The organism is Paenarthrobacter sp. UW852 (assembly GCF_024608385.1).
Classification (GTDB): domain Bacteria; phylum Actinomycetota; class Actinomycetes; order Actinomycetales; family Micrococcaceae; genus Arthrobacter.
In genome coordinates this window covers 1-55,963 of sequence record NZ_JAMSGY010000008.1, presented here as the reverse complement: position 1 = coordinate 55,963, position 55,963 = coordinate 1, and the positions used below count along the sequence as shown (strand labels likewise).

At 61.7% G+C, this 55,963-nt stretch carries 60 protein-coding genes and 1 tRNA gene (1 of these 61 cut by a window edge); 50 read left to right on the top strand and 11 right to left on the bottom strand.

Annotated elements, in window-relative coordinates:
* The 3 genes in view from NEK97_RS14710 to NEK97_RS14700 are tightly spaced (at most 48 nt apart) and all read right to left on the bottom strand, a layout consistent with a single transcriptional unit that may run on beyond the window.
* Positions 1-115, bottom strand: partial view of a PspC domain-containing protein gene (locus tag NEK97_RS14710; RefSeq protein ID WP_235517143.1) — the 5' end (the start) only. The gene continues 134 nt to the left of window position 1, outside the view; the window shows 115 of its 249 coding nt (coding positions 1-115); the start codon lies at positions 113-115; its stop codon lies off the left edge, out of view.
* Positions 116-163: 48 nt separating this feature from the next.
* Positions 164-538 (bottom strand): hypothetical protein, encoded by a 375-nt coding sequence (locus NEK97_RS14705; RefSeq protein ID WP_257370566.1) that lies wholly within the window; start codon positions 536-538, stop codon positions 164-166.
* 1 nt (position 539) lies between these two features.
* Complete coding sequence (locus NEK97_RS14700) at positions 540-2,024, bottom strand: PspC domain-containing protein (protein WP_257370565.1); 1,485 nt, start codon at positions 2,022-2,024, stop codon at positions 540-542.
* Between the two features lie 125 nt (positions 2,025-2,149).
* Here NEK97_RS14700 and NEK97_RS14695 point away from each other — a divergent pair, with 125 nt between their 5' ends.
* Positions 2,150-3,646, top strand: a complete 1,497-nt coding sequence (locus tag NEK97_RS14695) for an ATP-binding protein (protein ID WP_257370564.1) — start codon at positions 2,150-2,152, stop codon at positions 3,644-3,646.
* Complete coding sequence (locus tag NEK97_RS14690) at positions 3,643-4,317, top strand: response regulator transcription factor (RefSeq protein ID WP_257370563.1); 675 nt, start codon at positions 3,643-3,645, stop codon at positions 4,315-4,317. Before NEK97_RS14695 ends, NEK97_RS14690 begins: the two co-directional genes overlap by 4 nt.
* A 148-nt stretch (positions 4,318-4,465) precedes the next feature.
* On the opposite strand, the gene NEK97_RS14685 is transcribed toward NEK97_RS14690, so the two are convergent.
* Positions 4,466-5,695 (bottom strand): pyridoxal phosphate-dependent aminotransferase, encoded by a 1,230-nt coding sequence (locus NEK97_RS14685; protein ID WP_257370562.1) that lies wholly within the window; start codon positions 5,693-5,695, stop codon positions 4,466-4,468.
* 255 nt (positions 5,696-5,950) lie between these two features.
* Between NEK97_RS14685 and NEK97_RS14680 the strand changes: the two genes are divergently transcribed.
* The 9 genes from NEK97_RS14680 to rplL all read left to right on the top strand — a co-directional run bounded on the left by NEK97_RS14680 (position 5,951) and on the right by rplL (position 12,466).
* A tRNA-Trp gene (locus tag NEK97_RS14680) sits at positions 5,951-6,023 on the top strand.
* An 80-nt stretch (positions 6,024-6,103) separates the two neighbouring features.
* Positions 6,104-6,385 carry a preprotein translocase subunit SecE gene (gene secE / locus NEK97_RS14675; RefSeq protein ID WP_235517137.1) on the top strand — a complete coding sequence of 94 codons (282 nt, stop codon included), beginning with the start codon at positions 6,104-6,106 and terminating at the stop codon, positions 6,383-6,385.
* A gap of 103 nt (positions 6,386-6,488) precedes the next feature.
* On the top strand, positions 6,489-7,343 hold the full coding sequence (gene nusG, locus NEK97_RS14670) for a transcription termination/antitermination protein NusG (RefSeq protein ID WP_235517136.1): 855 nt from the start codon (positions 6,489-6,491) through the stop codon (positions 7,341-7,343).
* Between the two features lie 130 nt (positions 7,344-7,473).
* Positions 7,474-7,905 carry a 50S ribosomal protein L11 gene (gene rplK, locus NEK97_RS14665; RefSeq protein ID WP_011775609.1) on the top strand — a complete coding sequence of 144 codons (432 nt, stop codon included), beginning with the start codon at positions 7,474-7,476 and terminating at the stop codon, positions 7,903-7,905.
* Positions 7,906-8,036: 131 nt separating this feature from the next.
* Positions 8,037-8,744, top strand: a complete 708-nt coding sequence (rplA, locus tag NEK97_RS14660) for a 50S ribosomal protein L1 (RefSeq protein ID WP_235517135.1) — start codon at positions 8,037-8,039, stop codon at positions 8,742-8,744.
* A 107-nt stretch (positions 8,745-8,851) separates the two neighbouring features.
* Positions 8,852-9,961: a GNAT family N-acetyltransferase gene (locus NEK97_RS14655; protein WP_257370561.1), complete on the top strand. Its 1,110-nt coding sequence runs from the start codon at positions 8,852-8,854 to the stop codon at positions 9,959-9,961.
* Positions 9,940-11,109, top strand: a complete 1,170-nt coding sequence (locus tag NEK97_RS14650) for a GNAT family N-acetyltransferase (protein ID WP_374111537.1) — start codon at positions 9,940-9,942, stop codon at positions 11,107-11,109. Before NEK97_RS14655 ends, NEK97_RS14650 begins: the two co-directional genes overlap by 22 nt.
* Positions 11,110-11,409: 300 nt before the next feature.
* Positions 11,410-12,012 carry a 50S ribosomal protein L10 gene (gene rplJ, locus NEK97_RS14645; RefSeq protein ID WP_257370559.1) on the top strand — a complete coding sequence of 201 codons (603 nt, stop codon included), beginning with the start codon at positions 11,410-11,412 and terminating at the stop codon, positions 12,010-12,012.
* Positions 12,013-12,088: 76 nt separating this feature from the next.
* Complete coding sequence (gene rplL / locus NEK97_RS14640; protein WP_011775604.1) at positions 12,089-12,466, top strand: 50S ribosomal protein L7/L12; 378 nt, start codon at positions 12,089-12,091, stop codon at positions 12,464-12,466.
* Positions 12,467-12,600: 134 nt separating this feature from the next.
* Here the strand turns inward: rplL and NEK97_RS14635 are convergent, their stop codons facing one another.
* Entirely contained in the window at positions 12,601-13,083 is a 483-nt protein-coding gene (locus tag NEK97_RS14635; protein ID WP_235517131.1) for an aminoacyl-tRNA deacylase, read from the bottom strand.
* Positions 13,084-13,094: 11 nt separating this feature from the next.
* Positions 13,095-14,294 carry an acetyl-CoA C-acetyltransferase gene (locus tag NEK97_RS14630; protein WP_235517130.1) on the bottom strand — a complete coding sequence of 400 codons (1,200 nt, stop codon included), beginning with the start codon at positions 14,292-14,294 and terminating at the stop codon, positions 13,095-13,097.
* Positions 14,295-14,701: 407 nt separating this feature from the next.
* On the opposite strand from NEK97_RS14630, the gene rpoB reads away from it, so the two are divergent.
* The 8 genes from rpoB (at position 14,702) to NEK97_RS14590 (ending at position 31,588) form a co-directional block, all read left to right on the top strand.
* On the top strand, positions 14,702-18,208 hold the full coding sequence (gene rpoB / locus NEK97_RS14625) for a DNA-directed RNA polymerase subunit beta (RefSeq protein WP_235517129.1): 3,507 nt from the start codon (positions 14,702-14,704) through the stop codon (positions 18,206-18,208).
* Positions 18,209-18,312: 104 nt separating this feature from the next.
* Entirely contained in the window at positions 18,313-22,212 is a 3,900-nt protein-coding gene (locus NEK97_RS14620) for a DNA-directed RNA polymerase subunit beta' (RefSeq protein ID WP_235517128.1), read from the top strand.
* 415 nt (positions 22,213-22,627) lie between these two features.
* Positions 22,628-23,002, top strand: a complete 375-nt coding sequence (gene rpsL, locus NEK97_RS14615; protein ID WP_009358312.1) for a 30S ribosomal protein S12 — start codon at positions 22,628-22,630, stop codon at positions 23,000-23,002.
* Between the two features lies 1 nt (position 23,003).
* A complete protein-coding gene (gene rpsG, locus NEK97_RS14610) occupies positions 23,004-23,474 on the top strand; it encodes a 30S ribosomal protein S7 (protein ID WP_003803829.1) in 471 nt (156 codons plus the stop codon).
* A 69-nt stretch (positions 23,475-23,543) separates the two neighbouring features.
* Positions 23,544-25,658 carry an elongation factor G gene (gene fusA, locus NEK97_RS14605; RefSeq protein WP_235517127.1) on the top strand — a complete coding sequence of 705 codons (2,115 nt, stop codon included), beginning with the start codon at positions 23,544-23,546 and terminating at the stop codon, positions 25,656-25,658.
* Positions 25,659-25,889: 231 nt separating this feature from the next.
* A complete protein-coding gene (tuf, locus tag NEK97_RS14600) occupies positions 25,890-27,080 on the top strand; it encodes an elongation factor Tu (RefSeq protein WP_167263535.1) in 1,191 nt (396 codons plus the stop codon).
* Positions 27,081-27,234: 154 nt separating this feature from the next.
* Positions 27,235-31,431: a hypothetical protein gene (locus NEK97_RS14595; RefSeq protein WP_257370558.1), complete on the top strand. Its 4,197-nt coding sequence runs from the start codon at positions 27,235-27,237 to the stop codon at positions 31,429-31,431.
* Positions 31,432-31,459: 28 nt separating this feature from the next.
* Entirely contained in the window at positions 31,460-31,588 is a 129-nt protein-coding gene (locus NEK97_RS14590) for a hypothetical protein (protein ID WP_255773628.1), read from the top strand.
* A 31-nt stretch (positions 31,589-31,619) separates the two neighbouring features.
* Here NEK97_RS14590 and NEK97_RS14585 read toward each other — a convergent pair whose 3' ends face one another.
* Entirely contained in the window at positions 31,620-33,053 is a 1,434-nt protein-coding gene (locus tag NEK97_RS14585; RefSeq protein ID WP_257370557.1) for a GH1 family beta-glucosidase, read from the bottom strand.
* Between the two features lie 383 nt (positions 33,054-33,436).
* Between NEK97_RS14585 and rpsJ the strand changes: the two genes are divergently transcribed.
* The 23 genes from rpsJ (at position 33,437) to map (ending at position 46,337) form a co-directional block, all read left to right on the top strand.
* Positions 33,437-33,745: a 30S ribosomal protein S10 gene (gene rpsJ, locus NEK97_RS14580; RefSeq protein ID WP_003803825.1), complete on the top strand. Its 309-nt coding sequence runs from the start codon at positions 33,437-33,439 to the stop codon at positions 33,743-33,745.
* Positions 33,746-33,762: 17 nt separating this feature from the next.
* Complete coding sequence (rplC, locus tag NEK97_RS14575; RefSeq protein ID WP_211712127.1) at positions 33,763-34,413, top strand: 50S ribosomal protein L3; 651 nt, start codon at positions 33,763-33,765, stop codon at positions 34,411-34,413.
* 4 nt (positions 34,414-34,417) lie between these two features.
* Positions 34,418-35,035, top strand: a complete 618-nt coding sequence (gene rplD, locus NEK97_RS14570; RefSeq protein WP_235517124.1) for a 50S ribosomal protein L4 — start codon at positions 34,418-34,420, stop codon at positions 35,033-35,035.
* Entirely contained in the window at positions 35,032-35,337 is a 306-nt protein-coding gene (gene rplW, locus NEK97_RS14565) for a 50S ribosomal protein L23 (RefSeq protein ID WP_011775593.1), read from the top strand. The genes rplD and rplW overlap by 4 nt, the downstream gene beginning before the upstream one ends.
* 29 nt (positions 35,338-35,366) lie before the next feature.
* On the top strand, positions 35,367-36,206 hold the full coding sequence (gene rplB, locus NEK97_RS14560) for a 50S ribosomal protein L2 (RefSeq protein ID WP_011775592.1): 840 nt from the start codon (positions 35,367-35,369) through the stop codon (positions 36,204-36,206).
* Positions 36,207-36,218: 12 nt separating this feature from the next.
* Positions 36,219-36,500: a 30S ribosomal protein S19 gene (gene rpsS / locus NEK97_RS14555; protein ID WP_011775591.1), complete on the top strand. Its 282-nt coding sequence runs from the start codon at positions 36,219-36,221 to the stop codon at positions 36,498-36,500.
* Between the two features lie 39 nt (positions 36,501-36,539).
* Positions 36,540-36,905: a 50S ribosomal protein L22 gene (gene rplV, locus NEK97_RS14550; RefSeq protein WP_018776683.1), complete on the top strand. Its 366-nt coding sequence runs from the start codon at positions 36,540-36,542 to the stop codon at positions 36,903-36,905.
* Entirely contained in the window at positions 36,906-37,727 is an 822-nt protein-coding gene (gene rpsC / locus NEK97_RS14545) for a 30S ribosomal protein S3 (protein WP_011775589.1), read from the top strand. It abuts the gene before it with no gap.
* Positions 37,728-38,144 (top strand): 50S ribosomal protein L16, encoded by a 417-nt coding sequence (gene rplP / locus NEK97_RS14540; RefSeq protein ID WP_003803795.1) that lies wholly within the window; start codon positions 37,728-37,730, stop codon positions 38,142-38,144.
* A 2-nt stretch (positions 38,145-38,146) separates the two neighbouring features.
* Positions 38,147-38,467, top strand: coding sequence for a 50S ribosomal protein L29 (gene rpmC, locus NEK97_RS14535; RefSeq protein WP_014922387.1), 321 nt, complete (start codon positions 38,147-38,149; stop codon positions 38,465-38,467).
* A complete protein-coding gene (gene rpsQ, locus NEK97_RS14530; protein WP_142938371.1) occupies positions 38,464-38,760 on the top strand; it encodes a 30S ribosomal protein S17 in 297 nt (98 codons plus the stop codon). The genes rpmC and rpsQ overlap by 4 nt, the downstream gene beginning before the upstream one ends.
* A gap of 352 nt (positions 38,761-39,112) precedes the next feature.
* The gene (gene rplN, locus NEK97_RS14525; protein WP_003803789.1) at positions 39,113-39,481 is read left to right on the top strand and encodes a 50S ribosomal protein L14; all 369 of its coding nucleotides are present in this window, start codon (positions 39,113-39,115) and stop codon (positions 39,479-39,481) included.
* A gap of 3 nt (positions 39,482-39,484) precedes the next feature.
* Positions 39,485-39,844, top strand: coding sequence for a 50S ribosomal protein L24 (rplX, locus tag NEK97_RS14520; RefSeq protein ID WP_141281625.1), 360 nt, complete (start codon positions 39,485-39,487; stop codon positions 39,842-39,844).
* Entirely contained in the window at positions 39,844-40,431 is a 588-nt protein-coding gene (gene rplE, locus NEK97_RS14515; protein ID WP_257370555.1) for a 50S ribosomal protein L5, read from the top strand. The genes rplX and rplE overlap by 1 nt, the downstream gene beginning before the upstream one ends.
* A 78-nt stretch (positions 40,432-40,509) precedes the next feature.
* Positions 40,510-40,908, top strand: coding sequence for a 30S ribosomal protein S8 (gene rpsH / locus NEK97_RS14510; RefSeq protein WP_142938374.1), 399 nt, complete (start codon positions 40,510-40,512; stop codon positions 40,906-40,908).
* Between the two features lie 18 nt (positions 40,909-40,926).
* Positions 40,927-41,463, top strand: a complete 537-nt coding sequence (gene rplF / locus NEK97_RS14505; protein WP_018776680.1) for a 50S ribosomal protein L6 — start codon at positions 40,927-40,929, stop codon at positions 41,461-41,463.
* Between the two features lie 3 nt (positions 41,464-41,466).
* Entirely contained in the window at positions 41,467-41,850 is a 384-nt protein-coding gene (gene rplR, locus NEK97_RS14500) for a 50S ribosomal protein L18 (protein WP_167263521.1), read from the top strand.
* 29 nt (positions 41,851-41,879) lie between these two features.
* Positions 41,880-42,551: a 30S ribosomal protein S5 gene (rpsE, locus tag NEK97_RS14495; protein WP_204814929.1), complete on the top strand. Its 672-nt coding sequence runs from the start codon at positions 41,880-41,882 to the stop codon at positions 42,549-42,551.
* Positions 42,552-42,553: 2 nt separating this feature from the next.
* The gene (gene rpmD, locus NEK97_RS14490) at positions 42,554-42,760 is read left to right on the top strand and encodes a 50S ribosomal protein L30 (RefSeq protein ID WP_257370554.1); all 207 of its coding nucleotides are present in this window, start codon (positions 42,554-42,556) and stop codon (positions 42,758-42,760) included.
* Positions 42,760-43,242, top strand: a complete 483-nt coding sequence (gene rplO / locus NEK97_RS14485) for a 50S ribosomal protein L15 (RefSeq protein WP_211712130.1) — start codon at positions 42,760-42,762, stop codon at positions 43,240-43,242. The genes rpmD and rplO overlap by 1 nt, the downstream gene beginning before the upstream one ends.
* Positions 43,243-43,427: 185 nt before the next feature.
* On the top strand, positions 43,428-44,738 hold the full coding sequence (secY, locus tag NEK97_RS14480; protein ID WP_257370553.1) for a preprotein translocase subunit SecY: 1,311 nt from the start codon (positions 43,428-43,430) through the stop codon (positions 44,736-44,738).
* 5 nt (positions 44,739-44,743) lie between these two features.
* Positions 44,744-45,313, top strand: coding sequence for an adenylate kinase (locus NEK97_RS14475; RefSeq protein ID WP_235518597.1), 570 nt, complete (start codon positions 44,744-44,746; stop codon positions 45,311-45,313).
* Between the two features lie 196 nt (positions 45,314-45,509).
* Positions 45,510-46,337, top strand: coding sequence for a type I methionyl aminopeptidase (map, locus tag NEK97_RS14470; protein ID WP_235517121.1), 828 nt, complete (start codon positions 45,510-45,512; stop codon positions 46,335-46,337).
* A 61-nt stretch (positions 46,338-46,398) separates the two neighbouring features.
* Here map and NEK97_RS14465 read toward each other — a convergent pair whose 3' ends face one another.
* From NEK97_RS14465 to NEK97_RS14455, 3 genes are read right to left on the bottom strand one after another with little or no spacing between them, the layout of a single operon-like run.
* A complete protein-coding gene (locus tag NEK97_RS14465) occupies positions 46,399-47,745 on the bottom strand; it encodes an ABC transporter substrate-binding protein (RefSeq protein WP_257370552.1) in 1,347 nt (448 codons plus the stop codon).
* Positions 47,746-47,795: 50 nt separating this feature from the next.
* On the bottom strand, positions 47,796-48,704 hold the full coding sequence (locus tag NEK97_RS14460; RefSeq protein WP_257370551.1) for a carbohydrate ABC transporter permease: 909 nt from the start codon (positions 48,702-48,704) through the stop codon (positions 47,796-47,798).
* Entirely contained in the window at positions 48,701-49,690 is a 990-nt protein-coding gene (locus tag NEK97_RS14455; protein WP_257370550.1) for a carbohydrate ABC transporter permease, read from the bottom strand. The genes NEK97_RS14460 and NEK97_RS14455 overlap by 4 nt, the downstream gene beginning before the upstream one ends.
* 238 nt (positions 49,691-49,928) lie before the next feature.
* Here NEK97_RS14455 and NEK97_RS14450 point away from each other — a divergent pair, with 238 nt between their 5' ends.
* The 8 genes from NEK97_RS14450 to truA all read left to right on the top strand — a co-directional run bounded on the left by NEK97_RS14450 (position 49,929) and on the right by truA (position 55,260).
* The gene (locus tag NEK97_RS14450) at positions 49,929-50,909 is read left to right on the top strand and encodes a P1 family peptidase (RefSeq protein WP_257370549.1); all 981 of its coding nucleotides are present in this window, start codon (positions 49,929-49,931) and stop codon (positions 50,907-50,909) included.
* 195 nt (positions 50,910-51,104) lie between these two features.
* Entirely contained in the window at positions 51,105-51,326 is a 222-nt protein-coding gene (gene infA, locus NEK97_RS14445) for a translation initiation factor IF-1 (RefSeq protein WP_011775571.1), read from the top strand.
* Between the two features lie 70 nt (positions 51,327-51,396).
* Positions 51,397-51,510: a 50S ribosomal protein L36 gene (rpmJ, locus tag NEK97_RS14440; protein WP_011775570.1), complete on the top strand. Its 114-nt coding sequence runs from the start codon at positions 51,397-51,399 to the stop codon at positions 51,508-51,510.
* A gap of 196 nt (positions 51,511-51,706) precedes the next feature.
* The gene (gene rpsM, locus NEK97_RS14435; protein WP_011775569.1) at positions 51,707-52,084 is read left to right on the top strand and encodes a 30S ribosomal protein S13; all 378 of its coding nucleotides are present in this window, start codon (positions 51,707-51,709) and stop codon (positions 52,082-52,084) included.
* 51 nt (positions 52,085-52,135) lie between these two features.
* Positions 52,136-52,537, top strand: a complete 402-nt coding sequence (gene rpsK / locus NEK97_RS14430) for a 30S ribosomal protein S11 (protein ID WP_014922380.1) — start codon at positions 52,136-52,138, stop codon at positions 52,535-52,537.
* 147 nt (positions 52,538-52,684) lie between these two features.
* Entirely contained in the window at positions 52,685-53,695 is a 1,011-nt protein-coding gene (locus NEK97_RS14425) for a DNA-directed RNA polymerase subunit alpha (RefSeq protein WP_011775567.1), read from the top strand.
* Between the two features lie 66 nt (positions 53,696-53,761).
* Positions 53,762-54,337, top strand: a complete 576-nt coding sequence (gene rplQ, locus NEK97_RS14420; RefSeq protein WP_257370547.1) for a 50S ribosomal protein L17 — start codon at positions 53,762-53,764, stop codon at positions 54,335-54,337.
* Between the two features lie 32 nt (positions 54,338-54,369).
* Positions 54,370-55,260 carry a tRNA pseudouridine(38-40) synthase TruA gene (truA, locus tag NEK97_RS14415; RefSeq protein WP_257370546.1) on the top strand — a complete coding sequence of 297 codons (891 nt, stop codon included), beginning with the start codon at positions 54,370-54,372 and terminating at the stop codon, positions 55,258-55,260.
* Positions 55,261-55,384: 124 nt separating this feature from the next.
* On the opposite strand, the gene NEK97_RS14410 is transcribed toward truA, so the two are convergent.
* Positions 55,385-55,963, bottom strand: a 579-nt coding sequence (locus tag NEK97_RS14410) for a type II secretion system F family protein (protein WP_257370545.1), incomplete at its 5' end; no start/stop codon positions are given.

Here is a 55,963-nt window from a genome sequence, read left to right as displayed (position 1 = left end):
CGTACGCCACGTCCACGTTGAGCTTGGCTGCGATCCCTCCGCAGACGCCGCCCAGCCAACGCTGTGGCCCACGCTTCAGGCCGAAACCCCTGACGATGCTGAAGAACTTGTCCATGGCTACACACTTCCTTGTTGTGGATGCTTTGTCACGTGCACGGCCAAGTCACCGTGCCGAACTCTTTGATTTGGCTGAACCCTTACGGGCGGACAAAAGGCCGCCGACTATCAGTGCCGCACCGGCTCCAATCATGAGGCCGATCAGCACATAGGTGCCGTTCAGTGCCACCCAGCCAAGAGTGGAAACGACGATCAGGGCGGCCAAGGCGATGACGATCAAACCCCACACCATTGTTCCGATCCTGGCCTGGCGAGGCTCATCGTCGTCCTTGGGCTCCACCCGGTACGTGGGTTCCAGCGAGGGCGTCAAGGGAATCTGCTGGAGCTGCGGCTTGGGAAGGGCCTGCGTGGGACGGGTTTCCTTGGGCAGGGCCTCGGTCGGTTGTGCGTCGCGTGCCTCGCCTGGCTCGTTGGTACCCATGTCAGTTTCCTTCCTGGATGGTCACGTTGCTGAACGTGCCGTCAATTTTCACCACAAGGTTGGCTCCGGGCTTGTCCGTGTTGTAGACGGTGGTGTCGTCCTGGAGGCGGCCGCCGCGGTCAGAGCCGCGTTCGTTGAGGTTTCCGAAGGTCATGTCCGCCTTGACCTCCACGGGCACGTTGTCCGGGATAACAACGGTCACGTTGCTGGCGGTGGCGTCCACGGGGACCACCACTTCAGAGATAAGGGGCGCAGAGAGGGTCATATCGCTCAAGTCCAAGCGGCCTTGGGCTCCGGTGACATTGATGCCCTGGCGCGCCTGCTCCAGGCTGGTGGGTGCCCAGTTCACGTCGTGGAAGCTGAAGCGGTCGCCGTTCCTGGGAACCACGTTGAAGATTCCGCCGATGATGAGTGCCACGATTGCCAGGAATCCCAGGAACCCCGATGTCCGTCCACGGAGACCTGCCACCAGGATGCCGATGCCTAGGACCGCAGCCCCCGTGGCCCAGACCACGGCGTTTGAGGAGTTGCCCAGCTCAATGACGTTACCGGCGTCGAGCGCCTTCAACGTTCCGCCGGCCAGCAGCGCGGCACCGGCAGAGACTGCGACGATCGCGGGACCCGGTCCCTTACGCTTCGGGGCAGCTGGTTTCTGCTGCCATCCCTGTGGGGGAGTAGGTCCGGACGGCGGGACAGGGCCGGACGACGGAACAGGGCCGGATGGTGGAACAGGGCCGGAACCGTAGCTGCCGGACGGATTCGGACGCCCGTGGTGCGTGGTGCCGGCTTGGGTCGGGCCGTAAACAGGAACGCCGGTGTTGGTGCCTGTCGCCGTCGCGGCGCTGTAAGTGGTGGGCGTGCCGTAGGCGGGCGAACTGCCCGGAGCCGTTGCGTAGTTTTGCTGCCCCGTGGGCGGAGTTCCCTTCGACGCCTTATTGCGTTGGACCAGGAAGTAGATCAGGTAGAAGACGCCGCCCACCCAGAAGAGGGTCCAGAACAGGCCGGGCAGTCCATCCCATCCCCAGCCCCAGAAACCGCGCCCCAGGCCCGGCAGGCCGATGATGGTAGTGATCAACGCGCCCGTCATGCCACCGGACCAGCGGCCCGCTGCAGCTTCCTGTACGTGGATCCGGCCATCGGGTTCCGGCAGGAGTGCCCAGGCAACGCCATAGAGGAGCACGCCCACGCCGGCAAAGAGCGCCAGGACAATGAAGATGCCCCTCACGATCAGGGGGTCGATGCCGAACCTGTGGGCTACGCCGCTCGCGACACCACCGATCCACCGGTCCGGACCGCGGCGGATGCCCTGGCTGCGGATCCAGTCGAAGAAGTTCTGCTGGGCAGGGGACGTGTCCCCGCTGGTGGGAGCGCCCTTTCCGCCCTCGGGACCCGTGCCCGCAGGAGCACCGGTGTAGGCACTGGAGCCGGACGGGCCGGCATTGCCAGGCGTTCCGGGTTCCTCTGGGTTCATGCTGTTCGCGTTCATACTTCGATCCTGCCGTTCCGCGCCCTATGCCCTCTACTGGGGGATACCCTGAATGATCCCTGAGAGACCCCCGAACCACGCTCGTTCCCGGTCCGGGGCACCCTGATCCGTGCTTGGATTGGTACATGACAACCGCTGTACAACGCCCCGCGCTGGTTCGCAGCAGCGACCGCATGATCGCGGGCGTCTGCAGTGGATTGGCCGACCACCTGGGCTGGCCCGTCGAATACGTACGGCTCGGCATGATTTTGGCTTGCTTCGCCGGTGGAGCGGGCGTGGCCTTTTACGCGTGGCTGTGGACCATGGTTCCCACCGCGGATGAGAACGCCAAGCGCAACGCCCGTCGACCGGCGTCGCCCATTGCCCCGGCGGTGAGCCTGCCGCCCGTGCCGGCACCCGGCGTCGGCCCCGCCACAGCAGCGTACGACGCCGGAGGGTCGGCGACCGTGCCCGGTGACCGTTCTGCGGGTGGCACGGCTGCTGCCGGACCAACGGCCGGACCAGCGGCCGGAGGTACCGCCAGCCCGGAGGGAGCACCGTATGGCTTCGGCGCTGCCTCCGCTGAAGACCGGTGGGGCGGGACAGCGCTGGCATCGTGGTTCTCCTTCCGTCGGATCCAGTACGGCAAGGAAATCCTGTTGGGCGCCGCCTTGCTGCTGGTGGCGGCCATCCTGATCGCGCGCCAGTTCGGCGTGGACGTCCCCTTGGGGACGCTGATCCCGGCTGCGGCCATCCTGGGTGGTGCGGCGATCGCGTGGATGCAGTTGGACGAGACCCGCAGGGCAGGCCTGGTGGACAAGACGAAAGCCGACCAAGCCGGTGGCTGGGTTCGCTTGGCAGCAGGCCTGGCGCTGGTGGTGGCCGGCGTCCTGGTGATGGTGTCCGGTTCGGGTTCGTGGGAGCAAACGTGGCTGGCACTGCTGGCATCCGTGGCTGTTTTGGGCGGGGTGGCCTTGGTGCTCCTGCCATGGGGCCTTAAGTTTTGGAAGGACCTTGAGACTGAACGGGCCGGACGGGTACGCGAGACGGAGCGGGCCGAGATCGCGGCGCATCTGCACGACTCTGTCCTCCAGACCCTGGCCCTGATCCAACGCCGGGCCGGTTCCGAACAGGACGTGGTGCGCCTGGCAAGGGCGCAGGAACGCGAACTCCGTGCCTGGCTCTTCAGCGACGCCGCCAAGGAATCCGGGCTCCTCGCTGACCGCATAAAATCCGTGGCGGCCGAGGTGGAAGATTCCCACGGCCAAGCAGTCGAGGTGGTAACAGTGGGGGATACCGCCATGACGGACCGGCATGAAGCCCTGGTCCAGGCTGCCAGGGAAGCGATGCTCAACGCTTCGAGGCATGGTGGAGGAACGGTCTCTGTGTACATGGAAAGTACGGCAGGCAGCACGGAGATCTTCATTAAGGATCGCGGCCCCGGCTTCGATCCCGATGCTGTCCCCGAAGACAGGTTGGGTGTCAAAGAATCAATCATCGGCCGCATGAAGCGGCACGGCGGTACAGCGGTAATCACCAGCAGCAGTGCAGGCACGGAAGTCCGCTTGGTGCTCCCTTCGGCAACCGTGGAAGCCGGGGAACAACGGACCAGTGATGCTCGGAATGGAGAATCGAAGCAATGAATACCAACCCTGACAGTGGCGCGGGACGCAGGGTGCGGGTGGTGATCGTGGATGACCACACCATCTTCCGCTCCGGGCTCAAAGCCGACCTCGATGAACGCATGGACGTGGTGGGCGAGGCCGGCACCGTGGAACAAGCCATCGCCGTGATAGCGGAGAAGCGCCCGGAGGTGGTGCTGCTTGACGTCCACCTTCCGGGCGGCCTGGGTGGGGGCGGCCGGGAAGTCATCGCCGGTTCAAACGCGCTGCTTGGTACCACCAGCTTCCTGGCCCTCAGCGTCTCCGACGCAGCCGAGGACGTGGTTTCCGTGATTCGTGCCGGCGCGCGCGGCTACGTTACCAAGACCATTTCCGGCAAGGAGATTTCCGACGCCGTGATCCGGGTGGCCGATGGTGACGCCGTCTTCTCGCCACGGCTGGCGGGCTTCGTGCTCGATGCCTTTGGGACGGCTCCGGCGGACATCGCGGACGATGAACTGGACAAGCTCTCTGCCCGGGAACTGGAAGTCATGAGGCTTATCGCGCGCGGATACAGCTACAAGGAAGTGGCCAAGGAACTCTTCATTTCCATCAAGACCGTTGAAACGCATGTGTCCGCGGTCTTGAGGAAGCTGCAGCTCTCCAGCCGGCATGAGCTCACCAAGTGGGCGGCCGAGCGCCGCCTCCTCTGACGCTCTCTCACGTCCCGCCCCCTTGGGCCGAACGCTCAATCACGTCCCGCCCCCTTGGGCCGAACGCTCTCTCACGTCCCGCCTGCTTAAACGCGAACGCTCTTCCACCCGCCGGGGTTGGAAGAGCGTTCGCCGTCAGGACGGACCGTTATTTGGCTTTACCCAGGAATTCCTGGATGCGGCGGACGCCCTCGGCGAGGTCTTCGTCTCCGAGTGCGTAGGACAGGCGGACGTAGCCGGAGGGGCCGAAAGCTTCGCCCGGAACGATGGCAACTTCAACTTCGTCGAGGATGAGCGCCGCCAGTTCAGCGGAGGTTTCCGGGCGGACAGGGCCGTTGGACGTTTCGAATTCCTTACCAAGCAGGCCCCGCACGTCAGCGTAGACGTAGAAGGCGCCTGTCGGCGTCGGGCATTCAACGCCTTCAATGGCGTTCAGTCCGGCGACGATCGCCTTGCGACGGCGGTCGAAGGCCACCTTCATTTCGTCGACGGCGGTCAGCGGGCCCGTGAGGGCAGCGGCGGCCGCGACCTGCATGATGTTCGAAACGTTCGACGTCGCGTGCGACTGAAGGTTGGTTGCGGCCTTGATGACATCTGCCGGGCCGATCATCCAACCGACGCGCCAGCCGGTCATGGCATAGGTCTTGGCGACACCGTTGAGGATGACTACCTTGTCATCGAGCTCCGGGGCCGCAGTGGCGATCGAGGTGAACTCAACGCCGTCGTAGGTGAGGTGTTCGTAGATTTCGTCGGTGACCACCCACAGGCCCTTGGCCGCAGCCCACTTGCCGATTTCCGCAACCTGCTCCGGGCTGTAGACAGCACCGGTGGGGTTGGACGGAGAAACGAACAGCAAAATCTTGGTCTTGTCCGTGAGCGCCGCTTCCAGCTGCTCAACCGTCACCAGGTAGCCCTGCTCGGGGCCGGCGAAAACTTCCACAGGCACGCCGCCTGCGAGGCGGATGGCTTCGGGGTAGGTGGTCCAGAACGGGGTGGGGATGATGACTTCGTCGCCCGGGTCAACCAAGGTTGCGAAGGTGTTGTACACGGCCTGCTTGCCACCGTTGGTTACCAGGACCTGGGAAGGATCAACCTTGTAGCCGGAGTCCCGCAGGGTCTTGTCGGCAATGGCTTTCTTCAGCTCGGGAAGACCGCCTGCGGGGGAGTAGCGGTGGTACTTGGGCTGGCTGGCCGCTTCAATGGCTGCCTGGACAATGTAGTCCGGCGTAGGAAAGTCGGGTTCGCCCGCGCCGAACCCGATCACGGGACGTCCTGCGGCCTTCAATGCCTTGGCCTTGGCATCAACGGCAAGGGTGGCGGATTCGGCAATGGCGGAGATTCGCTGTGAAATGCGGGCGGCAGTTGTTCCGGCTGACATCTAGGTACCGTTCTTCGCAGGCAGCTCATGGGCTGGATGATGGGATTCGACGTAAACTACCTTATGCTGTTCTGCGGAGCTCCCGGGTGCCTGCCGGAGTTTGTGACTGATGTTGCTGGTCACAGGCTTTATCCAGGATCCGGAGGTGCTTGAACAGGCCGGTTCGACTATCGCGAAATTCTTGCGTAGACTGGTTCACCGGTGTTGAAAAGCACCGCAGGCTGAAGTGCGGCCTGAAACATGGATTCATTCCATAGGGTAGTGGCGCAATTGGTAGCGCAGCGGTCTCCAAAACCGCAGGTTGCAGGTTCGAGTCCTGTCTGCCCTGCGCAAGCTGTTCCGGCGGAAACGCCGGAACACGCGCAGCAACCATGGCTCTGATCAGAGTCGGGTCAACGACTTTGCAAGGTGAGTGAGGACCAGGTGACCGAAACAGCTGCCAGCAGCTCAAAGGGCCGTCCCGCCAAGAAAGCCGATCGCGGCTTCTTCGCCCGTATTGCACTCTTCGTCCGCCAGGTCATTGGTGAACTGAAGAAGGTTGTTGCCCCCACCCGCAAGGAACTGATCAACTACACGCTCGTGGTGCTGGTGTTCGTGGTCATCATGATGGTCATCGTCAGCCTGCTGGATATCGCCTTCGGGACCGGTGCCAGCTGGGTCTTCGGTGGGTCAGGCATCAAGGACCGCTAAGCGGATCTGTCCGCAAACTGTGTCAATTCCTCCGGATAGACAGGGTTTGCGGAATTGAGCCATTTAAATAGGCATGTTAGGCAATGAGGAAGCAGGAGACCAAGTGTCTGAGCAGGAGCTCGAGGTAAACGAGACTGAGCAGGAAGCAACTGACGACGCCGCAGCTGAAGCTGTGGAAGAGTCCGAGGTTGATTCCGCTGCGCCCGAATCTGCCGACGCCGACGATTCCGAAGACGCTTTCGAGGCTGACGTGGATGACGAGTCGGATGACGCATCCGCCGATGTCGAAGACGAGGACGACGCTGCGGAAGATTCCGACGGCGATGCCCTGGCTGCCGCTGCTGCTGCAGCACCCGTGGATCCCGCCGAGGAATTCAAGGGCAAGCTGCGCCGCCAGGAGGGTGACTGGTACGTCATCCACTCCTACGCCGGTTACGAGAACCGCGTGAAGGCCAACCTTGAGACCCGCATCCAGACCCTGGACATGGAAGATTACATCTTCGAAATCCAGGTGCCCATGGAAGAGGTTGTCGAGATCAAGAACGCGCAGCGCAAGGTCATCAACCGCGTTCGCATCCCCGGCTATGTCCTGGTCCGCATGGACCTGACCGACGCTTCCTGGGGCGCCGTCCGCCACACTCCCGGTGTCACCGGCTTCGTGGGCAACGCCCACAACCCGGTTCCGCTGCGCTTGGATGAGGTCTTCTCCATGCTCGCTCCGGTCTTCGAAGAAGAGCAGGCAGAGCAGGGCAAGCCGGTCAACAAGCAGAACCAGGCTCCCGTGGCCGTCGACTTCGAGGTCGGCGAGTCGGTCATCGTCAAGGAAGGCCCCTTCGAGACCCTCCCGGCCACGATCTCCGAGATCAAGCCCGAGTCCCAGACCCTGGTGGTGCTGGTCTCCATCTTCGAGCGCGAAACCCCGGTGACGCTCGCATTCAACCAGGTCACCAAGATCTAGCTGATTCACAAATTTCGCTCCAGTCCTGCCTGCTTAGCAGTTCGGGAGCGGCCGGCCGCCTTGCCATGGCGGCCACCAACCTGGGACGCGCTCCTGTGTCCCAGGAAGCTATTGAGAGAAGGACCCTACATTGGCTCCCAAGAAGAAGGTCACCGGCCTCATCAAGCTGCAGATCCAGGCAGGTGCCGCTAACCCGGCTCCGCCGATCGGTCCTGCGCTTGGCCAGCACGGTGTCAACATCATGGAATTCTGCAAGGCGTACAACGCTGCAACGGAATCCCAGCGCGGAAACGTTATCCCGGTTGAAATCACGGTTTACGAAGACCGTTCCTTCACCTTCATCACCAAGACCCCGCCGGCTGCAGAGCTCATCAAGAAGGCTGCAGGCGTTGCCAAGGGTTCGGCTACCCCGCACACCGTCAAGGTTGCCAAGCTGACCCAGGCACAGGTTGAAGAGATCGCTTCCACCAAGATGGAAGACCTCAACGCCAACGACATCAAGGCAGCTGCCCTGATCATCGCAGGCACCGCCCGTTCCATGGGCATCACGGTAGAGGGCTGATCCCAGCTTTCACCCGCCGGGCAACCGGCATTTGAACATTGAAATGTCGTGAGGATCCTTGCCGGATCCCATGACTGTGGCAGGACCCAGCGCGGTCCGCAGACCACAACTGCACAAGGAGAAACAGCAGCATGGCAAAGCGCAGCAAAGCATATGAGGCAGCCGTAGCCAAGATCGAGGCTGGCAAGATCTACGCCCCGGTCGAAGCTATCAACCTCGCGAAGGACACCAACCCTTCCAAGTTCGACGCAACCGTTGAGGTAGCTTTCCGTTTGGGCGTTGACCCGCGTAAGGCCGACCAGATGGTTCGTGGCACCGTCAACCTGCCGCACGGCACCGGTAAGACCGCCCGCGTCCTCGTTTTCGCAACCGGTGACAAGGCTGAAGCAGCAATCGCTGCCGGCGCCGACTTCGTTGGTTCCGATGACCTGATCGAAAAGATCGCAGGCGGCTGGACCGACTTCGACGCCGCAGTGGCAACCCCTGACCTCATGGGCAAGGTTGGCCGCCTCGGTAAGGTCCTCGGCCCGCGTAACCTCATGCCGAACCCGAAGACCGGTACGGTTACCCCGGACGTCACCAAGGCTGTCAACGACATCAAGGGCGGCAAGATCGACTTCCGCGTCGACAAGCACTCCAACCTTCACTTCATCATCGGCAAGGTGTCCTTCGACGCCAACAAGCTGGCCGAGAACTACGCAGCTGCACTGGAAGAGGTGCTTCGTTTGAAGCCGTCCGCTTCCAAGGGCCGCTACATCCAGAAGGCTACCGTTGCCACCACGTTCGGTCCGGGCATCACCGTTGACCCGAACGTCACCAAGGTCCTCACCGAAGCGTAAGCTTCAGGAGCCCTTGCTCTGAACATGAAGGACCGTCCGGCTTAGCCGGGCGGTCCTTTTGTTGTCATGCCTGTTCCTTGCGGGAGGTGGGCCGTAGGCTGTGGTGCGTGTCGACGTCGAACATTTCAGCACGTGGGGAGCTGTCCGTAGAACGGATCGCCGTCCCCAAGAGTCCCGCGGCCAGTGGATCGGCCGACTTCAGCGCTTTCCAGCAGTTGGCGGAAGCCCACGAATTGGAGCTGTGGGGCAGCCTGGACCGCTGCGCCACCTTTGCCGAGGCGGTGCTCTTCTGGCAGGGCAACAACTACGAAGAGCGGCAGGTTTTCCTGGCCCGCCTGGACGGCACCGTTGTGGGTAGCGGAACACTGACACTGCCCTTGAGCGAGAATACGACGACGGCGGGCGTGGACGTCGTGGTCAGCGCGCCTTATCGGCGGCGTGGCTTTGGGTCGCTGATCCTCAAAGAATTGGAGGGCATTGCGAAGGGACTGGGACGTGTGTCCTTCGATGCGTATTGCGGTGCGCCCATTCAGCTTGTAGCGCCTGGCACGGAAGTCCTGGAGTCGAAATCGGGTGCAGGTTGCGTGCCCTTGAACGCTGCGGTAACCCGGTTCGCCCTGCACCACGGCTACTCGTTGGAACAGGTCGAAACGAGCAGCCTGCTGCCCTTCCCGGCGCCGGAAGCACTGCTCCGGAAGTGCGAAGCGGAAGTGGCGCCCAAAGCATTGGGCTACAGCCTCGTAACATGGCGGGGGAGCTGCCCGGAGGACCTGGTGGACACCTTTGCCAGGCTCAAGGGCTTGATGAGCACAGAGGTCCCGATTGCCGGGTTGGGCTGGGAGGGTGAAGAGTGGGACGCTGCGCGGGTGCGCCAGGACGAAGTCACATGGCAGGCAAGTGGTGGGGACTCGCTGACGGCGGCAGCCCGGCACGATGCCACTGGTGAACTGGCAGCCTACACGGTTCTCACTTACCGTGACGCGAGGCCTGCCGTGATCTACCAGGAGGACACCTTGGTGGCTCCGGGACACCGGGGGCATGGCTTGGGAATGATGGTGAAGATCGCCAACCTGCGGAGCGCCAAGGACTCCTGGCCGGACGCCACATCGGTGTTGACATGGAACGCCAATGAAAACCGGCATATGCTGGCCATAAATATCGCCCTGGGATTCAAGCCCTCCGGCTTTGAAGGCGAATGGCAGAAACGGCTGGGATGACTGTAGACGAGGCGAAGACCGTTCAGATCGAGCAGCTGTGGGTGCCTGACACCCTGGACAGCCCTGATGCCAATGATTTCCTGGCCGCCGTGGAAGTTGGGCGCAGGGTCCGCATGGAGACATGGGGGAGTGACGATCTCGCGTACACCCCCTTGGAGAAGCTGCTGGAGTTTTCCGATCCTTACGAGCGCCAGATCATCCTGGTGGCCAAAGTGGACGGCGACATTGTGGGCACCGTGGATATTGCCTTGCCCCTGGCGGACAACATGGACCTGGCCGAGTTCACCCTGGACATCCTTCCTGAGTTCCAGAGCCGCGGCGTAGGACGCCAGTTGTTGGAAGCAGCCGAGGAGCTGGCGCGGGCCGAAGGCCGCACCATGGTCCTGGTGGACACCAACCACCCGGCCACATCCCTGACGGAGATTCCCGAGGACCAGCTGATCCCCGGCAGTGGTGCGGGCTTCGTTCCGGTCAGCAGCCGTGAGGTGGATTTCGCGAAACGAGCCGGCTACACGCTGCAGCACATCGAGCAGTTCAGTTCCTGCATTTTGCCGCTCGATTCCAAACTGGCGGCCACCCTCCAGTTGGAAGCAGACGAGGCCAACGGCGGCCGCTACGCACTGCACCACTGGACGGACCGGTGCCCTGAGCCCTGGTTGGAGGCCGTTGCCGCCTTGGAGAACGCCGCCGGGGAGGTGGTCCGCGACGACGAGGACAGCGAAGCCCCCGGTGTTGAACCCACGGGCATGGTGTTCGATCCCGTCGTCCTGCGGGAGACCGAGGACGCAGCATTGGCGCAGGGCCGGCGAACGGTGGTGACCGCCGTCGAGCATGTGGAGAGCGGACGCATCGTGGGCCTGACCACCATCAGTGTCCTGGCGCACCGCCAGGATGTGGTGTTCCAGGACGACACGCTGGTCCTGCAGGAACACCGGGGCAACAAGCTGGGCCTGCTGATCAAGGTGGCAAACATGGAAAGGCTCAGCGAGCAGTTCCCTGATGCCCGGGTGATCTACACGTGGAATGCGCCCGAGAACCGCTACCTCCTCACAGTGAATAAGCAGCTTGGATTCGCGACGGCGGGTGTCACGGGTTTGTGGCAGAAGGAACTTCCGGGGCGGGCATCCGGAGCAACGACGTCCGACTAGGCAGCCCCCGATTTGGTTTGCTGCACAGTCTCCCGTAACCTTGAAGTACCAAAGACCGTCGGTTGATGGGAATCCACTCTTTCGAGCCCAGCTCAATTCTGCAGCTGCGCCCCTGAGGCACAAGTGAATTCCTTGACGAAGGACCCTGAACATAGGGCGGCCGGCGCAGGTGAACGAAGCAAGTCTCCATGGATCAAACCATGTTGAGCCAAGCCCCGTGCATCTGCGCGGGGCGTTTTTAGTTTTAGCTCTCGTGAGCGGGGACCCGGAAGACCGGCTTTTATCCCCGGAAGGAGGGTTATGACAACGCCTAGCAAGGTCTCCGCAGTTGCAGAGATCACCAACGATTTCAAGGAATCGAACGCGGCTGTCCTGACCGAATACCGCGGGCTCACTGTTGCACAGCTCAAGGAACTGCGTGTTGCACTCGGCCAGGACACCAAGTTCTCGGTCGTCAAGAACACCCTGAGCGCCATTGCAGCCAAGGAAGCTGGAGTTGAAGCATTCAACGATCAGCTTGCCGGCCCCACTGCAATCGCCTTCATCAAGGGTGACGCTGTTGCTGCTGCAAAGAGCCTGACGGACTTTGCCAAGGCCAACAAGCAGCTGGTCATCAAGACCGGCGTCTTCGAAGGCAAGGCATTGGACGCAGCAGGAGTTGCCGCACTGGCAGCCCTCGAGTCCCGCGAACTGCAGCTTGCCCGCGTTGCTGGTGTCCTCAAGGCTCCCGCATCCGCTGCTGCACGCATCATCGACGCTCTGCGCCTCAAGCTTGAAGAAGAGGGCCGCGCATCTGCACCGGCCGCTGAAGAAGCCCCGGCCGCCGAAGAGGCTGCAACAGAGGAAGCTCCGGCTGCTGAAGAAGCACCGGCCGCTGCCGAAGCTGCAACCGAAGAGAACTAAGTTCTCCCCTCAATCAAACTCTGGTGCTTGGACCGGTTTAGCCCGGATCCGCACCAACTAATGGAAGGACGCCACCATGGCGAAGCTCAGCAACGAAGAGCTCATTGAAGCTTTCAAGGAACTGACCATCATCGAGCTCTCCGAGTTCGTCAAGCTCTTCGAAGAGACCTTCGAAGTTACGGCTGCTGCTGTTGCAGTTGCTGGCCCCGCTGCCGGCGGTGCTGCTGAAGCTGCTGAAGAGAAGACCGAATTCGACGTCGTTCTCGAAGCTGCTGGCGACAAGAAGATCGCAGTGATCAAGGAAGTTCGCGCCATCACCTCCCTCGGCCTCAAGGAAGCCAAGGACCTGGTTGACAGCGCACCGAAGGCTGTTCTCGAAGGCGCCACCAAGGAAGCTGCCGAGAAGGCAAAGGCTCAGCTCGAAGAAGCTGGCGCAACGGTTACCCTCAAGTAACTCGTCTTGCTTGTGGAAGCCCCGCCCGTTCCGTCAAAGGAGCCGGGCGGGGCTTCCTGCTTTAAGCAGCAACGCGGGGTCACTTACGGCCCATCCCCAGGGGATTTACCGGCCGTAAGTGACCCCGCGTTGACCTAGGAAGGTTCGCTGATGTCCGCCACGGTCGCCCCGAGCGCCGCAGTGAGCGAGTCGGCGTCCACGAAAGCGCTGCGGCCATGCGCGCCTGCGCCCATGGAGATCCGACGCCCCGTGATGGTGGCGTCCGCGTACACCGGCCAAGCGGTGGTACTGCCCAAGGGCGTAATGGTTCCGCGTTCGTAGCCGGTGGCAGCCAAAGCGATGTCGGCGTGGGGGAGCGAGAGCTTGTTGACGCCCACCAATGCGCGCAGCTTCGGCCAGGAAATCTGGCGATCCCCAGGAATGAGCGCGAACAGGAAGCTCCCATCGCGGTGTTTGACCACCAGCGACTTCACGATGTCCGCGGGGCTGATGCCCAGGATGCCGGCCGCCTCCTCAAGGCTGCGGGCAGCGGGACGTTCGACGACGTCGACGTCCAGTCCGCGGGCGGCGGCATCCTTCAGGAAGCGTTCGGCTCCGTCCATCACGTTTTCAGACATGCTGTCGCCTTTCAGTCGCGGTACAGGAGCAAGGCCTCGCCCTGGCCGCCGCCACCGCACAGGGAAACGGCGGCTTTGCCCGTCCCCCGGCGCTTGAGTTCGTGGGCTGCGTGGAGGGCCAACCGGGCACCGGAGGCGCCGATGGGATGCCCAAGCGCGATGGCACCGCCGTGGATGTTGCACTTTTCCAGGGGGTAGCGGAGGTCCTTCAGGGACTGGACGGCCACTGAACCGAACGCTTCATTGATCTCGATGAAGTCCAGGTCCTCTGCCGTCCACCCCGCCCGCTTCAGCGCCTGGGCGATCGCGTTGGACGGCTGGGAGTGCAGGGAATTGTCAGGTCCGGCCACCTGGCCCGGCTTACCGACCACGGCCAGGTACTCCAAACCGTTGTCCTCGGCGAAGCGGCGACTTGCCAGCACCAGTGCGGAGGCGCCGTCGGACAGGGGAGAGGAATTGCCGGCTGTGATGGTGCCGTCCGTGGCGAAGGCTGCCTTGAGGGGTGCCAACGTTTCCACGGTGGTGTTGGGCCGCACGCCTTCGTCCGTGGTGAGGACCACCGGATCGCCCTTGCGCTGCTTCACGCTGACCGGAGCGATTTCGACGTCGAACGTCCCGTCCGCGATGGCCGCGGCGGCCCGCTGGTGTGAAGCGGCCGCGACCTCGTCCTGGGAGGTGCGGTCAATGCCGAGCGTGACGTTCTTGGTTTCGGTGGAAAGACCCATTGACTGGCCATCGAAGGCATCCGTGAGGCCGTCGTGGGCGGCGACGTCCAGGGCCTGGATGGCTCCGTAGGTCCATCCCTGCCGGGAGCCCGGCAGGAGGTGGGGAGCGCGGCTCATGGATTCCTGGCCACCGGCAACCACCACTGTCGCGTCCCCGCTGCGGATCATGCGCGCAGCATCGATCACTGCGGTCAAACCGGAGAGGCACACCTTGTTGATGGTGACGGCCGGGATGTTCCACCCGATACCTGCGGCGATGGCGCTCTGGCGGGCCGGATTCTGTCCGGCGCCGGCCTGCAGTACCTGGCCCATAATGACGGCGTCCACCTGTTCGGCTTTCGCGCCGCTGGCTGCCAGGGCGGCTGTTATGGCGTGCGCACCAAGGTCGACGGCGGTGAATCCCGCCAGTTGCCCGTTGAGCCGACCCTGTGGGGTTCGGGAAGCGGCAAGAATGACAACATCATTGTCGTCAGCGGAGTTGGTCATGGTCTCTCTTCCGATCCGGGAGTGGTGTAGCAAGGCTATCGCGGGCGAGCGTGAACCTACTCCCTTCAACGAAGGTGCCCATCAAGGCATTCCTTGCGCCTCATGCATGGGCATGTAGGTGCCTTCAGCAACGGTGCTTGCAATCCCGGACGATCTGGGGTAGACAGGAAGGCTGTTTTCCCGTATTGTAGATATTTGCGTCTTCCCTGTTAACCTTCAGCCTTCATATAGCGGTGGGCTTTACCTCTCAGCTGCGTCATTGACGTGCCGTTCCTCAACGTGCACGGCCTTGGGCAGGCTGGGTCCGGGTCATATAGCGGAACCGGAACAAGTATCCTGCGGAGCACTCCGCGGAATGCAAACGGGGGAGATCTGAAAACGCCTGAAGGTCTGTGGAAGGATCCCTCTTGGTCGCCTCGAGCACCTCTAATAACGAAACCGCTAACACGGCAAGCACCGATGGTGCCACCCGCCGCCTCTCATTCGCAAAGATTCACGAACCCCTTGATGTTCCGAATCTTCTCGCCCTGCAGACTGACAGCTTTGACTGGCTGGTCGGAAACGAACGCTGGCAGGCGCGGGTAGCGAAGGCTGTCGAGGAGGGCGACCTCAGCGTCGCCACCACCTCCGGACTTGCCGACATCTTCGAAGAGATCTCCCCTATCGAGGACTTCCAGGGCACCATGTCCCTGAGCTTCTCCGAGCCGGAGTTCGCTGACCCGAAGTACACCATGGCCGAATGTAAAGACCGTGACGCCACCTACTCGGCCCCGCTGTACGTCAAGGCCGAGTTCATGAACAACAACACGGGCGAAATCAAGCAGCAGACCGTGTTCATGGGCGACTTCCCCCTCATGACTGAGAAGGGAACGTTCGTCGTCAACGGCACCGAGCGTGTCGTCGTCTCCCAGCTGGTCCGTTCGCCGGGCGCCTACTTTGAGCGCACCGCAGACAAGACCAGTGACAAGGACATCTTCACCGCGAAGATCATCCCGTCCCGTGGCGCATGGTTCGAACTCGAAATCGACAAGCGCGACCAGGTCGGCGTTCGCCTTGACCGTAAGCGCAAGCAGTCGGTCACCGTTCTCCTGAAGGCACTCGGCTGGACCGAAGGCCAGATCCTGGAAGAGTTCGGCCAGTACGACTCCATGCGTGCAACGCTGGAGAAGGACGCCACCGAAACCCGCGAAGACGCCCTTTTGGACATCTACCGCAAGCTGCGCCCGGGCGAGCCGCCCACAGTCGAGGCTGCCCAGTCCCTGCTGGACAACCTGTACTTCAACGCCAAGCGCTACGATCTGGCCAAGGTTGGCCGTTACAAGATCAACCGCAAGCTCGGCATCGACCGCTCCCTTGGCGACAAGGAAGCTTCGGTCCTGCACGTTGAAGACATCGTTGCCATGATCAAGTTCCTCGTTGCGCTCCACGCCGGCGAGAAGACCCTCATGGGCAAGCGCGATGGCCAGGACCACGAGCTCCGCGTCGACATCGATGACATCGACCACTTCGGCAACCGTCGCATCCGCGCCGTTGGCGAACTGATCGAGAACCAGGTCCGCACCGGTCTGTCCCGTATGGAACGCGTTGTTCGCGAACGCATGACCACGCAGGACGTCGAGGCAATCACGCCGCAGACGCTGATCAACATCCGTCCCGTTGTTGCAGCCATCAAGGAGTTCTTCGGAACCTCCCAGCTGTCGCAGTTCATGGACCAGAACAACCCGCTCTCGGGTCTGACCCACAAGCGCCGCCTGTCGGCACTTGGCCCGGGTGGTCTGTCCCGCGACCGTGCAGGCATGGAAGTCCGAGACGTTCACCCGTCCCACTACGGACGTATGTGCCCCATCGAAACTCCTGAAGGCCCGAACATTGGTCTGATCGGTTCGTTGGCTTCCTACGGCCGCATCAACCCGTTCGGCTTCATCGAGACGCCGTACCGCCTGGTGTCCAACGGAGTTGTCTCCGATGAGGTCCAGTACCTCACGGCCGACGACGAAGCAGAGGTCCTGATTGCACAGGCCAACGCCCCGCTGGATGCTGACAAGAAGTTCTCCGAAGAGACCGTCCTTGTCCGTGCCCGTGGTGGTGGAGGCGAGCCCGTCCTGGTTCCCGCAGGCGAGGTCCAGTTCATGGACGTTTCCCCGCGCCAGATGGTGTCCGTGGCAACGGCCCTTATTCCGTTCCTTGAGCATGACGATGCAAACCGCGCACTCATGGGTGCCAACATGCAGCGCCAGGCTGTGCCGCTGGTCCGTTCCGAGGCTCCTTTCGTGGGTACCGGCATGGAACGTGCAGCAGCCGTCGACGCCGGTGACGTTGTCATCGCGAAGAAGGCAGGTGTGGTTACCGAGGTTTCCGCCGAGCTCGTTGTGATGATCAACGACGACGGCACCGAAACCAACTATCGCATCAACAAGTTCGCCCGTTCCAACCAGGGCAACTGCTACAACCACCGCGTCCTGGTCAACGAAGGCCAGCGCCTGGAAGTTGGCGGCATTATCGCTGACGGTCCCGCAACGGACCAGGGTGAGCTTGCCCTTGGTAAGAACCTGCTCGTGGCATTCATGTCATGGGAAGGCCACAACTTCGAGGACGCCATCATCCTGTCCCAGCGCATCGTCGCTGAGGATGTTCTTTCCTCCATCCACATCGAGGAGCACGAAATTGATGCCCGCGACACCAAGCTTGGTGCCGAGGAAATCACCCGTGACATCCCCAACGTGTCCGAGGAAGTCCTGGCAGGCCTGGACGAGCGCGGCATCATCCACATCGGTGCCGAGGTTGAAGCAGGCGACATCCTGGTAGGCAAGGTCACCCCCAAGGGTGAAACCGAGCTGACCCCGGAAGAGCGCTTGCTGCGTGCCATTTTCGGTGAGAAGTCCCGCGAAGTCCGTGACACCTCGCTGAAGGTGCCCCACGGCGAGTCCGGTACGGTCATCGGCGTGCGCGTCTTCGACCGCGACAACGACGACGAACTGCCCCCGGGCGTGAACCAGTTGGTCCGCGTCTACGTTGCAGCCAAGCGTAAGATCACCGACGGCGACAAGCTCGCCGGCCGTCACGGCAACAAGGGTGTTATCTCCAAGATCCTTCCGATCGAGGACATGCCCTTCCTTGCAGACGGTACCCCGGTGGACATCGTCCTGAACCCGCTTGGTGTTCCGGGTCGTATGAACGTTGGCCAGGTCCTGGAAACCCACCTCGGTTGGGTTGCCAAGACCGGTTGGAAGATCGAAGGCGAGCCGGAGTGGGTCAAGAACCTGCCCAACCTGCCCCGTGAAACCGGCCAGACCACCGTTGCCACCCCGGTGTTCGATGGCGCCCGTGAAGAAGAAATCACTGGCCTGCTTGACTCCACCAACGTGACCCGCGACGGCGACCGCCTGATCGATTCCTCCGGCAAGACCCGTCTGTTCGACGGCCGCTCCGGCGAGCCGTTCCCGGACCCGATCTCCGTCGGTTACATGTACATCCTGAAGCTCCACCACCTGGTGGACGACAAGATCCACGCGCGCTCCACCGGCCCGTACTCCATGATCACGCAGCAGCCGCTGGGTGGTAAGGCACAGTTCGGTGGCCAGCGCTTCGGTGAAATGGAAGTGTGGGCGCTCGAAGCTTACGGTGCCGCCTACACGCTTCAGGAACTCCTCACGATCAAGTCGGATGACATCCATGGTCGTGTGAAGGTCTACGAAGCCATCGTCAAGGGCGAGAACATCCCTGAGCCTGGCGTTCCCGAGTCCTTCAAGGTCTTGATCAAGGAAATGCAGTCGTTGTGCCTGAACGTGGAAGTTCTTTCCACGGACGGAACCACGATCGAAATGCGTGACTCTGATGACGCAGTCTTCACGGCTGCGGAAGAACTGGGCATCGATCTGTCTCGTGCAGAGCCCAGTTCCGTAGAAGAGGTTTAGCAGCGGTTCCGGCGGGCGGTGATCAACCGCTGTCCGCCGGAACAGCTCCCTCTTCCCGTAACCAAGACTTCAGAATTTAGAGAACAAGAGAGAACAGGGACCATATGTCCAGCGAATCCTCCTTCGGCCTCATGCAGATCGGCCTCGCCACCGCGGAAGACATCCGCGGATGGTCTTACGGTGAGGTCAAGAAGCCGGAAACCATCAACTACCGCACGCTCAAGCCTGAGAAGGACGGCCTTTTCTGCGAGAAGATCTTCGGACCGTCCCGCGACTGGGAGTGCTACTGCGGTAAGTACAAGCGCGTGCGCTTCAAGGGCATCATCTGCGAGCGTTGTGGTGTGGAAGTTACCCGCGCCAAGGTACGCCGTGAGCGCATGGGCCACATCGAACTGGCCGCGCCTGTAACCCACATCTGGTACTTCAAGGGCGTTCCCTCGCGCTTGGGCTACCTTTTGGACCTGGCACCGAAGGACCTTGAGAAGGTCATCTACTTCGCTGCCTACATGATCACCAGCGTTGACACTGAAAGCCGTCACGCCGAACTGCCCAACCTCCAGGTCGAGCACGACCTCGAGAAGAAGCAGATGATCGACAACCGCGACAGCGACATCGCCACGATCGCCCGCGACCTTGAGGACGAACTTGCCCGTCTTGAAGGCGAAGGCGCCAAGGCTGCCGACAAGAAGAAGGCCCGCGACTCTGCCGACCGCCAGATGGCGAACGTCCGCAAGCGTGCCGACGCCGACATCGAGCGCCTTGAGCAGGTCTGGGACCGCTTCAAGAACCTGAAGGTCGCTGACCTCGAAGGTGACGAGGGCCTGTACCGCGAACTCCGCGACCGTTACGGTCTGTACTTCGAGGGCTCCATGGGCGCCGAGGCCATCAAGAAGCGCCTTGAGACCTTCGACATGCAGGCTGAAGCTGAGTCACTGCGCGACACCATCCAGAACGGCAAGGGCCAGCGCAAGACGCGTGCCCTGAAGCGCCTGAAGGTTGTCAACGCGTTCCTGACCACCAACAACAGCCCGCTCGGCATGGTTCTCGACGCCGTCCCGGTGATCCCGCCGGAACTGCGCCCGATGGTCCAGTTGGACGGTGGTCGCTTCGCGACCTCCGACCTCAACGACCTCTACCGTCGTGTGATCAACCGCAACAACCGACTCAAGCGCCTGCTTGACCTGGGTGCTCCGGAGATCATCGTCAACAACGAGAAGCGCATGCTTCAGGAAGCTGTTGACAGCCTCTTCGACAACGGCCGTCGTGGCCGTCCGGTCACGGGTCCGGGCAACCGTCCGCTGAAGTCCCTGAGCGACATGCTCAAGGGCAAGCAGGGTCGTTTCCGCCAGAACCTCCTCGGCAAGCGTGTTGACTACTCCGGCCGTTCGGTCATCGTCGTCGGCCCGCAGCTGAAGCTGCACCAGTGTGGTCTGCCCAAGCAGATGGCCCTGGAGCTCTTCAAGCCGTTCGTGATGAAGCGCCTGGTTGACCTCAACCACGCCCAGAACATCAAGTCGGCAAAGCGCATGGTCGAGCGTTACCGTCCGCAGGTTTGGGACGTGCTGGAAGAGATCATCACCGAACACCCGGTGCTGCTCAACCGTGCACCTACCCTGCACCGCCTCGGCATCCAGGCCTTCGAACCGCAGCTTGTGGAAGGCAAGGCAATCCAGCTTCACCCGCTGGTTTGTGGCGCCTTCAACGCTGACTTCGACGGCGACCAGATGGCAGTCCACCTGCCGCTGAGCCCGGAAGCCCAGGCCGAAGCACGCATCCTGATGCTGTCCTCGAACAACATCCTGAAGCCGTCCGACGGTCGTCCGGTGACCCTGCCTTCGCAGGATATGATCATCGGCCTGTACCACCTGACCACCAAGCGCGTCGGTTCCGCCGGCGAGGGCCGCATCTTCTCCTCGGTTTCAGAAGCGATCATGGCGTACGACGCCCGTGACCTGCACCTGAACTCGCAGATCAAGATCCGCCTTGACGACTTCGTGCCGTACGCAGGCTGGGAAGCTCCGGAAGGTTGGGAGCCCGGTCAGCCGGCTCTCGTCGAAACCTCCCTGGGCCAGGTCATCTTCAACCAGACGCTGCCCGAGGATTACCCGTGGGTTGAGGCTGTTGCCGACAAGGGCGAACTTTCCCGGATCGTCAACGACCTCGCTGAGCGCTACCCGAAGGTTGTCACGGCTGCAACGCTGGATAACCTGAAGGACGCCGGCTTCTACTGGGCCACCCGTTCGGGTGTCACGGTTGCCATCTCCGACATCGAGGTTCCGGCTTCCAAGCCGGGCATCCTTGCCGGTTACGAAGGCATGGCTGCCAAGATCCAGGGCCAGTACGACAAGGGCCTGATCGACGACGACGAGCGTCGCCAGGAACTGATCGAGATCTGGAACAAGGCAACCAACGAGATCGCCCAGGCGATGCGTGACAGCCTGTCCCCGATGAACACCATCAACCGCATGGTGTCCTCCGGTGCACGTGGTAACTGGATGCAGGTCCGCCAGATCGCGGGTATCCGTGGTCTTGTGGCCAACCCGAAGGGTGAGATTATTCCTCGCCCGATCAAGTCCTCCTACCGCGAGGGCCTGTCGGTTCTGGAATACTTCATCGCCACGCACGGTGCCCGTAAGGGTCTGGCCGATACCGCTCTCCGTACCGCCAACTCGGGTTACCTGACCCGTCGTCTGGTGGACGTTTCGCAGGACGTCATTGTCCGCGAAGAGGACTGCGGTACCGAGCGCGGTCTGGTCACCCCGATCGCCGTGCCGGACGCCAATGGTGAACTCGTCATGGATGAGAACGTCGAGAACAGCGCCTACGCACGTACGCTGGCTGTCGACGTCGTCGATGCCCAGGGCAATGTCCTGGCTGCCGGCGGCACCGACTGCGGTGACGTTGTCATCGACCAGCTGCTTGCTGCAGGCATCACCGAGGTCAAGGTCCGCTCCGTACTCACCTGTGAGTCCAAGGTCGGTACCTGTGCACTTTGCTACGGCCGTTCGTTGGCTACGGGTAAGACCGTGGACATCGGCGAGGCCGTGGGCATCATCGCCGCACAGTCCATCGGTGAGCCGGGTACCCAGCTGACCATGCGTACGTTCCACACCGGTGGTGCTGTCTCCGCCGGTGGTGGCGACGACATCACCCAGGGTCTGCCCCGTATCCAGGAGCTCTTCGAAGCCCGTACTCCGAAGGGTGTCGCACCGATTGCTGAAGCAGCCGGCCGCATCACCATCGAAGAGTCCGAGCGCCAGATGCGACTGGTCATCACTCCGGACGATGGTTCCGAAGAGATTGCCTACCCGGTGCTGCGCCGTTCCCGCCTCCTCATCGAGGATGGCGAGCACGTCAGCGTCGGCCAGAAGCTGATCAACGGTCCGGTGGACCCGAAGCAGGTTCTGCGCATCATGGGTCCGCGTGCTGCACAGAAGTTCCTCGTGGACGAAGTACAGGGCGTTTACCGCAGCCAGGGCATTGGTATCCACGACAAGCACGTCGAGGTTATCGTCCGCCAGATGCTGCGCCGCGTGACTGTCATCGAGTCCGGCGACTCTGACTTGCTCCCCGGTGAGCTTGCAGAGCGCGCCCGCTTCGAGGACGAGAACCGCCGCGTCGTGTCCGAGGGCAAGGCACCGGCTTCCGGCCGTCCGGAACTCATGGGTATCACCAAGGCTTCCTTGGCTACCGAGTCCTGGCTGTCGGCTGCTTCCTTCCAGGAAACCACCCGCGTCCTGACGCAGGCGGCCATGGAAGGCAAGAGCGATCCTCTGCTCGGCCTCAAGGAAAACGTCATCATCGGTAAACTCATTCCGGCTGGTACGGGTCTGCCCCGCTACACAGAGGTCACTGTGGAGCCGACGGAAGAAGCGAAGGCAAGCCTGTTCACGGGCCCCAGCGCTTTCACCGACTTCTCCTATGACGCCCTGGGCGGCGACGGTGCTCCCGAGTTCCACGCCATCCCGTTGGATGACTACGATCTCGGCAACGACTTCCGCTAAAAAGCGGTTGTCAGCGCTTTGACGGTCGGGTCCCGCACTTTCGAGTGCGGGACCTGACCCGTTTAACCCGCCTTCCGCTGGGGTGACCCGGGGGAGTGGAGGACGACGGCGGCTGCCGGCTTCCGCCGTCGTCCTCCATACACCCGATTAAGGCGCCAGATCAAGCCGTGCTAGACTTTTGGTAATTGTTCTGTGTGGCAGTGGATGAAGGCCGCCGCAGCATCATTTTGGTTTTGTTCTCATGGTGCTGGGTGGAGCCTGTTTCCGGGTTGCGGGCAACATGCGCAACGAATGCCGCACTTTTGCACGCCTACCGGAGTTTCGGCCGGCTGCACGAGCAACGCCAAAGTTCCCACGTTTACACCGGCTGGCGCCGTTGTGTGGGGGCAGAGATCAAACAACGGAGAACACGAAAGTGCCTACGATTAACCAGCTGGTCCGCAAGGGCCGCACGCCGAAGGTCTCCAAGACCAAGGCTCCCGCGCTGAAGGGCAGCCCGATGCGCCGCGGTGTTTGCACCCGCGTTTACACCACCACCCCCAAGAAGCCGAACTCGGCTCTTCGTAAGGTGGCACGTGTACGCCTCAACGGTGGCGTTGAAGTTACCGCCTACATCCCCGGTGTTGGCCACAACCTCCAGGAGCACTCCATCGTGCTCGTCCGTGGTGGTCGTGTGAAGGACCTTCCGGGTGTCCGCTACAAGATCGTCCGTGGCGCACTCGACACCCAGGGTGTCAAGAACCGCAAGCAGGCCCGCAGCCGTTACGGCGCAAAGATGGAGAAGAAGTAATATGCCTCGCAAGGGTCCGGCCCCGAAGCGGCCGCTAGTTTCCGATCCCGTTTACGGCTCCCCGTTGGTCACGCAGCTGATCAACAAGGTTCTGGTTGACGGCAAGAAGTCCACCGCAGAGCGCATCGTTTACGGCGCACTCGAAGGTGCACGTGCCAAGTCCGGCGGCGACCCCGTTGCCGCCCTCAAGAAGGCCATGGACAACGTCAAGCCTTCCCTCGAGGTGCGTTCACGCCGTGTTGGTGGCGCCACCTACCAGGTTCCGGTTGAGGTCAAGCCGGGCCGCTCCACCGCCCTCGCTCTGCGTTGGCTCGTGGGCTACTCCAAGGCCCGCCGGGAGAAGACCATGACCGAGCGTCTCCAGAACGAAATCCTGGATGCGTCCAATGGTCTTGGTGCCGCTGTGAAGCGTCGCGAAGACACCCACAAGATGGCCGAGTCCAACAAGGCCTTCGCACACTACCGCTGGTAAAACTTCCCGGACGCCGCCGGCTCAACAGAGTCGGCGGCGAACGTGTAGTCCATCCGAAAGGGAGACCCCGTGGCACAGGACGTGCTTACCGACCTTAATAAGGTCCGCAACATCGGCATCATGGCCCACATCGATGCCGGCAAGACCACCACTACCGAGCGCATCCTGTTCTACACGGGTGTGAACCACAAGATCGGCGAAACGCACGACGGCGCTTCGACGACTGACTGGATGGAGCAGGAAAAGGAACGCGGCATCACCATCACGTCTGCCGCCGTGACCTGTTTCTGGAACCAGAACCAGATCAACATCATCGACACCCCGGGCCACGTGGACTTCACGGTTGAGGTTGAGCGCTCCCTGCGCGTCCTCGACGGTGCAGTCGCAGTGTTCGACGGCAAGGAAGGCGTGGAGCCGCAGTCCGAGACTGTTTGGCGCCAGGCTGACAAGTACAACGTTCCGCGTATCTGCTTCGTCAACAAGATGGACAAGCTGGGTGCTGACTTCTACTTCACCGTAGACACCATCATCTCCCGCCTCGGTGCCAAGCCGCTGGTCATGCAGCTGCCCATCGGTGCCGAGAACGACTTCATCGGTGTCGTAGACCTCCTCGAAATGCGCGCCCTGGTTTGGCCTGGCGACGCTAAGGGTGACGTCACCATGGGTGCTTCCTACGAAGTACAGGAAATTCCGGCGGACCTCCAGGCCAAGGCCGAGGAGTACCGTGCACAGCTCGTTGAGACTGTGGCCGAGTCCTCCGAAGAGCTCATGGAGAAGTACCTCGAAGGTGAAGAACTCACCCTCGAAGAGATCAAAGCCGGCATCCGCAAGATGACCATCAACTCTGAGCTCTACCCGGTCTTCTGTGGTTCTGCCTTCAAGAACCGCGGCGTTCAGCCGATGCTGGATGCTGTTGTCGACTTCCTGCCGAACCCGCTCGACGTCCCGCCGATGATCGGTCACGATCCCCGCGACGAAGAGAAGGAACTGACCCGTAAGCCTTCTGCAGACGAGCCGTTCTCGGCCCTCGCCTTCAAGATTGCTGCGCACCCGTTCTTCGGCCAGCTGACGTTCGTCCGCGTGTACTCCGGTCACGTCGAAGCCGGCGCCCAGGTGGTCAACTCCACCAAGGGCAAGAAGGAACGTATCGGCAAGCTGTTCCAGATGCACGCCAACAAGGAAATGCCCGTTGAGGGCGCTACCGCCGGCCACATCTACGCAGCTATCGGTCTGAAGGACACCACCACGGGTGACACCCTGTGCGATGCCAACAACCAGATCGTCCTCGAGTCCATGAGCTTCCCGGAGCCCGTGATCTCGGTTGCCATCGAGCCCAACACCAAGGGTGACCAGGAGAAGCTCTCCACGGCCATCCAGAAGCTCTCCGCTGAGGACCCGACCTTCCAGGTCTCCCTCAACGAAGACACGGGCCAGACCATCATCGCCGGCATGGGCGAGCTCCACCTGGACATCCTGGTGGACCGCATGCGCCGCGAATTCAAGGTCGAGGCAAACGTGGGCAAGCCGCAGGTTGCTTACCGCGAAACCATCAAGCGCGCCGTCGAGCGCCTTGACTACACGCACAAGAAGCAGACCGGTGGTTCGGGTCAGTTCGCAAAGATCCAGATCGCGATCGAGCCCATGGACACCGCTTCAGGCGAGCTGTACGCGTTCGAGAACAAGGTCACTGGTGGCCGCGTTCCCCGCGAGTACATCCCGTCCGTTGACGCCGGTATCCAGGATGCACTGAACGACGGCGTCCTGGCCGGTTACCCGGTTGTCGGCATCAAGGCCACGCTGATTGACGGCGCGTCCCACGATGTTGACTCCTCGGAAATGGCGTTCAAGATCGCTGGACGTATGGCTTTCAAGGAAGCTGCACGCAAGGCGAACCCTGTTCTGCTCGAACCGCTGATGGATGTTGAGGTCCGCACACCTGAGGAATACATGGGTGATGTTATTGGTGACCTGAACGCCCGCCGTGGCCAGATGCAGTCCATGGAGGACGCAGCAGGTGTGAAGGTTATCCGTGCACACGTTCCGCTGTCCGGCATGTTCGGCTACATCGGTGACCTGCGGTCCAAGACCCAGGGTCGCGCTGTGTACTCCATGACGTTCAACAGCTACGCGGAGGTCCCGAAGGCAGTAGCCGACGAGATCATCCAGAAAACCCGCGGCGAGTAATCTCCCGGTAACGGATGCAATTCCGGTCCCGGGAAGGCATCTAAGCGTATGAGGTGGGGCTGCAGCGGAAGCTGCAGCCCGGCCCCTGCGCAAACAGGCTCTAGGAACTAAGATTGGTTCCTGAATCTGCAATTTCACCAAAACCAAGCCCCCAAGTAGACTTGCTAAAGTTTCTGCCGCGAAAAGCGCGGCCGAGGAGCACTTCACTTGAAATCGTTCTAGGAGGAACCTGTGGCAAAGGCAAAGTTCGAGCGGACTAAGCCGCACGTCAACATCGGCACCATTGGTCACGTTGACCACGGTAAGACGACGCTGACTGCCGCCATTTCCAAGGTGCTGTACGACCAGTACCCGGATCTCAACGAGCAGCGCGACTTCGCGTCGATCGACTCCGCTCCGGAAGAGCGCCAGCGCGGTATTACCATCAACATCTCCCACGTGGAGTACCAGACCGAGAAGCGCCACTACGCACACGTAGACGCCCCCGGTCACGCTGACTACATCAAGAACATGATCACCGGTGCTGCCCAGATGGACGGCGCAATCCTCGTGGTTGCCGCAACCGATGGTCCGATGGCTCAGACCCGTGAGCACGTTCTGCTCGCCCGCCAGGTTGGTGTTCCCTACCTGCTGGTCGCACTGAACAAGTCCGACATGGTTGATGACGAAGAACTCCTCGACCTCGTCGAAATGGAAGTTCGTGAGCTCCTGAGCTCGCAGGGCTTCGATGGCGATGAGGCTCCGGTTGTTCGCGTTTCCGGCCTCAAGGCTCTGGAAGGCGACCCGGTTTGGGTCAAGTCCGTCCAGGACCTGATGGCAGCTGTCGACGAGTCCGTTCCGGACCCCGTACGTGACCGCGACAAGCCGTTCCTGATGCCGATCGAAGACGTCTTCACGATCACCGGCCGTGGCACCGTTGTAACGGGCCGCGCCGAGCGTGGAACCCTCGCCATCAACTCCGAGGTCGAGATCGTCGGCATCCGCCCGGTCCAGAAGACCACGGTTACCGGTATCGAGATGTTCCACAAGCAGCTCGACGAAGCATGGGCCGGCGAGAACTGTGGCCTCCTGCTCCGCGGTCTCAAGCGCGACGATGTCGAGCGTGGCCAGGTTGTCGTCAAGCCGGGTTCCATCACCCCGCACACCGACTTCGAGGCTAACGTCTACATCCTCTCCAAGGACGAAGGCGGACGTCACAACCCGTTCTACTCCAACTACCGCCCGCAGTTCTACTTCCGCACCACGGACGTAACCGGCGTTATCACCCTGCCGGAAGGCACGGAAATGGTTATGCCTGGCGACAACACTGAGATGACCGTTGCGCTCATCCAGCCGATCGCTATGGAAGAGGGCCTCGGCTTCGCTATCCGCGAAGGCGGCCGCACCGTTGGTTCGGGACGTGTCACCAGCATCATCAAGTAGTTTCTGCTTGTAGATCAGTGACCTTCCGGCCCAGCCGGTAGTTACGCACAGGAAGAGCCCCACCGCTTCGGCGGTGGGGCTCTTCTTTGCTATAATTTCTCTAACGATTGGATAAACGCGGCGGGATCGAGGCCGACAGATCTAAGGACCTTCCATGAATGGACTGCTCGTTTTGGTGCTCCTGGCTATGACCGGGGCGATCGCTTATGCCCTGGGGCTTAGGAACGGAAGCAAAAGCCGGCCGCCTTATCCAAGCAGTAATGCCTCAGTCGGACCGGACCCGGCAGCCGGACCGGACGCCTACCGGGCGGGCTACCTGGCCGGGCACGTGGCCGGCTGGCGCGACGCCGAAGCCCGGCGGAATCCTGCGGCGGAGGCGAACAAGCAGGTACCGGACCCCCACATTGGGGCGCCGTTTCCAAGAGTCAACCCAGCGCCGACGATGCCTCTGCCACCGCAGACCTCCGTCACAGGTCCCTATTCCGTGGTTCCGCCCACGCCCCGGCAGCAGGCGCCCTACCAGCCTGCTCCTCGGCAGGCAGCGCCCCACCCGCCAGCGCCCCGGCAGCCCATGGTGGCCAGCGTCCAACAGCCCCCTGTGCCTCGGGAGACGCCGGAAGCTGCGGCAGCCCGCAAGGAGAAGCGGGACCAGCAAAACATCAACATCACGCTCTACGTTGCGAGTCTCCTGCTGGTAGCTGCCGGCGCCTTGTTCGTGGGTACGAGCTTGCCTGGAGTTTTCCGCTTCATGGGCATTTGGTTCATTACGGCGTTGTTCTACATCGCCGGACTCATCATCCATGCGAAGGTTCCCCGGCTTCGTCCGGCCGCTGTAGCTTTCGTCGGAACGGGGCTGGCACTTATCCCGGTGACGGGGCTGGCGATGTACAACTTCGCCCTTCACGATGGTCCTGCTGCCTGGTTGGTGACGTCTTTGTTGGGTATGGCGATCTACTCCTATACCGCCGTTCGGCTGGACAACAAGGTCCTGGCATTTCTTTCCCTCAGCTTTGTCGTCTCTACGGCCTGGTCAGGTGTTTCCGTCCTTGGGGGTGCCCTGGTGTGGTACTTCATCGCGATGATCGGGGTGGCCGTCCTGCTGACTTTGGGTGCGTTGTTGCGTCCGCGTTGGATACCGCCCCTCTATATCCGTCCGCTGATGATGCTGCATCCGTTCGTTGTGCCAGCGGTCGCCGTAGCTGTGACAGTGACACCGGCGCTTCTGTCCAGAGGCGAGTACGCATTGGTCATGGCCGTATGTGGCACCTACTTCACGGTGATGGCCTTTGTCCCCGGTGGACTTTTCCGGCTCCAAAACGCCTATGCTGCCCGGCTCGCCTTCACTTTGGCGCTGCTGGGAGTTGTGTGGGACCTGTCTGAGGACGTAAGTCTGGTGATGTTCGCTGCCGTTGTTTGCCTCGGCGTCCAGTCGCTGGGTATCGCGTTCGCGGGGGAGAGACTTGCCCCGCGGTTCTGGTGGAACGATGCCGTGTCGTGCTTGGGCTTGCAATTGGTGACGGCAGCAGCCCTGACGATGGTCCTGGGAATCGGTGAGTTCGATCTTGTCCCTTACCTGCCACTGTTCGCCGCGATGCTGACCGCCATGGTGGTGGGGTGGAAAGCAGGCGGCCGTGTGGAGTTTGCGCCGGGGGTCGTCGTGGCTGTGGCCCTGCCCTTCATGGGGGTGCTGGGCTCATGGGCCCTCTCAGGGCTCCTGATTTCTGCCGGGTTGTACTGGTTCCTCCGGGGTGCCATTCAACCCCGCGCATTCCGCGAGCACTTGGTTCTTGCGGGACGTATCGCCCTGACGCTGGGTGCGCCCGCAGTGGCGGCCGGAATCTTCGAAGAGAGTGACAACCGGGTTGCTGCCTCTGTGCTGGCGTTCGTCGGTGCCGCCGTCCTTCAGCAAGTAGCCAACGCCCTCCTGATGGGAGGGGGAGTCCGGCTCTTGGCGCCGTGGGCGTCGACCGCAGCCTTCGGCGGTTCCGGGATGGCGGGGCTACTGATCCTTCCGGTAGTCGATCACGTGGCAGGCAGGCCCGCCCTCGTCACGGCCGTCTACTTGGTCCTGCTGGCAGGCGTCGCCTCTGGATTTTTGCTCTTCCGTCGAAACGCTGAAGGTGACGGTTCGTGGCGACCGGCTTTGTGGGAGTTCCTTGCCCCGGGTGCGGTCCTCGTCGCCGGGCTGGTGGGCGCGGTGTCGGTGTCCCTCGCCCTTGGCAACGTGGTCCTCCTGGTCGGGATCGGGTATTTCTGCCTGACTGCTTTGAGGCTCGCCCCGTCCTTGCATCGTCAGTGCTACTGGTGGCTGGCCCGGGCGTCGGCTACCTTGCTGGCGGCATCAGCAACCTACGACGCCACTCGCGACAAGGGAGGCTTGCGGATAGCAGGGGAGATGCCGTCGGTTGCGGTTGTCGTCGTCGCCATGTGCGCACTTCAGCTTGCCCTCCCGCTCCTGCCGGGCATGCGCCGACGGTACCCGCAAGCTTCCATGGCTGATGCAGGGGTCGTCCTGACAGTCATGGCTGCCGCCACCTCGATCCTGACCATCGCAGGCAGCGTGGGACTCCTTCCAAAGCATGGGTGGCAGCCAGGGTTTACAGCGACGGCCACGGCCTTGGCCGCTGTGGCCTGCGGAATGGTGCTTCGCCGCAACTCCGCCGCGTGGATCTTCGCCCCGGTGTCCCTGGCACTGCTTTTGGCCCTTCGGATGGCGAATATCCGTGACGTCGAAATACTCTTGGGCATCTTCGCGGCCTACTGCGGATACATGGTGTCCGTTGTCCGTGAGCGTAGGGCCCGTGGCGGATACCTGTTGGGTATCCGTGTCCTTGCGACCGCGTTTGCGGGCGTGGTCGCGGCCGATGTCTCCGACTCTGCTACGACCGTGTCCTTGGTGATCGCCTCTACCCTGGTGCTCCAGCATGTGGCTGGGCTGACCGTGCGCAGCCGGGGTATCGATGTCGCCTTCCAGCAGGGAACGGTATGGGTCACCCTGGGTGTTCAGCTCGCCCTCCCTGTTGGTTACCTGCTGGTGCGGAATTTCGACGGCGGTGGCCGGTGGGTGGTCCTCGTCGAGTTGGCGCTGGTCTGGGCCTGTGCCGAAATTGCCCGGCGTTACCTCAAAGTGCCTGGCTCAGAGTACTTCGTCATTGCTGCCGCGGGACTCGGCGTGGTCCTCGCTGGCCCTGCCGCCCGTTTTCCCACCGCGACTTGGTTGCATCAGCCCCTCCTGGACAAGTACCAGGTGCCCATGGTGCTGCTTGCGTTGTCCACCCTGAGCACCGTGGTCCGGTGCATCTTCGTCGCCCGGGGGTCCGGCGCCCCTGCCTCTGAGCAGGGGAGGGGCCGATGGTTCTGGCTATCTGCGGCACTGGGTTTCGTCGTTGCCGGCGGCCTGTTCTCGATCGGCGTCTCGCTGTCCCTCACTGGACTGTCGATGCTGGTCCTGGCCTTGGCGCTCTTTGCAGCCTCACACATCGAGAGAGTCCCGGCCCTCTACGTTGCGGCGGCGCCGGCTGTTCTGGTGGGCTCGATAGTCACCGTCGACGGTTTGCTCGATGGACTCCCCGTGGGTGTCTGGGCCGCATTCATGCCTTGGCTTTTGGGCGGGGTTGGCTCGTCAGTCCTCTTGTACTCCGCGAAACTTTTCGGAGGCCGGGAGATTGCCGGCGTGCTCTGGCGCCGTAACGCGTTGACGGGGACCGCCGTCGTCGGATTGGTTTCCGCTGCAGCGGTGGGCCTGCTACGGGACGGGACGGCCTTGGCTGGAGCGGCACTGGTCATCGCGGCGGGTGTGCTGGTGGTTGTTGAAATTCCGTACAACAAATGGCTGGCCGCTGAGGTGGCGGGGGTGCTCTCGGTGGCTGCTTTCCAGCGCGCGCTGCTGTTTGTGGACAATTCCCGGCCCGACTGGTTCTGGGCGATCCAGTGGTACGCCATTGCCTTGGCGGTTCTGGCAGGACTGCGCTACTTCAAGGGGCAACGGAGCGATGGACTGCTCCGGCTCTGCGTGGCAGCAGGTGTGTTGTCGCTGACATCCTTGGGCACGATCTTCGGCGGCACTCCGGCCCAGCAACTCTATGTGCTGGTAGCGCACGTTGTCCTTCTTGCAGTTGGCCTGCTGCTGGCCGAACGGGTCATCGTGTGGTGGGGCGCAGCCGGCGTTGCGCTCAGTATCATGTGGGCGCTGCGTTCTTACGCCTTCGCCATGCTGGCCCTGGTTGCGCTGGGACTGATTGTGCTGGCGGTCTGGCGGCTGAACAAGCGACCCCAAGCTGGTGTGGCGGACAAAGGCTCGAACAACAACCCGGATGATGTCCCGTCGCAGGCCAAGGACGGAATCCGATAATGTTGCAGTCTACGGAGAGGAGCCACGCATGGAATTCCTGATATTCCTCGCAGTCGTTGCAGCAATTGGTGGCGGTGTGGTCTGGGGACGCAAGAACTTCCGCAACGAAATCGACCGGGCCAAGCGCATCCGGCGCGCCAACAAGAACAACCGGTAACGCCCTACTACTGCTATTTAACCGCCGCGGGCTATATCCCGTGGGCTCGGGCACGACCCAGGGCGCGGTACCAATAGAACGAGCTCTTGGGAGTCCGCTCCAAAGTGTCAAAATCCACGTGCACCAGTCCGAAGCGCTGGGAGTAGCCGGCCGCCCATTCAAAGTTGTCCAGCAACGTCCACACGTAGTAGCCGCGAAGGTCTACGCCCTCCGCAATGCCGCCTGGGCCTGTTGCAGTCAAGGCATGACCCAGGTGCTCGGCGAGGTAGGCGATGCGGTTGGTGTCCTCGAGGGGGCCGTCCACATGGGCAGGTTCGGGGAAGCTTGCTCCGCCTTCAGTGATGAACAGGGGAGGCAGCGCGTCGCCGTAGCGGTCCTTCATTTCACGCAGAAGCAAGGCAAGGTATTCCGGGGCCACCGGCCATCCGAAACCAGTGGTCTCATACTCCTGGTATGCGGCCAAATGGAAGGGCACCTTGGCCATCTCGGGAGACGTTCCCGTGGGGATTTCAGCTGGACCCGGGCCAGCGGCAACCTTGACGGGGTAGTAGTAGTTGAGCCCATAGAAATCCAAGGGTTGGCTGATGATCTCCATGTCTCCGTCCTCCACGGTGCCCAGCGAACGGAACCACGGCCTCATGGGCCACGGCGGTTTCGGGTAGCTGCCCAGCAGGAGGGCGTCAGCATAAATGCGGTTGAGGATGTGGTCCAAGGCTTCGCTCATCAAACGGTCGGGAAGGCTGTTCGAAGCCGGCTGCACAGGGGAGTGCATATTCGACACCCCGATCTGTCCTTTGACCCCTGCGCTTCGGAGTGCTTGTACCGCAAGGCCATGACCCAAGAGCTGATGGTGGGCCGCAGGCAGGGAATCGAACAAAAGCTGCATGCCCGGGGAGTGGACGCCCAACGCATACCCCTGCACTGTCACAGACACGGGTTCGTTGATCGTTACCCAACGATCAACCCGGTCGCCAAAGCGTTCTGCCACGGCCGCGCAGTAGACGGCGAAGCGTTCGGCCGTTTCCCGATTCATCCAGCCACCGGCGTGCTCAAGTTCAAGCGGGGTATCCCAGTGGTACAGCGTGGCCATGGGGGAGACCCCGGCGGCCAGCAGCTTATCGATCAGGCGGTCGTAAAAGTCCAGGCCCCTCGGGTTGACGGCGCCTTTACCACCGGGCTGGATGCGTGGCCATGACAGCGAGAACCGATAGGAATCCACCCCGAGCTCCTGCATCAGGCTGATATCCTCATCCGCGCGGTTGTAGTGGTCGCAGGCTATGGTGGGGGAGCCGCCGTCGACGATTGCTCCTGGCTTCTCCGCGAAGGCATCCCATCCTGACGGTCCTCGACCGTCCGCGGTCAGCGACCCCTCGATCTGGAATGCGGCTGCCGCGACGCCGAGCACGAAACCCGGACGGAGGCGGGCTGCGAGATCCTCCACCGAACCTTGATCCTGGACCGTCATGTCCCAATCTTCCTCAGACGTGGGTGGCGGGGCAATGGCCTTTGCAGGGCCGATTGGCCTTTGCCCCAACTTTCCGCCATACTGGATGAGTTGTTCAAGCGCTTCTTCGTGTCCCGATCCGGATAATGCCGGGTGTCAGGGTCCAGGTCGAAGCCCAAACATAACCCTGAACCCCATGGAATGCGGTCGAGTCTGCGTGGAAATCGCGACACGCCCGACCGCGGGGGTCGGTGCGCCGGCAGGTTGAGGAACCCGGAATATCCGGATTCAGCTTGTGCGGCGTGTGGTGGTAGATCCTCAAACGCCTCGGCGGCCACATCAACAGGTAAGTAAACAGAGCAGCCCTAACTAGAGCAGCACTAGCTGAAAGAGAGTCAGGCGACATGGCGGGACAAAAAATCCGCATCCGGCTGAAGTCATATGACCACGAGGTCATTGATGTTTCAGCGCGGAAGATCGTTGAGACGGTCACGCGCGCAGGCGCAACGGTAGTCGGCCCGGTGCCGCTGCCCACGGAGAAGAACGTTTACTGCGTTATTCGCTCTCCTCACAAGTACAAGGACAGCCGTGAGCACTTCGAAATGCGTACTCACAAGCGTCTGATCGACATCATCGACCCCACGCCGAAGGCCGTTGACTCGCTTATGCGTCTCGACCTGCCTGCCGACGTGAACATCGAAATCAAGCTCTAGGGAGGTGCTGAGAGACTATGACCGCAACCCGTAACGTAAAGGGCCTGTTGGGCACGAAGCTCGGCATGACCCAGGTCTGGGACGAGAACAACAAGCTCATCCCGGTAACTGTCGTCCAGGCTGACTCCAACGTCATCACCCAGCTGCGCAACGCAGAGGTAGATGGCTACGTCGCCGTCCAGATCGGCTACGGCCAGATCGATCCCCGCAAGGTCACCAAGCCGCTGGCTGGCCACTTCGAAAAGGCTGGCGTCACCCCTCGTCGCCACGTCGTCGAACTGCGTACCGCAGACGCTGCATCCTACGAGCTGGGCCAGGAGCTCTCTGTTGAGATCTTCGAAGCCGGCCAGAAGATCGACGTCGTCGGCACCTCAAAGGGTAAGGGCTTCGCCGGTGTTATGAAGCGTCACGGCTTCCACGGCGTTGGCGCTTCCCACGGTGCCCACAAGAACCACCGTAAGCCTGGCTCCATCGGTGGCGCATCCACCCCGAGCCGCGTCTTCAAGGGCCTGAAAATGGCCGGCCGCATGGGCGCCGAGCGTCACACCACGCTGAACCTCACGGTTCACGCTGTTGACGCTGAGAAGTCGCTGCTCCTTATCAAGGGTGCCGTCCCCGGTGCCCGCGGCCAGGTCGTACTCGTACGCACCGCCGTGAAGGGAGCCTAGTTAAATGACTAGCACTGTCAAGGTAGACCTGCCTGCAGAGATCTTCGACGTTCAGACCAACGTGCCGCTGCTGCACCAGGTCGTCGTCGCACAGCTCGCTGCCGCACGCCAGGGTACCCACAAGACGAAGACCCGCGCCGAGGTTTCCGGTGCAGGTCGCAAGCCGTTCAAGCAGAAGGGTACCGGCCGCGCCCGTCAGGGTTCCATCCGTGCTCCTCACATGACCGGCGGTGGCGTTGTCCACGGTCCGACCCCTCGTGACTACAGCCAGCGCACCCCCAAGAAGATGAAGGCTGCTGCACTCCGCGGCGCCCTGTCTGACCGCGCCCGCAACGGCCGCATCCACGTCATCGCTGAACTGGTAGCCGGCACCAAGCCGTCCGCCAAGGAAGCACTGGCTTCGCTGCGCTCCGTCACCGAGCGCAAGAACCTGCTCGTCGTAATCGAGCGCGCCAACGATGTTGCTGCACTGTCCGTGCGCAACCTCCAGGATGTTCACGTTCTGTACGCAGACCAGCTGAACACCTACGACGTGCTCATCTCCGACGACGTGGTCTTCACCAAGGCTGCTTTCGAGGCGTTCGTCGCTGACAAGGCAAAGAACGAGGAGGCCTCCAAGTGAGCGTAACCACCATCAAGGACCCGCGCGACGTCGTGCTTGCACCCGTCGTATCGGAAAAGAGCTACGGTCTGATCGACGAAGGCAAGTACACCTTCCTGGTGGACCCTCGCTCGAACAAGACCGAGATCAAGCTGGCCGTCGAGAAGATCTTCTCGGTCAAGGTTGACTCGATCAACACCATCAACCGTGCCGGTAAGCGCAAGCGCACCAAATTCGGCTGGGGACAGCGCAAGAGCACCAAGCGTGCAATTGTCACCCTCAAAGAAGGCACAATCGACATCTTCGGCGGTCCGCTCGCGTAGCGGAGACCACTTTAACGAGGAAATAAATTATGGGAATCCGTAAATACAAGCCGACTACCCCGGGCCGTCGTGGCTCGAGCGTAGCCGACTTCGCTGAAATCACGCGATCGACTCCGGAAAAGTCGTTGCTGCGTCCGCTGCACAAGACTGGCGGCCGTAACAACTCCGGTAAGATCACCACCCGCCACAAGGGTGGTGGGCACAAGCGCCAGTACCGTCTGATCGACTTCCGTCGTCACGACAAGGACGGCATCAACGCCCGCGTTGCCGAAATCGAGTACGACCCGAACCGTACGGCTCGCATCGCACTCCTGCACTACGTTGATGGCACCAAGCGTTACATCATCGCTCCGAACAAGCTGTCCCAGGGTGACTTCGTCGAGGCTGGTCCCGACGCTGACATCAAGCCGGGCAACAACCTGCCGCTGCGCAACATCCCGGTTGGTACCGTAATCCACGCAGTTGAACTGCGTCCGGGTGGCGGCGCCAAGATGGCACGTTCCGCAGGTGCTTCGGTACAGCTCGTTGCAAAGGAAGGCCGTTTCGCCCAGCTGCGTCTGCCCTCCGGCGAAATCCGCAACGTTGACGTGCGCTGCCGCGCAACCGTCGGCGAGGTCGGCAACGCCGAGCAGTCGAACATCAACTGGGGTAAGGCCGGCCGTATGCGCTGGAAGGGCGTTCGCCCGACCGTCCGTGGTGTAGCCATGAACCCGGTTGACCACCCGCACGGTGGTGGTGAAGGTAAGACTTCCGGTGGACGTCACCCGGTCAACCCGAACGGCAAGCCCGAGGGCCGTACCCGCCGTCCGAACAAAGAGAGCGACAAGCTTATTGTTCGTCGCCGCCGTACTGGCAAGAACAAGCGATAGGAGCCTGGACACATGCCACGCAGCCTGAAAAAAGGTCCTTTCGTTGACCAGCACCTCTTTGTGAAGGTCGCACGGGAAAACGATAAGGGCACCAAGAACGTCATCAAGACCTGGTCCCGCCGTTCGATGATCATCCCCGACATGCTCGGGCACACGATCGCCGTACACGACGGACGCAAGCACATCCCGGTGTTTGTCACTGAGTCGATGGTCGGGCACAAGCTCGGCGAATTCGCTCCCACGCGGACATTCCGCGGCCATGTTAAGGACGACCGTAAGGGCAAGCGCCGCTAAGGCGCCTGACTTTACGTCTTAGACGAGAGAAGGAAAGCAATGGAAGCCAAGGCTATTGCGCGTCACATCCGCGTAACGCCTATGAAGGCCCGGCGCGTCGTCAACCTTGTTCGTGGTAAGCAAGCGAATGAGGCTCTGGCAATTCTGAAGTTTGCCCCCCAGGCAGCTTCGGAGCCGGTATTCAAGGTACTTCAGTCGGCAATGGCCAACGCACGCGTCCTCGCGGACCGTGACGGCGTTGCATTCGACGACAGCGACCTGTTCATCAGCGAAGCATTCGTTGATGAAGGCCCGACCATGAAGCGGTTCCAGCCGCGTGCCCAAGGCCGCGCCTACCGCATCAGGAAGCGGACCAGCCACATCACGTTGGTCGTGGCAACCCCCGAGAAAGAGGAGGCTCGCTAAGTGGGACAGAAAGTAAACCCGCACGGGTTCCGACTCGGCATCACCACCGACCACGTTTCGCACTGGTTCGCTGACAGCACCAAGCCCGGACAGCGCTACAAGGACTTCGTCCGCGAGGACATCAAGATCCGTCAGCTCATGTCCACCGGCATGGAGCGCGCTGGCATCGCCAAGGTCGAGATCGAGCGCACCCGTGACCGTGTCCGCGTGGATATCCACACGGCACGCCCGGGCATCGTCATCGGTCGCCGCGGCGCAGAAGCAGACCGCATCCGCGGCGAGCTCGAAAAGCTCACAGGCAAGCAGGTTCAGCTGAACATCCTCGAGGTCAAGAACCCCGAGATGGAAGCGCAGCTTGTTGCCCAGGGCATCGCTGAGCAGCTGACTTCCCGCGTGGCTTTCCGCCGTGCGATGAAGAAGGCAATGCAGTCCGCGCAGCGCGCAGGTGCCAAGGGCATCCGTGTTGCTTGCTCGGGCCGTCTGGGTGGCGCAGAAATGTCCCGCTCGGAGTTCTACCGCGAAGGCCGTGTGCCCCTGCACACCCTCCGCGCGAACATCGACTACGGCTTCTACGAAGCCAAGACCACCTTCGGCCGTATCGGCGTAAAGGTTTGGATCTACAAGGGTGACGTCACTGCCAAGGAACTGGCTCAGCAGGCAGCTGCTGCTCCGTCCCGTGGCCGTGCAGGAGACCGTCCGGGCCGCCCGGGTGGCGACCGCCGTCGTCGTAACGACCGTCCGGCAGCTGAGGCAGCACCTGCTGCCGTTGAAGCACCGGCCGCTGAAGCTGCTGCACCCGCAGCAGAAGGAGGACAGGCTTAAATGCTTATCCCACGTCGAGTCAAGCACCGTAAGCAGCACCACCCGGGTCGTTCCGGCGCTGCTACGGGTGGCACCAAGGTCAGCTTCGGTGAGTACGGTATCCAGGCTCTCAGCCCGGCATACGTAACCAACCGTCAGATCGAGTCCGCCCGTATCGCGATGACCCGCCACATCAAGCGTGGCGGTAAGGTCTGGATCAACATCTACCCGGACCGTCCGCTGACGAAGAAGCCTGCTGAAACCCGCATGGGTTCCGGTAAGGGTTCTCCGGAATGGTGGGTCGCAAACGTCAAGCCGGGCCGGGTTCTGTTCGAACTCTCCGGTGTCAATGAAGAGGTAGCTCGCGAGGCCCTGCGCCTGGCAATCCACAAGCTGCCGTTGAAGGCACGCATTGTGCGTCGCGAAGGTGGTGAATAGAAATGGCAGTAGGGTCGAAGGATCTCGCACCCGCACAGCTGGACGGTTTCGACAACGAGCGTCTCGTTGAAGAACTCCGCAAGTCCAAGGAAGAGCTGTTCAACCTGCGTTTCCAGTCCGCCACCGGACAGCTGGAGAACCACGGTCGCCTGCGCGCGGTAAAGAAGGACATCGCACGCATCTACACCGTTCTCCGTGAGCGCGAGCTGGGCATTCGTGCCGAGGTTGCCGCACCGGTTGTGGAAGCCAAGGAAGAAAAGAAGTCCAAGAAGGCTGCCAAGGCTGAAAAGGCCGAGGTTGAAGCTGGAGAGGACGCCAAGTGAGCGAGAAGGAAACTGTGACGGAAGCAGCAGCCAGCGCTGAACAGCGCGGTTACCGTAAGACGCGTCGCGGCTACGTTGTCTCTGACAAGATGGAAAAGACCATCGTTGTTCAGGTTGAAGACCGCGTGAAGCACGCTCTGTACGGCAAGGTTATTCGCCGCACCTCGAAGGTCAAGGCTCACGACGAAGAGAACACCGCCGGCATCGGCGACCTCGTTCTCATCTCTGAGACCCGCCCGCTCTCCGCTACCAAGCGGTGGCGCCTGGTGGAGATCCTCGAAAAGGCAAAGTAAATCCGACGCCGGGCATCGCCTGGCAGGATTCAACGGAAGGCCCGTATTCCCTTGGGAATGCGGGCCTTCCCGCGTTTGCCCTCGGTTCGGATTCGATCTCTAAACGTGCTAGGATATTGAGTTTGTATGGCGCCACTTGTGCGTCGTCCACTACCTCGTAAACAATCGTGCCGCTGCATACTGCCCCGCGCAGAGTTTTCTGCAAGGGAAGCTGATGCTTGTGGCACGGGCGTTTAGGCCTGTTCTGGCAAAATCCAGGCAGGTCAAGAGACACCCCGATCAACCGTTCCGCAAGGCTCATTCCGTATGCATGATTTCGGTCTGAGAACCGGCGCGACGCAAGGAGTAGAAATTGATTCAGCAGGAGTCGCGACTGAAGGTCGCCGACAACACGGGTGCTAAGGAAATCCTTACCATTCGCGTTCTCGGTGGATCTGGCCGTCGCTACGCAGGCATTGGCGACGTTATCGTCGCAACCGTCAAGGACGCTATCCCTGGCGGCAACGTAAAGAAGGGTGACGTCGTCAAGGCTGTCATCGTTCGTACCAAGAAGGAACGCCGCCGTGCGGATGGTTCCTACATCAAGTTTGACGAAAACGCAGCTGTGATCCTGAAGAACGACGGTGACCCCCGCGGTACCCGTATCTTCGGCCCGGTTGGTCGTGAACTTCGCGACAAGAAGTTCATGAAGATCGTTTCGCTGGCCCCGGAGGTGCTTTAGTCCATGGCTAAGATCAAGAAGGGTGACCTCGTTCAGGTCATCACCGGCGCCAAGCAGGAACGTGGCGGAGACCGCGGCAAGCAGGGCAAAGTCCTGCGCGTATTCCCGGACACCAACCGCGTGTTGGTAGAGGGCATCAACCGCGTCACCAAGCACACCAAGGTCGGTCAGTCGCAGCGCGGCACCAAGACCGGTGGCATCGAGGTCGTTGAGGCCCCGATCCACGTCTCCAACGTTGCTTTGGTTGACCCGTCGACCAAGAAGCCGACCCGTGTTGGTTTCCGTCTCGACACCGTTGAGAAGGATGGTCGTTCCAAGACTGTCCGTATCCGCGTGTCCAAGGCCACCGGGAAGGACATCTAATGAGCGAGACACTGTCTGAGACCTCCGCTGCAAACAAGATCGTTCCGCGTCTGAAGACCAAGTATGCAGAGACCATCAAGAAGTCCCTGCAGGACGAGTTCAACTACGCGAACGTGAACCAGGTTCCCCGCCTGGTGAAGGTTGTTGTGAACATGGGTGTTGGAGATGCCGCCAAGGACTCCAAGCTGATCGACGGCGCTGTCCGCGACCTCACCCTGATCACCGGCCAGAAGCCGCAGGTAACCAAGGCCCGTAAGTCGATCGCACAGTTCAAGCTGCGCGAAGGCATGCCCATCGGTGCACACGCTACCCTGCGTGGCGACCGTATGTGGGAATTCGTGGACCGTCTGGTTTCGCTGGCACTGCCGCGTATCCGTGACTTCCGCGGCCTCAACGGCAAGCAGTTCGATGGCAACGGCAACTACACCTTCGGTCTGACCGAGCAGGTTATGTTCCACGAAATCGACCAGGATTCCATCGACCGCGTTCGCGGTATGGACATCACGGTCGTCACCACCGCCAAGACCGACGACGAAGGCCGCGCGCTGCTCAAGGCGCTTGGGTTCCCGTTCAAAACCGAAAACTAACTACGTGACAGGTCCGTCCGCGTTTGTTCTTGAGACCAAGCGCAGCGGAAACCGGTACGAGGAAGGGCTATAGCCCAAATGACTATGACAGATCCTGTCGCAGACATGCTTACGCGTCTGCGCAATGCAAACTCGGCATACCACGACACCGTGTCCATGCCGTACAGCAAACTGAAGGCACGCGTTGCCGACATCCTGAAGGCCGAGGGCTACATCGCCGGCTGGAAGGAAGAGGAAGCTGAGGTTGGCAAGAAGCTGACCATCGACCTCAAGTTCGGTCCCAACCGCGAGCGTTCGATCGCTGGTGTCCGCCGCATCTCCAAGCCGGGTCTCCGCGTTTACGCGAAGTCCACCAACCTGCCGCACGTGCTGGGTGGCCTGGGTATCGCAATCCTGTCCACCTCTTCCGGCCTCCTGACTGACAAGCAGGCCGGTAAGAAGGGCGTGGGCGGCGAAGTCCTCGCGTACGTCTGGTAACGGGAAAGGAAGAGAATAATGTCACGTATTGGACGTCTCCCCATCACCGTTCCTGCCGGAGTTGAGGTCAAGCTCGATGGCTCCGTCATCAGCGTCAAGGGATCCAAAGGCGAGCTGAGCCACACTGTGGCCAGCCCGATCGAGGTCTCCCTCGAAGAGAACACTCTCACGGTCACCCGCCCGAACGACGAGCGCAACTCGCGTTCGCTGCACGGCCTGACCCGCACCCTGATCGCCAACATGATCCAGGGCGTTACCGAGGGCTATGAGAAGAAGCTTGAAATCGTTGGTACCGGTTACCGCGTTCAGGCCAAGGGTTCTGACCTGGAGTTCGCTCTGGGCTACAGCCACCCGGTTAACGTCTCTGCACCCGAAGGCATCACCTTCGTAGTGGAGGGTCCGACCAAGCTCTCTGTTGCGGGTATCAACAAGCAGCAGGTCGGCGAGGTTGCTGCCAACATTCGCAAGCTGCGCAAGCCCGACCCCTACAAGGGCAAGGGTGTCCGTTACGCCGGCGAAGTCATCCGCCGCAAGGTCGGAAAGGCTGGTAAGTAAACCATGGCCATCGCAATTAACAAGAAGCGTTCGAACAAGAGCAAGTCTGCTGCACGCAGCCGTCGCCAGCTTCGTATCCGCAAGCGCATCAGCGGCACGGCTGTACGTCCTCGTCTGGTCGTCAACCGCTCCGCACGTCACGTATTCGTCCAGGTTGTCGATGACAGCAAGGGTGTAACCGTGGCTTACGCTTCCACCCTGGAAGCTGACCTTCGCGCATTCGACGGAGACAAGACTGCAAAGGCCAAGCGCGTCGGCGAGCTCGTTGCCGAGCGTGCCAAGGCTGCAGGCGTCGAGGCTGTTGTCTTCGACCGTGGCGGTAACAAGTACCACGGCCGCATCGCCGCCGTCGCTGACGGTGCTCGCGAAGGTGGGCTGGCACTGTGACCGCTGAAAACAACGAAAAGGACATTCAGGTGACTGAAGCTGTAGCTGCTGAAGCAACTGAGACCGCACCCGCTGCCGATGACCGCCGTGGCGCTCGTCGCGGCGAGCGTGGCGACCGTGGCCAGGGCCGCGGCGACCGTGGTGGCCGTGGTGGCCGCGACGGCGGTCGTGAAGCCGAGAAGAGCCAGTTCGTAGAGCGCGTTGTCACCATCAACCGCGTTGCCAAGGTCGTCAAGGGTGGTCGTCGCTTCAGCTTCACCGCACTCGTCGTCGTCGGTGACGGCAACGGTATGGTCGGCGTCGGCTACGGCAAGGCCAAGGAAGTTCCCGCAGCAATCGCGAAGGGCGTTGAAGAGGCCAAGAAGTCCTTCTTCCGCGTTCCCCGCGTTGGCAGCACCATCCCGCACCGCGTGCAGGGTGAAGCTGCTGCAGGCGTCGTCCTGCTGCGTCCGGCTTCCGCCGGTACCGGTGTTATCGCCGGTGGTCCGGTCCGCGCGGTATTGGAGTGCGTGGGTATCCACGACATCCTCTCCAAGTCGCTCGGTTCTTCCAACGCGATCAACATCGTTCACGCGACCGTTGCCGCTCTGAAGCAGCTCGAAGAGCCCGCTTCCGTGGCTGCCCGCCGTGGCTTGCCGCTGGACGAGGTTGCTCCTGCTGCTCTGGTGCGCGCGCTCCAGAACCAGAAGGCAGGTGTTTAGTCATGGCTAAGAACGTGACTCCCTCCGACGCCAAGTTGGAGATCACCCAGATCAAGGGCGTCATCGGCGCCAAGCAGAACCAGATTGCGACCCTCCGGTCCCTCGGTCTCAAGCGCATCGGACACACCGTTGTCCGTACCGCTGACGCCGTGACCGTTGGCATGCTCAACACGGTTCCGCACCTCGTGAATGTAGAGGAGGCGAAGTAATGGCAGAGAACAAGACCGCCGCAGAGGCTGCTGAGAAGCAGAACGCTCTGAAGGTCCACCACCTGCGTCCCGCTCCGGGTGCCAAGACCGCCAAGACCCGTGTTGGTCGTGGTGAAGGCTCCAAGGGTAAGACCGCTGGTCGCGGTACCAAGGGTACGAAGGCCCGCTACCAGGTAAAGGCTGGCTTTGCCGGCGGCCAGCTGCCGCTGCACATGCGCCTGCCGAAGCTGCGCGGCTTCAAGAACCCGTTCCGGGTTGAGTTCCAGGTTGTAAACCTGGAGAAGCTCAACGAGCTGTTCCCGGAAGGTGGCGCTGTCACCGTTGAGTCCCTGGTTGAGAAGGGTGCCGTTCGCAAGAACCAGCCCGTAAAGGTGCTGGGCACCGGCGACATCACCGTCAAGGTTGACGTCACCGCCCACGCATTCTCCGCCAGCGCGACGGAAAAGATTGCTGCAGCAGGCGGAAGCACCACTGCTCTCTAAGAGCCAGTGGGGCGAAAGCCCGTTGTAAAAAATCCCGGTGTGCGGGGCTTCGGCCCCGTATACCGGGATTTTTTTGCGTGATTGTGGACTCTCGATTATTAAGACGGCGTCACCAGCGGTTAGACTCGGTTGTTGGGTTTCATTGAGCCCCATCACATCCTTGTACTTTCTACTCAGGAGGACGCTTGCTAAGCGCATTCGGCCGGGCGTTTCGGACGCCTGATTTGCGACGCAAGTTGTTGTTCACGCTGGGAATCATCACAATCTTCCGCTTGGGAGCTTTCATCCCCTCGCCTGGTGTGAACTACCAGAATGTCCAGCAATGCTTGAACAACGGTGACACCTCGCAGGGCATCTACCAGCTGGTGAACTTGTTCAGCGGCGGCGCGTTGCTGCAGGTATCGATCTTTGCCCTGGGCATCATGCCCTACATCACGGCGAGCATCATCGTGCAGTTGCTTCGGGTGGTTATTCCCCGGTTCCAGCAGCTCTACGAGGAAGGTTCCTCCGGGCAGTCAAAACTGACGCAATACACCCGGTACCTCACCATCGCTCTCGGCCTGTTGAACGCCACCACTTTGGTGTCGCTGGCCCGATCCGGACAGTTGCTGCCGGGCTGTAACCTGCCCATCATTCCTGATGAGAGCATCATTACCACCCTCCTGCTGATCATCACGCTGACTGCAGGCACCGGCCTCATCATGTGGATGGGCGAGCTCGTCACCGAGCGCGGCGTCGGCAACGGCATGTCCCTCCTGATCTTCACCTCCATCGCTGCCGGCTTCCCCCGTTCACTGGGTTCCATCTGGGAGACCAAGGGCCCCGGAACGTTCTTCATCGTTCTTGCCATTGGACTGCTGACTGTGGCTCTGGTGGTCTTCGTGGAGCAGTCCCAGCGCCGTGTCCCGGTCCAGTACGCCAAGCGTATGATCGGTCGACGCACCGTGGGTGGGACCAGCACCTATATCCCCATCAAGGTGAACATGGCCGGCGTCGTGCCTGTCATCTTTGCTTCCTCCATGCTGTACCTGCCGGGCCTGATCTCGCAGTTCAACCAGCCCAAGCCGGGGGAGCAGATTGCTCCATGGGTCGAGTGGATCAACAACAACCTCACCCGTGGCGACCACCCCATCTACATGGCGCTCTACTTCGCCATGATCGTGTTCTTCACGTACTTCTATGTAGCCATCACCTTCAACCCTGAAGAAGTGTCGGACAACATGAAGAAGTACGGCGGGTTCATTCCGGGCATCCGGGCGGGTAAACCGACCGCGGACTACCTGCAGTACGTGCTTTCCAGGATCACGCTTCCCGGAGCCTTCTACCTTGGCTTCGTGGCGTTGATTCCGCTGGTCGCACTCGTCCTGATCAATGCCAACCAGAACTTCCCGTTCGGTGGCACATCAATCCTGATCATGGTGGGTGTTGGCCTGGAGACCGTCAAGCAGATTGATGCGCAGCTACAACAACGTCACTACGAAGGGCTTTTGCGATGACGAGAATGCTGATCATTGGACCTCCCGGTTCGGGTAAGGGTACGCAGGCCGAGCGCATTTCCGAGCGCCTCGGCGTAGTCGCCATCTCCACCGGCGACATCTTCCGTGCCAACGTCAAGGGCGAAACCCCCTTGGGCATTGAGGCCAAGAAGTACATGGACGCCGGCGATTTCGTTCCGGACAGCGTCACGAACAACATGGTTCGCGACCGCCTCGGCCAGGACGACGTCGAGAACGGCTTCCTGTTGGACGGCTACCCGCGCACAACGGCGCAGGTTGACTACTTGGACCAGATCCTCGCCGAGGGCCAGCAGGAGCTCGACGTCGTGCTCCAGCTGACTGCCGACGACGAAGAACTGGTTGCCCGCCTTTTGGGCCGTGCCAAGGAAACCGGCCGCTCCGATGACAACGAGACTGTGATCCGACACCGTCTTGACCTGTACCACGAGCAGACCGAAGCCGTCGTAGCCAAGTACTCCGAGCGTGGCATCCTGACACAGGTTGATGGCATCGGCGGTATCGACGAAGTTACCGACCGTGTGCTCACGGCGATCGAGTCGGCCAAGGCTGTCTAGCAGTACGTTCTCCACATAGCCGGATTACCGGCATGGGAGTGATGGGTGGGTCCCGTACCGTTTGGTGTGGGGCCCACCTTTTTCGTTCCCTGTCATGGGGTGGGTGCCAGCCAATTTCGGTCCTGCCCACGGATACGGGAAAATAATTGAAGCACGGGGCCAGGCGGGTCCCACCAGCAACCTTCCAAAGGAGAACATGGCGTTCGGTCAGCCCCGTATTGAATACAAGTCCAACGAGCAAATGCGCACCATGCACCAGGCAGGCCTTGTGCTGAGCCGTGCCCTGGACGCTGCCGTTGCGGCGGCTAAGGCCGGAGTCACCACCAAGGACCTGGATGATGTATTCGCCGCAGTCCTCAACGAGGCCGGCGCGAAGTCGAATTTCCTCGGATACCACGGCTTTCCGGCCACCATCTGTACCTCGGTGAACGAAGAGGTTGTTCACGGTATCCCGGGGGGCCGTGTCCTGCAGGACGGCGACATTATCTCCATCGACGGCGGCTGCATTGTGGACGGCTGGCATTCTGATTCCGCACGGACAGTGATTGTTGGAACCGCGGATCCCGAAGACCAGCGCCTCTCCGATGTCACGGAGGCCGCCATGTGGCGTGGAATCGCTGCCTTGGCCACCGGAAAGTTCGTGGGGGACATCGGCAACGCCATCGACGACTACGTATCGTCCGTCGAAGGCAAGCCCCTCGGCATCCTCGAAGACTATGTAGGCCACGGTATCGGGTCTGAAATGCATATGGCGCCCGATGTGCTGAACTACAGGACCAACCACCGCGGCCCGAAGATCCGTCCCGGCCTGTGCCTTGCCATTGAGCCGATGCTGGTTCGCGGGGACATTGAAACCGCAACCCTCGACGACGACTGGACAGTGGTCACCACCGACGGCAAGCGCTCCTGCCAATGGGAGCATTCGGTAGCCGTACATGAAAAGGGCATTTGGGTCCTGTCTGCCCCGGACGGCGGAGCAGCGCAGCTGGCGCCGCTCGGCGTCGTGCCAGTCCCCATCCCGTAGCTGACATATGAAGAGAGCCGGGCTGCTGAAGCAGCCCGGCTCTCTTCATGCTCGGCGGAGTTTATGCCTTCAGTTTGGGCTTGACGTCCTTGGTGTAGATGCCCTCGAGCGTCTTCTTCAGCTCCGTCATGGTGGCCTGCACATCGCCCTGCTGCGTGAGGATCTTCGCAGCAGACTTGGCCATTTCCTGGTCCGCACCCGGAAGGAAGACCCTCGCGTTGTCCTGGACCTTGGTGGCTGCGAGCTGGTCCATGGCGATCTTGATCTGCGGCGTGGTGGCCAGGACGGTAGACATGTCCGCGGAGAGCCGCGTAGGCATGTAGCCGGTGGCAGCAGAGAACGCAGCCGTGTTCTCGGGTTCGGTCATGAACTTGAGGAAGGTTGCGGCAGCCAACTGCTCTTCCTTGCTGATCCCGCTCGGAATGCCCAGCCCCGCGCCGCCTGTCGGGCAAACGCCACTGGTAACCTGGGGACCGCCGGGGAGGAACCCGACGCCGACGTTGAACTTGGCAGCCTTCAGGACACCCAACAGGGAGCCGGTGGAGGAGATGGTCGACGAGGTAAGGCCAGCGGCGAAGTCGTCAGCAGCTTCCTTGGACGAGACGCCAGCCCATCCGTCTTTGTAAATGGAGTCTTGCGCCCACTGCAGGGCAGCCACGGATTCCTTGGAGTCGCAGGTGATGTCCCAGTCCTTGGACCAGCTCCCGCCCCAGCCCCACAGGTTGTTCTGCAGGGTCCAGCCGGCGTAGCCAGCCAACGCCGGGTAGATGTAGGCGTACTGGGCGCCGGAGCTTGCCTTCAGTTTGGGTGCCCATTCAGCGAATTCCTGCCAGGTTGCAGGAGCACGGTCCGGAAGTCCTGCGGCTTTGAAGTGGTCCTTGTTGTAGTAGAACAGCGGGGTGGACCGGCCGTAGGGCAGGGCCCATTGCTTGTTGTCGTACTTGTAGTCGTCAACGAGGGACTTCTGGAAATCGTCGATCTTGATGTCGAGCTGCTTCACCAGTCCGTCAAGGGGAATGATGCTGCCGTTGGAGAAGTAGCGGAACCACCACACGTCGGAAAGGACCACCAATCCGGGGAGCCCGGTTTTGGCCGCCTGCGACGTCTGGAACTTCTGGGCAATCTCTTCGTAGTTCGCCCCAGCCGTGACCAGGTTGACCTTGATGTCAGGGAACTTGGCGTGGAACTTGTCGATGATGGCCTTTTCCACGTCCTGCGACTTGCCCGGGTGGTTGGTCCAGAAATCGATGGAGGCGGCAGGCTTCACGCCGCTGAAGTCGATCGTTGCGGTGTCGACGGCGTCTGCCGTGCCCGCCGTCGAGGGTCCACCACATGCGGCGAGGGCCGCTGCTCCGGCTCCGAGGCCTGCAAGTCCCAGGAAATGTCGGCGGTCAAGGTTGGTGCGCATGGTGCTTCCTTTCAATAACGTACTTCGATGCGATTGGTGCGGTGGGAGAATCAACCGGTGACGCTTCCCTGCGTCAGGCCGGCAACGATGTAGCGCTGGAGTGCGGCGAAGACCAGCAGGATCGGAACGATCACCAGGACGGCCCCGGCCATGAGGATTCCCCAGCCTGCTCCGTTGCTTTCGGAGTTCTGCAACAAGGTGAGCCCCACTGGCAGGGTCATCGTCTCCGGACGATCGGTGATGATGAGCGGCCAAATGTAGTCATTCCATTCGCTGACCACTGTCACCAACGCCACAGTCGCGATGGACGGTACCGACACGGGCACGATGATTTGCCACAAGCGTCGCCAATGGCCGGCGCCATCGATCTCGGCCGCTTCAAGGATCGACGGCGGAAGGGTCAGGAAGTGCTGCCGAAGGAGGAAGGTGCCAAAGGCAGTGCCGAGTCCCGGAAGGATGATGCCCCACAGGGTGTTCTTGCCTCCCATGCCCGCTATGAGGATGTAGTTGGGCAGGATGGAAACCTGCGCCGGAACCATCAGGGCGACCAGGATCAGGACGAAAATGACGTTCTTGAACGGAAAGCGCACGAACACCAGGGCGTAGGCGGTCAGGATCGCCAGGATGACTTTGACGGTGGAACCAACCACTGTGACTATCAGGCTGTTCGCGAAAAATTGGGCGAACGGAACCGTCGTCATGGCTGTGGCATAGTTCTCCAGGTTCAAGGACTCCGGCAGGATTTTCAGGTCCATGGTGACGATTTCGCCCGGTTGCTTGAACGAGCTGAGCAGCATCCACAGCAATGGCAGGGCCACCACCAGCGTGGCGACGATCAGCGGAACGTAGCCCGCGGCGACTGTCTGGAGAAGGCTCGCAGGTGACAGGGGCCTGTGCCGACGGTCCGGCTCAGCGTCCTGCTGGGAAACGACGACGGCGGCTGGTGACGGTGCGCTCATGAGTAGTGGACCTTTCGCTCAACGAACCGCAGTTGGAGGACCGTGATGATCAGCAGGATGGCGAAGAGGATCACTGAGATCGCCGCGGAGTAGCCCGCCCTGTTGTAGGCGCCGAAAGCCTGGAGGTAGGCCTCGTAGATCAACGTGCTGGTGCCATTGCCCAGCGGTGTCATGATGCGGATCAGGTCGAATGCCTGCAACGAACTCAGCATGGTGGTGATCAGCAGGAAGAACGTGGTGGGGGAGAGCAACGGCAACGAGATGCTGAGGAACCGTCGTACACCGTTCGCCCCGTCGAGGGCCGCGGCTTCCATCACGTCCCGCGGAAGTGACTGCAGCCCGGCCAGATAGACCACGGCGCAATAGCCCAGGTTCTTCCAGACGTAGACAATGATGACCATCACCAACGAAAGCTGGGGCTCGTTGATCCACTGTGGGCTCTGCTGACCGAGCCCACGAAGGATCCAAGCCAGGACACCGTAGCCGGGATCGAAGATGAACAACCACACCAAACCGACACCCACCCCGGAGAGCACGTACGGCGCAAACACCGCGGACCGGGCCAACGTGGTGCCGCGAACCTTCGCATTCAACGCCAAGGCAACAAGCAAGCCCAGGACCATGGAGCCGCCCACTGTAACAAGCGTGAAGACTGCCGTGGTGCCGAGGACTTTCGAGGCGTCCTCGCCGGTGAAGAACGTGACGTAGTTCTGCAGCCCAACAACCGTGGCTGAAGCGGATCCCAGCGTCCAATCCAACGTGGAGTAGTAGATGTTGTTAATCAGCGGCCAGTACGTGAAGGTGCCAATCAGCACCAGGTTGGGAAGGGCCATGGCCAGGAAGACGACAAAGTCCTTGCGGCTGCGGCCGGACCAGCGCCGTCTCTCCCGGTTTCTCCCGGGCGTGGCAACCGGCGGGGCGGGGGCCGCTGTGTCCGGGCCGTCCGCGGGCGCGGTGCTGCTCTTGTGAATCAAAGGGGCAGTCATGGGTCACTAACGTTCTCGGGTGAATGAGGGGGTTCGCCAGCGCCCGGACCGGGGCGGCGAAGACAGGCCTAGCTCACCACACCGAAGTGGCCTGTCGGGACCAAAAAGGCATCCCTGAGTGATAGTTGTCTGACACTTCCCAACGCGTTTACTCGGTGTTCCCCGCGTGTTCGTATTTGAGGCTCGGCTCCCACTTCCAGTCCAGGGCGAGTGTTGCAGCACGGTGGAGAATGGAGCCATGAATGCGATCACCGATGTTGCGGGCGTACGGGTTGGTCATGTGCAGAGGGTGGGGGATGGGTGGCTGTCCGGGGTGACCGTGGTGCTGCCTCCGCCCGGAACTGTGGGGTCGGTGGATGTTCGCGGCGGAGGTCCCGGGACGCACGAGACCGACGCTTTGGATCCCACCACGTTGGTGTCCACCGTTGATGCCGTGGTGTTGACAGGTGGCAGCGCCTTCGGGCTGGCCTCCGCGCATGGGGCGCAGGCATGGTGTGAGGAACAGGGGCGCGGCTTTGTCGTCCCGGGAACCGTGGTGCCAATTGTTCCGGCCGCGGCCATTTTCGACCTCGGGCGTGGCGGCGACGTGCGCGCACGGCCCGACGCCGACATGGGCTACCAGGCAGCTGCCGCGGCGTTCGCCTCCGGCGACCATGCCGCGTTCGAGCGTGGAAACGTTGGTGCCGGTACCGGTGCGGTCATAGCCCGCGGCCAGTACAAGGGCGGGATCGGTACGTCCTCGATCGAACTCGACGGCGGCGTGATTGTAGGGGCCATCGCTGTGGTGAACGCGCTGGGGACGCCGGTGGGGCTGGGACCCGGCAGCGCGCGTCTAAGGGAGGAACGACCGAGCGCGCAGAGGGTCGCAGACCCGTTGGCCCCGCCGCAGGGGCTCAATACGACCCTGGTCGTGATCGCTACGAATGCAATTTTGGATGTGGCCGAGTGCAAGCGGACGGCATCTGCCGGGCATGCCGGGCTGGCCCGGGCCCTGGATCCGTCCCACACCCTTGCCGACGGTGACACCGTGTTCGCTTTGGCGACTGGCGCCGTCGGGCTTGACCGTAGTACTGAACAAGCGCGGCAGGTCTCGCTCATCACGCTCCAGAGTGCTGCGGCGGAAGCCGTGCGGCTGGCTATCCTGGATGGTGTCCTGGCCGCCGAAAGCGTCTCGACGCCGGCAGGTGATTTCCCGGCGTTCGGGACTGCGGGGGAGTGACGGCGGCGGATGCTTGCGCTACCATGGACGGATTTAACTTTCCGGCCCGATTGGCGTAGAGTTATTTGTTGGTTGTCTGTGCAGCCACGCCCTTTTTAGTGTCGTGGTTCCAAGGGGGCCAAGCAAACAAAAAACGTCCGCTGGATCTTCGGTGCCTAACTGAAGGACGGCGGCAAACAACAGTTAGCGGAGGATATGGCCAAGAAGGACGGGGTCATTGAGATCGAGGGCGTTGTGACTGAGGCGCTGCCCAATGCGATGTTTCGCGTTGAGCTCACCAACAAGCACGTCGTTCTCGCACACATCTCTGGGAAGATGCGACAGCACTACATTCGAATCCTCCCCGAGGACCGGGTAGTGGTTGAGCTGAGCCCATACGACCTCACACGTGGTCGTATCGTCTACCGCTACAAGTAAATTGCTGGGCGGCAGGCAATAGTGCCAAGCCGCTCCAGCAGATCAACTGCAAAACACGCAAAGGAACGCCATGAAGGTCAAGCCGAGCGTCAAGCAGATCTGCGACAAGTGCAAAGTGATCCGCCGTAACGGCCGGGTCATGGTGATCTGCGAGAACCCGCGCCACAAGCAGCGCCAGGGCTAATTCCCCTTCCGGGAATCAGCGCCCGCAAGGGCAAACCTGGGTTGCTAGCCCACGCAAGTAAATAAAGGCAGCACAAGCTGTGCCAGGACTGCATTACAGAGCCTGGTCAGCGAACCCCCGGTCGGAGGCTGGGGCCACACGGAACGTGTGGGTGTACTGCCTACGACCTCCGGTTTATTCAAGGAGTACCGCCACTATGGCTCGTCTCGCTGGCGTAGACATTCCCCGCGAAAAGCGGTTGGAAATTGCGCTTACTTACATCTACGGCGTGGGCAAGACTCGTGCACACGAAACCCTGGCTGCCACCGGCATCAGCGCTGACGTTCGCGTCAAGGACCTGACTGACGCCGAGCTGGTCCAGCTGCGTGACTACATTGAAGGCAACTACAAGGTTGAGGGTGACCTTCGCCGCGAGGTAGCCGCTGACATCCGCCGCAAGGTTGAGATCGGCAGCTACGAAGGCCTGCGCCACCGCAAGGGCCTGCCCGTACGCGGACAGCGTACGAAGACCAACGCGCGTACCCGCAAGGGTCCGAAGCGCACCGTCGCCGGCAAGAAGAAGGCCGGACGTTAATCCCTCGGGATTGACCTGGTTTTCCCCCGATAACTTTCTGTAGGAGAAACAATGCCCCCGAAGACTCGTGGAGCGGTTCGTAAGCCGCGTCGCAAGGATAAGAAGAATATTGCGCTTGGCCAGGCGCACATCAAGAGCACCTTTAACAACACCATCGTGTCCATCACGGACCCGAACGGTGCTGTCATCTCATGGGCTTCCGCCGGTGAGGTTGGCTTCAAGGGCTCCCGTAAGTCCACCCCGTTCGCTGCCCAGATGGCTGCCGAAGCTGCTGCAAAGCGCGCTCAGGAGCACGGTCTGCGCAAGGTTGACGTATTCGTCAAGGGCCCGGGATCCGGACGCGAAACCGCAATCCGTTCGCTTCAGGCCGCTGGCCTCGAGGTTGGCTCCATCCAGGACGTCACCCCCAGCGCCCACAACGGTTGCCGCCCCCCGAAGCGTCGCCGCGTCTAATTAGGTCTTCCCTGCCTGACCGGCCGGGCCTGCTGTGGATGGTTTTCCGTCCATAAGCATGGCCCGGCTGGTCAGGCTGGAAACCGAAGCCGATTTCCACCACCTGTGTTGCGTCATATAGCGGATGCTCGCCGAAAGGAAACCTAAGTGCTCATTGCACAGCGCCCCACCCTGTCCGAAGAAGTTGTATCCGAGAACCGCTCCCGTTTCATCATTGAACCGCTGGAGCCGGGCTTCGGCTACACCCTCGGAAACTCCCTCCGCCGTACCCTGCTCTCCTCCATCCCCGGTGCCGCTGTAACCAGCATCCGGATCGATGGCGTGCTGCACGAGTTCACCACGGTTCCGGGTGTCAAGGAAGATGTCACCGAGATCATCCTGAACATCAAGAACCTTTCGGTTTCCTCCGAGCACGATGAGCCGGTTGTTGCTTACCTGCGCAAGCAGGGCCCCGGAGTCGTCACCGCCGCGGACATCGCTCCGCCGGCCGGCGTCGAATTCCACAACCCGGATCTGCACATTGCCACTCTGAACTCGAAGGGCAAGTTCGAACTCGAACTGACCATCGAGCGCGGCCGTGGCTACGTTTCGGCAGCTCAGAACAAGTCCGGCGACTCCGAGATCGGCCGTATTCCGGTCGACTCGATCTACTCGCCGGTCATGAAGGTAACTTTCCGCGTGGAAGCTACCCGTGTTGAGCAGCGCACCGACTTCGACAAGCTCATTGTCGACGTCGAGACCAAGCAGGCAATCGCTCCCCGCGATGCTGTTGCTTCCGCAGGTACCACCCTGGTGGAACTGTTCGGTCTGGCCCGTGAGCTGAACACCGCAGCTGAAGGTATCGAGATTGGCCCGTCGCCGACGGACGCTGCCCTGGCAGCCGACATGGCTCTGCCGATCGAGGATCTGGACCTCACGGTCCGTTCCTACAACTGCCTCAAGCGTGAGGGCATCCACACCGTGGGTGAACTCGTTGCCCGCTCCGAGGCTGACCTGATGGACATCCGTAACTTCGGTGCGAAGTCCATTGACGAGGTCAAGGCAAAGCTCGTCGAACTGGGTCTGTCCCTCAAGGACTCCCCTCCCGGTTTCGATCTCGCAGCCCGCGCCGCAGCCATCGAAGAGGACGACGCCGCGTTCAGCGACGACGAGCTCTAAACAGCAGATCTTGGCCGCCGGGTCCAGCAATGGACCTGACCGGCTTACACAACAGGAGAAATAACTATGCCTACCCCCACTAAGGGTCCGCGCCTCGGAGGCGGCCCGGCTCACGAGCGCCTGATGCTCGCGAACCTGGCAGCTGCTCTGTTTGAGCACAAGCGCATCACCACCACGGTTACCAAGGCCAAGCGCCTCAAGCCGTACGCAGAGCGTCTGGTCACCTTCGCCAAGCGTGGCGACCTCGCTTCCCGCCGCCGCGTTCTCGGCCTGATCAGCGACAAGGGCGTTGTCCACGAGCTGTTCACCGACATCGCCGGCGCCGTTGCCAACCGCGATGGTGGCTACACCCGCATCACCAAGATCGGCAACCGCAAGGGCGACAACGCTCCCATGGCTGTCATCGAGCTCGTTCTCGAGCCGGTTTCCCCGAAGCAGGCCGTTGTTGCTGAAGCAACCAACGCTGCTGCCAAGGCTGCTCCGGCTGCTGAAGCTCCGGCTGCCGAGGAAGAGGTCGTAGAGACCGAAGCTGCTGAAACCGAAGAAGCTCCGGCTGCTGAGGCCGAGGCTGCTGAAGCTGAAGCTGCTGAAACCGAAGAGGCTGAAACCGAAGAGGCTCCGGCCGCTGAGGACAAGAAGTAATTCACTGAATTCTTCACAGTAGACTTAAGTCTATGAACGAACGAAAACCCGCTGCCCCCGTTATGGGGGGCGGCGGGTTTTTGCGTGTCCGGCTGGATCTCTCGTACGACGGCGGCCCTTTCAGCGGGTGGGCACTGCAGCCTGGTCTTCGCACGGTGCAGGGGTCGCTTGAGGAAGCACTGACGCTCCTGCTGCAGCGGCCCGTCCGCGTGACGGTTGCCGGCAGGACTGACGCCGGGGTCCATGCCCGTGGGCAGGTAGTTCACCTGGACCTGACCGAAGCCGAGTGGCTGGCACTGCCGCGAGGGCACGAACTCGATCCCGCCGTCGCGCTTTTGCGTCGTCTCCGTGGTGCGTTGAGCCGGATTCTTGGCGACCTGACCGGCGCTGTGGAGGTGCACGACGCCGGCCTGGCGCCTGAAGGTTTCGACGCCCGCTTTTCTGCGTTGTGGCGCAGGTACAGCTATCGGATCGCCGACGGTCCGGAGCGGTGGGACCCTGTCCTTCGAAGCATTACCCTGTGGCATAAGTCTGCGGTGGATGTCTCCGTGATGAACCACGGCGTGCAGGCACTGCTGGGACTCCAGGATTTCAGGTCCTACTGCAAACCCCGCGAAGGTGCCACGACAGTCCGTGAACTGCAGAAGTTCTCCTTTGAACGGGGGAGCGACGGCGTCATTGTCGCGACAGTCCAGGCGGATGCCTTCTGCCACAACATGGTGCGCTCACTGGTTGGTTCTGCCCTGAGGGTGGGCGAGGGACTGGAGTCTCCCGAGTGGCTGCATGCCAGGCTTCTGGAACGAAAGCGCGACGCCAAGTCCGTCCTTGCCGCCCCCCACCCCTTGGTGCTGGAAGAGGTTGCATACCCCATGGACAGCGAGTTGTTGGCCCGGGCGGAGCTGACCCGCGCCAGGCGCGAGTAACCTTGGTGATTCCGGACCGGACTTTGGAGGACCCCCTCCCGGCTCTGGGTACCGGAAGGGGGCCGCTGTGGCACTCCGTGGTCTGGGATCCGCGAAGTGCCGGTCTATATCCCTGCGGGAAAGATCAGCTGAAGGTTTGCATGATTTTGATGACGGCAGGGCCCAGAAGGACTATGAACAGCACCGGAAAAATGCAGAACAGCAGGGGGAAGAGCACCTTCACTGGAAGCTTCATGGCTTTCTCTTCCGCATTCTGCCGCCGCTTGACGCGGGCTTGCTTGGCTTGTGCACGAAGGACGTTCGCGATGCCGATACCGTACTTGTCGGCTTGGATGACGGCGAGGACGAAGCTGCGAACGTCTGGTACAGCACAGCGATCAGCCAACGCCTCGTAGGCCTCACCCCGTGGTCGTCCGACCTGCATATCCTGGAGCGTCCGGACCAATTCCACGGCGAGCGGTCCTTCGCCGTGAATCGACGCCCTCTCCATGGCGGACTCGAAACCCAGCCCCGCCTCAACTGAAATGAGCATTTGATCGAGGGTGTTGGGAAATTCCAGCTTGATGGCGTCCTGTCGTTTGATCCCGATGTTGACGATCAGAAGATCCGGGAGGAAGTACAGGAGCACAGCCAGGAACATACCGAAGACCGACGCTGCACCGTTCTCACTGGCTAGAACCAACATGACGCCCGAGAGTGCGCC

Excerpts from the sequence above, each read along its gene's own strand:
- NEK97_RS14705 (WP_257370566.1), bottom strand. The coding sequence starts at position 538 with ATGGGTACCAACGAGCCAGGCGAGGCACGCGACGCACAACCGACCGAG.
- NEK97_RS14700 (WP_257370565.1), bottom strand. The coding sequence starts at position 2,024 with ATGAACGCGAACAGCATGAACCCAGAGGAACCCGGAACGCCTGGCAAT.
- NEK97_RS14695 (WP_257370564.1), top strand. The coding sequence starts at position 2,150 with ATGACAACCGCTGTACAACGCCCCGCGCTGGTTCGCAGCAGCGACCGC.
- NEK97_RS14690 (WP_257370563.1), top strand. The coding sequence starts at position 3,643 with ATGAATACCAACCCTGACAGTGGCGCGGGACGCAGGGTGCGGGTGGTG.
- NEK97_RS14685 (WP_257370562.1), bottom strand. The coding sequence starts at position 5,695 with ATGTCAGCCGGAACAACTGCCGCCCGCATTTCACAGCGAATCTCCGCC.
- rplA (WP_235517135.1), top strand. The coding sequence starts at position 8,037 with ATGGCAAAGCGCAGCAAAGCATATGAGGCAGCCGTAGCCAAGATCGAG.
- NEK97_RS14650 (WP_374111537.1), top strand. The coding sequence starts at position 9,940 with ATGGCAGAAACGGCTGGGATGACTGTAGACGAGGCGAAGACCGTTCAG.
- rplJ (WP_257370559.1), top strand. The coding sequence starts at position 11,410 with ATGACAACGCCTAGCAAGGTCTCCGCAGTTGCAGAGATCACCAACGAT.
- rplL (WP_011775604.1), top strand. The coding sequence starts at position 12,089 with ATGGCGAAGCTCAGCAACGAAGAGCTCATTGAAGCTTTCAAGGAACTG.
- NEK97_RS14635 (WP_235517131.1), bottom strand. The coding sequence starts at position 13,083 with ATGTCTGAAAACGTGATGGACGGAGCCGAACGCTTCCTGAAGGATGCC.
- NEK97_RS14630 (WP_235517130.1), bottom strand. The coding sequence starts at position 14,294 with ATGACCAACTCCGCTGACGACAATGATGTTGTCATTCTTGCCGCTTCC.
- NEK97_RS14620 (WP_235517128.1), top strand. The coding sequence starts at position 18,313 with ATGTCCAGCGAATCCTCCTTCGGCCTCATGCAGATCGGCCTCGCCACC.
- rpsG (WP_003803829.1), top strand. The coding sequence starts at position 23,004 with ATGCCTCGCAAGGGTCCGGCCCCGAAGCGGCCGCTAGTTTCCGATCCC.
- NEK97_RS14595 (WP_257370558.1), top strand. The coding sequence starts at position 27,235 with ATGAATGGACTGCTCGTTTTGGTGCTCCTGGCTATGACCGGGGCGATC.
- NEK97_RS14590 (WP_255773628.1), top strand. The coding sequence starts at position 31,460 with ATGGAATTCCTGATATTCCTCGCAGTCGTTGCAGCAATTGGTGGCGGT.
- NEK97_RS14585 (WP_257370557.1), bottom strand. The coding sequence starts at position 33,053 with ATGACGGTCCAGGATCAAGGTTCGGTGGAGGATCTCGCAGCCCGCCTC.
- rpsJ (WP_003803825.1), top strand. The coding sequence starts at position 33,437 with ATGGCGGGACAAAAAATCCGCATCCGGCTGAAGTCATATGACCACGAG.
- rplC (WP_211712127.1), top strand. The coding sequence starts at position 33,763 with ATGACCGCAACCCGTAACGTAAAGGGCCTGTTGGGCACGAAGCTCGGC.
- rplD (WP_235517124.1), top strand. The coding sequence starts at position 34,418 with ATGACTAGCACTGTCAAGGTAGACCTGCCTGCAGAGATCTTCGACGTT.
- rplB (WP_011775592.1), top strand. The coding sequence starts at position 35,367 with ATGGGAATCCGTAAATACAAGCCGACTACCCCGGGCCGTCGTGGCTCG.
- rpsS (WP_011775591.1), top strand. The coding sequence starts at position 36,219 with ATGCCACGCAGCCTGAAAAAAGGTCCTTTCGTTGACCAGCACCTCTTT.
- rplV (WP_018776683.1), top strand. The coding sequence starts at position 36,540 with ATGGAAGCCAAGGCTATTGCGCGTCACATCCGCGTAACGCCTATGAAG.
- rplP (WP_003803795.1), top strand. The coding sequence starts at position 37,728 with ATGCTTATCCCACGTCGAGTCAAGCACCGTAAGCAGCACCACCCGGGT.
- rpmC (WP_014922387.1), top strand. The coding sequence starts at position 38,147 with ATGGCAGTAGGGTCGAAGGATCTCGCACCCGCACAGCTGGACGGTTTC.
- rplX (WP_141281625.1), top strand. The coding sequence starts at position 39,485 with ATGGCTAAGATCAAGAAGGGTGACCTCGTTCAGGTCATCACCGGCGCC.
- rplE (WP_257370555.1), top strand. The coding sequence starts at position 39,844 with ATGAGCGAGACACTGTCTGAGACCTCCGCTGCAAACAAGATCGTTCCG.
- rpsH (WP_142938374.1), top strand. The coding sequence starts at position 40,510 with ATGACTATGACAGATCCTGTCGCAGACATGCTTACGCGTCTGCGCAAT.
- rplF (WP_018776680.1), top strand. The coding sequence starts at position 40,927 with ATGTCACGTATTGGACGTCTCCCCATCACCGTTCCTGCCGGAGTTGAG.
- rplR (WP_167263521.1), top strand. The coding sequence starts at position 41,467 with ATGGCCATCGCAATTAACAAGAAGCGTTCGAACAAGAGCAAGTCTGCT.
- rpmD (WP_257370554.1), top strand. The coding sequence starts at position 42,554 with ATGGCTAAGAACGTGACTCCCTCCGACGCCAAGTTGGAGATCACCCAG.
- rplO (WP_211712130.1), top strand. The coding sequence starts at position 42,760 with ATGGCAGAGAACAAGACCGCCGCAGAGGCTGCTGAGAAGCAGAACGCT.
- NEK97_RS14475 (WP_235518597.1), top strand. The coding sequence starts at position 44,744 with ATGCTGATCATTGGACCTCCCGGTTCGGGTAAGGGTACGCAGGCCGAG.
- map (WP_235517121.1), top strand. The coding sequence starts at position 45,510 with ATGGCGTTCGGTCAGCCCCGTATTGAATACAAGTCCAACGAGCAAATG.
- NEK97_RS14465 (WP_257370552.1), bottom strand. The coding sequence starts at position 47,745 with ATGCGCACCAACCTTGACCGCCGACATTTCCTGGGACTTGCAGGCCTC.
- NEK97_RS14460 (WP_257370551.1), bottom strand. The coding sequence starts at position 48,704 with ATGAGCGCACCGTCACCAGCCGCCGTCGTCGTTTCCCAGCAGGACGCT.
- NEK97_RS14455 (WP_257370550.1), bottom strand. The coding sequence starts at position 49,690 with ATGACTGCCCCTTTGATTCACAAGAGCAGCACCGCGCCCGCGGACGGC.
- NEK97_RS14450 (WP_257370549.1), top strand. The coding sequence starts at position 49,929 with ATGAATGCGATCACCGATGTTGCGGGCGTACGGGTTGGTCATGTGCAG.
- infA (WP_011775571.1), top strand. The coding sequence starts at position 51,105 with ATGGCCAAGAAGGACGGGGTCATTGAGATCGAGGGCGTTGTGACTGAG.
- rpmJ (WP_011775570.1), top strand. The coding sequence starts at position 51,397 with ATGAAGGTCAAGCCGAGCGTCAAGCAGATCTGCGACAAGTGCAAAGTG.
- rpsM (WP_011775569.1), top strand. The coding sequence starts at position 51,707 with ATGGCTCGTCTCGCTGGCGTAGACATTCCCCGCGAAAAGCGGTTGGAA.
- rpsK (WP_014922380.1), top strand. The coding sequence starts at position 52,136 with ATGCCCCCGAAGACTCGTGGAGCGGTTCGTAAGCCGCGTCGCAAGGAT.
- rplQ (WP_257370547.1), top strand. The coding sequence starts at position 53,762 with ATGCCTACCCCCACTAAGGGTCCGCGCCTCGGAGGCGGCCCGGCTCAC.
- truA (WP_257370546.1), top strand. The coding sequence starts at position 54,370 with ATGAACGAACGAAAACCCGCTGCCCCCGTTATGGGGGGCGGCGGGTTT.